The organism is Geodermatophilus sp. SYSU D00867, from assembly GCF_054050315.1.
The window spans coordinates 1-54,803 of record NZ_JBJGZC010000001.1 but is presented as its reverse complement, the minus strand read 5'-3'; the positions used below and the strand labels follow the sequence as shown (position 1 = coordinate 54,803).

62 protein-coding genes (1 of these 62 running past the window's edge) are annotated in these 54,803 nt (G+C 76.4%); 21 read left to right on the top strand and 41 right to left on the bottom strand.

Translation table 11 applies throughout. From position 1 onward, the window contains the following. The 5 genes from ACI8AK_RS00310 to ACI8AK_RS00290 form a co-directional block, all read right to left on the bottom strand. A protein-coding gene (locus ACI8AK_RS00310; protein WP_456954831.1) for a uroporphyrinogen-III synthase crosses the window boundary here: on the bottom strand, positions 1–434 show its start. Its footprint begins 1,096 nt before the window's first position; only the first 434 of its 1,530 coding nucleotides appear in the window; it begins with the start codon at positions 432–434; the stop codon falls past the left edge of the window. A gap of 103 nt (positions 435–537) precedes the next feature. After that, positions 538–1,488 carry a hydroxymethylbilane synthase gene (gene hemC / locus ACI8AK_RS00305; protein ID WP_456954830.1) on the bottom strand — a complete coding sequence of 317 codons (951 nt, stop codon included), beginning with the start codon at positions 1,486–1,488 and terminating at the stop codon, positions 538–540. Next, positions 1,485–2,840, bottom strand: coding sequence for a glutamyl-tRNA reductase (locus ACI8AK_RS00300; protein WP_456954829.1), 1,356 nt, complete (start codon positions 2,838–2,840; stop codon positions 1,485–1,487). Before ACI8AK_RS00300 ends, hemC begins: the two co-directional genes overlap by 4 nt. Beyond that, positions 2,837–3,523 (bottom strand): redox-sensing transcriptional repressor Rex, encoded by a 687-nt coding sequence (locus ACI8AK_RS00295; protein ID WP_456901435.1) that lies wholly within the window; start codon positions 3,521–3,523, stop codon positions 2,837–2,839. The genes ACI8AK_RS00300 and ACI8AK_RS00295 overlap by 4 nt, the downstream gene beginning before the upstream one ends. 277 nt (positions 3,524–3,800) lie before the next feature. Continuing rightward, positions 3,801–4,052, bottom strand: coding sequence for a glutaredoxin family protein (locus ACI8AK_RS00290; protein WP_387988390.1), 252 nt, complete (start codon positions 4,050–4,052; stop codon positions 3,801–3,803). Positions 4,053–4,254: 202 nt separating this feature from the next. On the opposite strand from ACI8AK_RS00290, the gene ACI8AK_RS00285 reads away from it, so the two are divergent. From ACI8AK_RS00285 to ACI8AK_RS00275, 3 genes are all read left to right on the top strand, one after another. Beyond that, complete coding sequence (locus tag ACI8AK_RS00285) at positions 4,255–5,085, top strand: sigma-70 family RNA polymerase sigma factor (RefSeq protein ID WP_456954828.1); 831 nt, start codon at positions 4,255–4,257, stop codon at positions 5,083–5,085. 118 nt (positions 5,086–5,203) lie between these two features. After that, positions 5,204–6,409: a DUF5667 domain-containing protein gene (locus ACI8AK_RS00280; RefSeq protein ID WP_456954827.1), complete on the top strand. Its 1,206-nt coding sequence runs from the start codon at positions 5,204–5,206 to the stop codon at positions 6,407–6,409. Between the two features lie 94 nt (positions 6,410–6,503). Beyond that, positions 6,504–7,409, top strand: a complete 906-nt coding sequence (locus tag ACI8AK_RS00275) for an HAD family hydrolase (RefSeq protein WP_387988387.1) — start codon at positions 6,504–6,506, stop codon at positions 7,407–7,409. Between the two features lie 159 nt (positions 7,410–7,568). Here the strand turns inward: ACI8AK_RS00275 and ACI8AK_RS00270 are convergent, their stop codons facing one another. From ACI8AK_RS00270 to proC, 5 genes are all read right to left on the bottom strand, one after another. Further along, positions 7,569–8,480, bottom strand: coding sequence for a lysophospholipid acyltransferase family protein (locus tag ACI8AK_RS00270; protein WP_387988386.1), 912 nt, complete (start codon positions 8,478–8,480; stop codon positions 7,569–7,571). Further along, on the bottom strand, positions 8,473–9,591 hold the full coding sequence (locus ACI8AK_RS00265) for an NAD-dependent epimerase/dehydratase family protein (RefSeq protein WP_456954826.1): 1,119 nt from the start codon (positions 9,589–9,591) through the stop codon (positions 8,473–8,475). The genes ACI8AK_RS00270 and ACI8AK_RS00265 overlap by 8 nt, the downstream gene beginning before the upstream one ends. 10 nt (positions 9,592–9,601) lie before the next feature. Then, the gene (locus ACI8AK_RS00260; RefSeq protein ID WP_012854759.1) at positions 9,602–9,700 is read right to left on the bottom strand and encodes a 30S ribosomal protein bS22; all 99 of its coding nucleotides are present in this window, start codon (positions 9,698–9,700) and stop codon (positions 9,602–9,604) included. Positions 9,701–10,001: 301 nt separating this feature from the next. Next, positions 10,002–10,343 carry a helix-turn-helix domain-containing protein gene (locus ACI8AK_RS00255; protein ID WP_456901439.1) on the bottom strand — a complete coding sequence of 114 codons (342 nt, stop codon included), beginning with the start codon at positions 10,341–10,343 and terminating at the stop codon, positions 10,002–10,004. 252 nt (positions 10,344–10,595) lie between these two features. Then, entirely contained in the window at positions 10,596–11,414 is an 819-nt protein-coding gene (gene proC / locus ACI8AK_RS00250; protein ID WP_387988384.1) for a pyrroline-5-carboxylate reductase, read from the bottom strand. Between the two features lie 105 nt (positions 11,415–11,519). On the opposite strand from proC, the gene ACI8AK_RS00245 reads away from it, so the two are divergent. Next, positions 11,520–12,089, top strand: a complete 570-nt coding sequence (locus ACI8AK_RS00245) for a type 1 glutamine amidotransferase domain-containing protein (RefSeq protein WP_456901440.1) — start codon at positions 11,520–11,522, stop codon at positions 12,087–12,089. 27 nt (positions 12,090–12,116) lie between these two features. Here ACI8AK_RS00245 and ACI8AK_RS00240 read toward each other — a convergent pair whose 3' ends face one another. Together ACI8AK_RS00240 and ACI8AK_RS00235 are read right to left on the bottom strand one after the other, a co-directional pair. Continuing rightward, on the bottom strand, positions 12,117–12,962 hold the full coding sequence (locus ACI8AK_RS00240; RefSeq protein ID WP_387988382.1) for a hypothetical protein: 846 nt from the start codon (positions 12,960–12,962) through the stop codon (positions 12,117–12,119). Next, a complete protein-coding gene (locus ACI8AK_RS00235) occupies positions 12,962–13,906 on the bottom strand; it encodes a Ppx/GppA phosphatase family protein (RefSeq protein WP_456901442.1) in 945 nt (314 codons plus the stop codon). Before ACI8AK_RS00235 ends, ACI8AK_RS00240 begins: the two co-directional genes overlap by 1 nt. 40 nt (positions 13,907–13,946) lie before the next feature. Here ACI8AK_RS00235 and ACI8AK_RS00230 point away from each other — a divergent pair, with 40 nt between their 5' ends. The 3 genes from ACI8AK_RS00230 (at position 13,947) to ACI8AK_RS00220 (ending at position 17,894) form a co-directional block, all read left to right on the top strand. Continuing rightward, positions 13,947–14,765: a hypothetical protein gene (locus ACI8AK_RS00230; protein ID WP_456954825.1), complete on the top strand. Its 819-nt coding sequence runs from the start codon at positions 13,947–13,949 to the stop codon at positions 14,763–14,765. Positions 14,766–14,859: 94 nt separating this feature from the next. After that, positions 14,860–17,037, top strand: a complete 2,178-nt coding sequence (locus ACI8AK_RS00225) for a bifunctional MFS transporter/dTMP kinase (protein ID WP_456954824.1) — start codon at positions 14,860–14,862, stop codon at positions 17,035–17,037. 5 nt (positions 17,038–17,042) lie between these two features. Continuing rightward, a complete protein-coding gene (locus ACI8AK_RS00220; protein WP_456901444.1) occupies positions 17,043–17,894 on the top strand; it encodes a class I SAM-dependent methyltransferase in 852 nt (283 codons plus the stop codon). A 129-nt stretch (positions 17,895–18,023) separates the two neighbouring features. Here the strand turns inward: ACI8AK_RS00220 and ACI8AK_RS00215 are convergent, their stop codons facing one another. Next, on the bottom strand, positions 18,024–19,037 hold the full coding sequence (locus ACI8AK_RS00215; RefSeq protein WP_387988377.1) for a helix-turn-helix domain-containing protein: 1,014 nt from the start codon (positions 19,035–19,037) through the stop codon (positions 18,024–18,026). A gap of 81 nt (positions 19,038–19,118) precedes the next feature. Here ACI8AK_RS00215 and ACI8AK_RS00210 point away from each other — a divergent pair, with 81 nt between their 5' ends. Together ACI8AK_RS00210 and ACI8AK_RS00205 are read left to right on the top strand one after the other, a co-directional pair. Further along, positions 19,119–19,337 (top strand): hypothetical protein, encoded by a 219-nt coding sequence (locus ACI8AK_RS00210; RefSeq protein ID WP_387988376.1) that lies wholly within the window; start codon positions 19,119–19,121, stop codon positions 19,335–19,337. Between the two features lie 10 nt (positions 19,338–19,347). Next, positions 19,348–19,569 carry a DUF3072 domain-containing protein gene (locus ACI8AK_RS00205; RefSeq protein WP_387988375.1) on the top strand — a complete coding sequence of 74 codons (222 nt, stop codon included), beginning with the start codon at positions 19,348–19,350 and terminating at the stop codon, positions 19,567–19,569. A 147-nt stretch (positions 19,570–19,716) separates the two neighbouring features. Here the strand turns inward: ACI8AK_RS00205 and ACI8AK_RS00200 are convergent, their stop codons facing one another. Both ACI8AK_RS00200 and ACI8AK_RS00195 read right to left on the bottom strand, forming a co-directional pair. Next, positions 19,717–20,397 carry a winged helix-turn-helix domain-containing protein gene (locus ACI8AK_RS00200; protein WP_387988374.1) on the bottom strand — a complete coding sequence of 227 codons (681 nt, stop codon included), beginning with the start codon at positions 20,395–20,397 and terminating at the stop codon, positions 19,717–19,719. Then, positions 20,394–21,620, bottom strand: a complete 1,227-nt coding sequence (locus ACI8AK_RS00195) for a sensor histidine kinase (protein ID WP_387988373.1) — start codon at positions 21,618–21,620, stop codon at positions 20,394–20,396. The genes ACI8AK_RS00200 and ACI8AK_RS00195 overlap by 4 nt, the downstream gene beginning before the upstream one ends. A gap of 219 nt (positions 21,621–21,839) precedes the next feature. Here ACI8AK_RS00195 and phoU point away from each other — a divergent pair, with 219 nt between their 5' ends. Then, entirely contained in the window at positions 21,840–22,493 is a 654-nt protein-coding gene (phoU, locus tag ACI8AK_RS00190) for a phosphate signaling complex protein PhoU (RefSeq protein WP_387988372.1), read from the top strand. A gap of 179 nt (positions 22,494–22,672) precedes the next feature. Here phoU and ACI8AK_RS00185 read toward each other — a convergent pair whose 3' ends face one another. The 5 genes from ACI8AK_RS00185 to mshA are packed head-to-tail and all read right to left on the bottom strand — an operon-like array spanning position 22,673 to position 27,285. Next, positions 22,673–23,443, bottom strand: coding sequence for a phosphoglyceromutase (locus ACI8AK_RS00185; protein ID WP_387988371.1), 771 nt, complete (start codon positions 23,441–23,443; stop codon positions 22,673–22,675). A 5-nt stretch (positions 23,444–23,448) separates the two neighbouring features. Further along, positions 23,449–23,751, bottom strand: coding sequence for a hypothetical protein (locus tag ACI8AK_RS00180; RefSeq protein ID WP_387988370.1), 303 nt, complete (start codon positions 23,749–23,751; stop codon positions 23,449–23,451). 18 nt (positions 23,752–23,769) lie between these two features. Then, on the bottom strand, positions 23,770–25,362 hold the full coding sequence (locus ACI8AK_RS00175; protein WP_456954823.1) for an MFS transporter: 1,593 nt from the start codon (positions 25,360–25,362) through the stop codon (positions 23,770–23,772). Continuing rightward, complete coding sequence (locus tag ACI8AK_RS00170; RefSeq protein WP_456954822.1) at positions 25,359–25,943, bottom strand: YbjN domain-containing protein; 585 nt, start codon at positions 25,941–25,943, stop codon at positions 25,359–25,361. Before ACI8AK_RS00170 ends, ACI8AK_RS00175 begins: the two co-directional genes overlap by 4 nt. Before the next feature lie 13 nt (positions 25,944–25,956). Continuing rightward, a complete protein-coding gene (mshA, locus tag ACI8AK_RS00165; RefSeq protein ID WP_387988367.1) occupies positions 25,957–27,285 on the bottom strand; it encodes a D-inositol-3-phosphate glycosyltransferase in 1,329 nt (442 codons plus the stop codon). Positions 27,286–27,369: 84 nt separating this feature from the next. Between mshA and ACI8AK_RS00160 the strand changes: the two genes are divergently transcribed. Beyond that, positions 27,370–28,158, top strand: coding sequence for an SDR family oxidoreductase (locus ACI8AK_RS00160; RefSeq protein WP_387988366.1), 789 nt, complete (start codon positions 27,370–27,372; stop codon positions 28,156–28,158). Positions 28,159–28,210: 52 nt separating this feature from the next. On the opposite strand, the gene ACI8AK_RS00155 is transcribed toward ACI8AK_RS00160, so the two are convergent. Beyond that, positions 28,211–29,212 carry a UDP-N-acetylmuramate dehydrogenase gene (locus ACI8AK_RS00155; protein ID WP_456901446.1) on the bottom strand — a complete coding sequence of 334 codons (1,002 nt, stop codon included), beginning with the start codon at positions 29,210–29,212 and terminating at the stop codon, positions 28,211–28,213. A 59-nt stretch (positions 29,213–29,271) separates the two neighbouring features. Here ACI8AK_RS00155 and ACI8AK_RS00150 point away from each other — a divergent pair, with 59 nt between their 5' ends. The 3 genes from ACI8AK_RS00150 to ACI8AK_RS00140 are packed head-to-tail and all read left to right on the top strand — an operon-like array spanning position 29,272 to position 31,244. Then, the gene (locus ACI8AK_RS00150) at positions 29,272–30,129 is read left to right on the top strand and encodes a class I SAM-dependent methyltransferase (RefSeq protein ID WP_387988364.1); all 858 of its coding nucleotides are present in this window, start codon (positions 29,272–29,274) and stop codon (positions 30,127–30,129) included. Then, positions 30,126–30,983 (top strand): spermidine synthase, encoded by an 858-nt coding sequence (locus ACI8AK_RS00145; RefSeq protein WP_456954821.1) that lies wholly within the window; start codon positions 30,126–30,128, stop codon positions 30,981–30,983. Before ACI8AK_RS00150 ends, ACI8AK_RS00145 begins: the two co-directional genes overlap by 4 nt. Before the next feature lie 51 nt (positions 30,984–31,034). Next, entirely contained in the window at positions 31,035–31,244 is a 210-nt protein-coding gene (locus tag ACI8AK_RS00140; RefSeq protein ID WP_387988362.1) for a PspC domain-containing protein, read from the top strand. A gap of 22 nt (positions 31,245–31,266) precedes the next feature. Here the strand turns inward: ACI8AK_RS00140 and ACI8AK_RS00135 are convergent, their stop codons facing one another. The 9 genes from ACI8AK_RS00135 to murD form a co-directional block, all read right to left on the bottom strand. Continuing rightward, positions 31,267–31,551: a DUF2516 family protein gene (locus tag ACI8AK_RS00135; RefSeq protein ID WP_387988361.1), complete on the bottom strand. Its 285-nt coding sequence runs from the start codon at positions 31,549–31,551 to the stop codon at positions 31,267–31,269. A gap of 177 nt (positions 31,552–31,728) precedes the next feature. Continuing rightward, positions 31,729–32,469: a hypothetical protein gene (locus ACI8AK_RS00130; protein ID WP_456901447.1), complete on the bottom strand. Its 741-nt coding sequence runs from the start codon at positions 32,467–32,469 to the stop codon at positions 31,729–31,731. Continuing rightward, entirely contained in the window at positions 32,466–32,990 is a 525-nt protein-coding gene (locus ACI8AK_RS00125) for a helix-turn-helix domain-containing protein (RefSeq protein WP_456954820.1), read from the bottom strand. The genes ACI8AK_RS00130 and ACI8AK_RS00125 overlap by 4 nt, the downstream gene beginning before the upstream one ends. A gap of 88 nt (positions 32,991–33,078) precedes the next feature. After that, positions 33,079–34,017: an asparaginase gene (locus ACI8AK_RS00120; protein ID WP_456954819.1), complete on the bottom strand. Its 939-nt coding sequence runs from the start codon at positions 34,015–34,017 to the stop codon at positions 33,079–33,081. Between the two features lie 98 nt (positions 34,018–34,115). Continuing rightward, entirely contained in the window at positions 34,116–34,685 is a 570-nt protein-coding gene (locus ACI8AK_RS00115; protein WP_387988357.1) for an RsiG family protein, read from the bottom strand. Continuing rightward, positions 34,682–35,791 carry a CAF17-like 4Fe-4S cluster assembly/insertion protein YgfZ gene (gene ygfZ, locus ACI8AK_RS00110; protein ID WP_456954818.1) on the bottom strand — a complete coding sequence of 370 codons (1,110 nt, stop codon included), beginning with the start codon at positions 35,789–35,791 and terminating at the stop codon, positions 34,682–34,684. The genes ACI8AK_RS00115 and ygfZ overlap by 4 nt, the downstream gene beginning before the upstream one ends. Further along, complete coding sequence (locus ACI8AK_RS00105) at positions 35,788–36,243, bottom strand: Fur family transcriptional regulator (protein WP_456954817.1); 456 nt, start codon at positions 36,241–36,243, stop codon at positions 35,788–35,790. The genes ygfZ and ACI8AK_RS00105 overlap by 4 nt, the downstream gene beginning before the upstream one ends. Before the next feature lie 25 nt (positions 36,244–36,268). Then, positions 36,269–37,600 (bottom strand): hypothetical protein, encoded by a 1,332-nt coding sequence (locus ACI8AK_RS00100; RefSeq protein WP_456954816.1) that lies wholly within the window; start codon positions 37,598–37,600, stop codon positions 36,269–36,271. Continuing rightward, complete coding sequence (gene murD / locus ACI8AK_RS00095; protein WP_456954815.1) at positions 37,593–38,960, bottom strand: UDP-N-acetylmuramoyl-L-alanine--D-glutamate ligase; 1,368 nt, start codon at positions 38,958–38,960, stop codon at positions 37,593–37,595. Before murD ends, ACI8AK_RS00100 begins: the two co-directional genes overlap by 8 nt. Before the next feature lie 129 nt (positions 38,961–39,089). Between murD and nhaA the strand changes: the two genes are divergently transcribed. After that, positions 39,090–40,439 (top strand): Na+/H+ antiporter NhaA, encoded by a 1,350-nt coding sequence (gene nhaA / locus ACI8AK_RS00090; RefSeq protein WP_456954814.1) that lies wholly within the window; start codon positions 39,090–39,092, stop codon positions 40,437–40,439. A gap of 344 nt (positions 40,440–40,783) precedes the next feature. Continuing rightward, positions 40,784–41,482, top strand: a complete 699-nt coding sequence (locus tag ACI8AK_RS00085; RefSeq protein WP_387988351.1) for a hypothetical protein — start codon at positions 40,784–40,786, stop codon at positions 41,480–41,482. A gap of 3 nt (positions 41,483–41,485) precedes the next feature. Here the strand turns inward: ACI8AK_RS00085 and ACI8AK_RS00080 are convergent, their stop codons facing one another. Further along, a complete protein-coding gene (locus ACI8AK_RS00080) occupies positions 41,486–42,418 on the bottom strand; it encodes an NAD-dependent epimerase/dehydratase family protein (protein ID WP_456954813.1) in 933 nt (310 codons plus the stop codon). A 129-nt stretch (positions 42,419–42,547) separates the two neighbouring features. Between ACI8AK_RS00080 and ACI8AK_RS00075 the strand changes: the two genes are divergently transcribed. Further along, positions 42,548–43,243: a TetR/AcrR family transcriptional regulator gene (locus tag ACI8AK_RS00075; protein WP_387988349.1), complete on the top strand. Its 696-nt coding sequence runs from the start codon at positions 42,548–42,550 to the stop codon at positions 43,241–43,243. Here the strand turns inward: ACI8AK_RS00075 and ACI8AK_RS00070 are convergent. The 3 genes from ACI8AK_RS00070 to ACI8AK_RS00060 form a co-directional block, all read right to left on the bottom strand. After that, on the bottom strand, positions 43,240–44,940 hold the full coding sequence (locus ACI8AK_RS00070) for a DUF885 domain-containing protein (protein ID WP_456954812.1): 1,701 nt from the start codon (positions 44,938–44,940) through the stop codon (positions 43,240–43,242). The genes ACI8AK_RS00075 and ACI8AK_RS00070 overlap by 4 nt on opposite strands. Then, a complete protein-coding gene (locus ACI8AK_RS00065) occupies positions 44,937–45,473 on the bottom strand; it encodes an FABP family protein (protein ID WP_387988347.1) in 537 nt (178 codons plus the stop codon). The genes ACI8AK_RS00070 and ACI8AK_RS00065 overlap by 4 nt, the downstream gene beginning before the upstream one ends. 66 nt (positions 45,474–45,539) lie before the next feature. After that, complete coding sequence (locus ACI8AK_RS00060; protein WP_456901454.1) at positions 45,540–45,686, bottom strand: hypothetical protein; 147 nt, start codon at positions 45,684–45,686, stop codon at positions 45,540–45,542. Between the two features lie 209 nt (positions 45,687–45,895). Here ACI8AK_RS00060 and ACI8AK_RS00055 point away from each other — a divergent pair, with 209 nt between their 5' ends. After that, complete coding sequence (locus ACI8AK_RS00055) at positions 45,896–47,128, top strand: PP2C family protein-serine/threonine phosphatase (protein WP_456954811.1); 1,233 nt, start codon at positions 45,896–45,898, stop codon at positions 47,126–47,128. A gap of 134 nt (positions 47,129–47,262) precedes the next feature. Here ACI8AK_RS00055 and ACI8AK_RS00050 read toward each other — a convergent pair whose 3' ends face one another. From ACI8AK_RS00050 to ACI8AK_RS00020, 7 genes are all read right to left on the bottom strand, one after another. Beyond that, complete coding sequence (locus tag ACI8AK_RS00050; protein WP_456954810.1) at positions 47,263–47,514, bottom strand: DUF1416 domain-containing protein; 252 nt, start codon at positions 47,512–47,514, stop codon at positions 47,263–47,265. A 2-nt stretch (positions 47,515–47,516) separates the two neighbouring features. Next, positions 47,517–48,350, bottom strand: coding sequence for a sulfurtransferase (locus tag ACI8AK_RS00045; RefSeq protein WP_387988343.1), 834 nt, complete (start codon positions 48,348–48,350; stop codon positions 47,517–47,519). A 36-nt stretch (positions 48,351–48,386) separates the two neighbouring features. Continuing rightward, a complete protein-coding gene (locus ACI8AK_RS00040; protein ID WP_456954949.1) occupies positions 48,387–48,662 on the bottom strand; it encodes a DUF4395 family protein in 276 nt (91 codons plus the stop codon). Positions 48,663–48,782: 120 nt separating this feature from the next. After that, a complete protein-coding gene (locus tag ACI8AK_RS00035) occupies positions 48,783–49,112 on the bottom strand; it encodes a thioredoxin family protein (RefSeq protein WP_456901456.1) in 330 nt (109 codons plus the stop codon). 152 nt (positions 49,113–49,264) lie between these two features. Beyond that, positions 49,265–49,954, bottom strand: a complete 690-nt coding sequence (locus ACI8AK_RS00030) for an LmeA family phospholipid-binding protein (RefSeq protein ID WP_456954809.1) — start codon at positions 49,952–49,954, stop codon at positions 49,265–49,267. A gap of 9 nt (positions 49,955–49,963) precedes the next feature. Further along, a complete protein-coding gene (locus ACI8AK_RS00025; protein WP_456954808.1) occupies positions 49,964–50,797 on the bottom strand; it encodes a hypothetical protein in 834 nt (277 codons plus the stop codon). Further along, on the bottom strand, positions 50,794–51,591 hold the full coding sequence (locus tag ACI8AK_RS00020) for an alpha/beta hydrolase family protein (RefSeq protein ID WP_456901458.1): 798 nt from the start codon (positions 51,589–51,591) through the stop codon (positions 50,794–50,796). Before ACI8AK_RS00020 ends, ACI8AK_RS00025 begins: the two co-directional genes overlap by 4 nt. 99 nt (positions 51,592–51,690) lie before the next feature. On the opposite strand from ACI8AK_RS00020, the gene ACI8AK_RS00015 reads away from it, so the two are divergent. The 3 genes from ACI8AK_RS00015 (at position 51,691) to pstS (ending at position 54,764) form a co-directional block, all read left to right on the top strand. Further along, positions 51,691–52,461: a winged helix-turn-helix transcriptional regulator gene (locus tag ACI8AK_RS00015; RefSeq protein ID WP_387988338.1), complete on the top strand. Its 771-nt coding sequence runs from the start codon at positions 51,691–51,693 to the stop codon at positions 52,459–52,461. Continuing rightward, the gene (mshD, locus tag ACI8AK_RS00010; protein ID WP_387988412.1) at positions 52,458–53,396 is read left to right on the top strand and encodes a mycothiol synthase; all 939 of its coding nucleotides are present in this window, start codon (positions 52,458–52,460) and stop codon (positions 53,394–53,396) included. The genes ACI8AK_RS00015 and mshD overlap by 4 nt, the downstream gene beginning before the upstream one ends. A gap of 243 nt (positions 53,397–53,639) precedes the next feature. After that, positions 53,640–54,764, top strand: coding sequence for a phosphate ABC transporter substrate-binding protein PstS (gene pstS, locus ACI8AK_RS00005; RefSeq protein WP_456954807.1), 1,125 nt, complete (start codon positions 53,640–53,642; stop codon positions 54,762–54,764). Positions 54,765–54,803 lie beyond the last annotated feature (39 nt).

Here is a 54,803-nt window from a genome sequence, read left to right as displayed (position 1 = left end):
CTGTGGCGCAGGTCGGCGGTCAGCGAGGTGCCGCCGAGCGCGACGCCGGCGAAGGCCGGGACCGCGGTGGCGGGGGCGACGCCGGGGACGACGTCGAAGGGCACGGAGGTGCGGCCGACGGCGAGCACCTCCTTGACCACGGCGTCGGAGGTGAACGGGTCGCCGGCGACCACCCGGACGACGACGTCGCCGGTCTTCGCGGCCGCGACGGCGGCCTTGGCGACGTCGGCCGGCTCGCCGCTCACGACGGTCGGCTCGACGCCGGGGCGGCCGGCGCGCACGGCGTCGAGGAGGGCGGCGGGCACGTCGAGGTCGACGTGCAGCACCGCGGCCTCGGCGATCGCGGCCGTGGCCCGGGCGGTGAGCATGCCGGGGTCACCGGGGCCGGCGCCGACGAAGACGACGCGGCCGGGGGTCTTGCGGAAGCGCGTCATCACGAGCTCCTGGTCCTTGTTGGTGTCGAGGCCCTGGGGTGGGCGTGGGTGGGGGTCTGGGGTGCCGGAGCGGTCTGCCCGGCGGGGGGACGGCGCCCGGGGCTCACCGGGCGGCCGCCACGAGCTCCGCGGCGCCGCGGTCGAGCAGGTCGGCGGCGAGGTCGCGGCCCAGCCGCTGAGCCTCGCCGACCGGCCCGGTGACCGAGCCGCGGACGCCGTCGCTGCCGTCAATCGCGGTGACCGAGGCACGCAGGTACAGCTCGACGCCGTCCTCGCCCTCGGCCAGCTCCGCGTAGGCGGCCACCGGGGCGCTGCAGCCGGCCTCGAGCGCGGCCAGCGTGGTGCGCTCGGCGAGCACGCAGGCACGGGTGCCGGCGTCGTCGAGGGGAGCGAGCAGCTGCAGCGTCCGCTCGTCGTCCGCCCGGCACTCGACGGCCAGGGCGCCCTGCGCCGGGGCGGGCAGCACCTGCAGCGGGTCGAGGGTCTCGGTGACCGCGGCCAGCCGGCCCAGGCGGGCGAGCCCGGCGCGGGCGAGCACGACGGCGTCGAGGTCGCCCGGGACCACGCGGGCCATCCGGGTGTCGACGTTGCCGCGGATCGGCACGATCTCCAGGCCCAGGCCGAGCGCGCGCAGCTGGGCGACCCGCCGCGGGGCGCCGGTGCCGACGCGGGCGCCGGCCGGCAGCTCGCCGAGGGTCAGGCGGTCGCGGGCGACCAGCGCGTCGCGGGGGTCCTCCCGCGGCGGGACGGCGGCCAGCACCAGCCCGGGCTCGGGCGCGGTGGGCAGGTCCTTGTAGCTGTGCACCGCGACGTCGACGGTGCCCTCGAGCAGCGCCCTGCGGATCGCGGTGACGAAGACGCCGGTGCCGCCGAGCTGGGCGATGGCCGCGGCCGACCGGTCGCCCTCGGTGCTGATGTGCACCAGCTCCACCGGCACGCCGCTGGCCGCGGTGATCGCGTCGGCGACGGTCTGCGACTGGGTGCGGGCGAGCTGGCTGGCGCGGGTGCCCAGGCGCAGCGTGCGGGTGGCGGTGCCGGTCGACGGCGCGGTCACGCCACACCGCCGGGGCGCAGGTCGTCGGGGTCGACGGTGACCGCCTCGGCCAGCCGGGTGCCGTCCTCGGGCACCTCCGTGTCGATGCCGAGGCCGAACAGCGCCCGCAGCGCGTCGGCGTAGTCGACACCGCCGGGGGTGGCGGCCAGCTCCTTGACCCGCACGGTCGGCTCGTGCAGCAGCTTGTCGACCACCCGCCGCACGGTGCGGGCGATCTCGCCGCGGGCGCGGGCGTCGAGGTCGGGCAGCCGGGTGGACAGACGCAGCAGCTCGGCGTCGACGACCTCGGCGGCCTGGCTGCGCAGCGCGGACACGGTCGGGGCGACGGCGGCGGCCTGCCGCTCGGCGCGCAGCAGCGCGGTCTCGGCCTCGATGAGCGCGTGCGCGGCGGAGACGTCGTCGGCGGCGACCGGGCCGGTGCCCCCGGCGGCCGAGCGCTCGCCCTGCAGCAGCGCCAGGTCGACCAGGTGCACGCCGGGCAGCGCGGCCACGCCCGGGTCGACGTCGCGGGGCAGGGCCAGGTCGACGACGGCCAGCGGACGGCCGTCCCGGTCGGCCATGGCGCCGGCGACGACGTCGGTGCCCACCACCAGGCCGGTGGCGCCGGTGCAGGTGACCACGACGTCGGCGTCGGCGATCGCCGCGCGCAGGTCGGTGAGCTCGGCGGTGCCGCCGTCGACCGCGGCGGCCAGGCGGGCGGCCGACTCCGGCGAGCGGCTGGCGACGGTGACCAGCGCGCCGCGGCGGGACAGCGTGGTGGCGGCCAGCGCGCCCATCGACCCGGCGCCGACCACCAGCGTCGGGCGGCCGGCCAGCGGGCCGACCCGCTGCTCGGCGTGGTCGAGGGAGACGGTGACCAGGTTGGCGCCCGCGCGGTCGATGCCGGTCTCGGAGTGCACCCGCTTGCCCACCCGCAGGGCGTGCTGGGCGACCGGGTGCAGCGAGCGGCCGACCGTCCCCTCCTCCTGGGCGAGGGCGTAGGCGGCGCGCAGCTGGCCGAGGACCTGGGTCTCGCCGACCACCATGGAGTCCAGGCCCGCGGCCACGGTGAACAGGTGGGCGACGGCCTGGTCCTCGTAGTGGACGGTGACGTAGGGCGAGAGCTCCTCGACGGAGGCGCCGGCCTGGCGGGCCAGCACCCGGCTGACCTCGGCGACGCCGCCGTGGAAGCGGTCGACCTCGGCGAAGACCTCGACCCGGTTGCAGGTGGCCAGCACGAGCGCCTCGCTGACGTGGTCGCTCCCGACCAGCTCGTGCAGCGCCTTGACCCTGTCGTCCGCGCTCATCGCGACCTGCTCGAGCAGCGCGACCGGCGCGGTCCGGTGGCTGATGCCGACGGCGAGCAGGCTCATGCCATCCCCCCGGCGGGGGCGAGCCCGGTGCCGAGCGCCGTTCCCGGGAGGGCGCCCCGCTGCTTGTCGAGGAACGCGAGGACCTGCAGCTCGACGGAGAGGTCGACCTGGCGGACGCCGACCCCGGCGGGTGCGGTGAGCGCCACCGGCGCGAAGTTCAAGATGCTCCTCACCCCGGCCCTGGTCAGCCGGTCGCAGACCCGCTGCGCCACCTCGGCCGGTGTCGTGATGACCCCGATCGTCGCCCGCGTGGCGGCGACGACCTCGTCGAGCTCCTCCATCGGCCGGACCCGCAGGTCGCCGATCCGCTGCCCCACCCGGGCCGGCGAGGCGTCGAACAGGCCGACGAACTCGAAGCCGCGGTTGCCGAAGCCCCCGTAGCCGGCCAGCGCCGACCCCAGGTTCCCGATCCCGACGAGGACGCACGCGTGCGCGGTCTCCATCCCGAGCACGGCCGCGATGCGGTCGCGCAGGGTGGCCACGTCGTAACCGACCCCGCGCACGCCGCACGGGCCGAGGTGGGAGAGGTCCTTGCGCAGCCCGGCGGGGTTGACGCCGGCCGCCGAGGCCAGCTCGCCGGAGGAGACGGTGCCGCGGCCGCTGTCGGCGAGTCCGGTGAGCACCCGCAGGTACACGGCCAGCCGGGCGACGGTGGCCTCCGGGATCCGGGGCCGCGACTGCATCACGGGCCTACTCCACAGCGGTCGCGCCCGGGCGCCGGCGGGAGCCTGCGTGGGCGGACGACATCGGGGATCCGGGCGGTACGCCCACCCGGCGACAGCCACGGTAACCGCTTGTGAACGCAGGAACAAAGTCCCGGGGACGCCCTCGGGCCCCGGGCCAGCGCGGATGCCCGCGGCTGTGTCCGAGACCATACCCGCCCGGGGGTCTTCCGACCCTCGTGACGGCCCCGTCCCGGGTCCCGCCCCGAGCCTGCGAGGGGTGGGGAGGACGGGGTCCTCATGCGATGCCGAGGTCGCGGCGCAGCCGGGGGACGTCGACGGTGAAGTAGGAGTGCTCCCGGCCGTCGAGCAGCACCACCGGCACCCGGTCGCCGTACTCGGCCTGCAGCTCCGGGTCGGCGTCGACGTCGACCTCGCGGGTGGTGACCCCGGCCTCCCCGGCGATCCGCGCGAGCGTCTCGGCCGCGGTCACGCACAGGTGGCAGCCGGCCCGGGTCAGCAGCTCCAGCCGCACGGGGGTCTCGGTCACAGGACACCTCCTGCGGGGCGGCGGCGGTCCCCCCGGCGGGGTACCGGGACGTACCGCACGGCCGGCCGACGTGGACGGTTCGCAGTGATGTTGTCACCATGTGAGAGGACCCGCAGGACAGCGGGACACCGCCGAGCCGGGAGGACCCCCGTCGGGCGAGCCGTCACGGCTCGGCGGGCCGACGAGGAGGTCGACGTCCCGCATGCCGCAGTCGCGCCCGGTGGACGAGCGGTCGTCCGCCGTCCCGGCGGGGCGGCGGCCCGGTCCCCGCCCCCGCCCGACGCCGTACCCGCGCGCCAGCGTGGAGGCCGCACCGGCGGAGCCGGACGCCGTCGTCGACGCCGAGGCCGTCGCTCCGGAGGCCGACGCTCCGGAGGCCGTCGCTCCCGACGGGGCCGCCCCCGGGACCGTGGTGGAGCCGCCCGAGGAGGACGAGGAGGCGCTCGCCGAGGAGCTGGCGGCGCTCGAGGAGGACCTGCCCGACGACCGGGTCGACGTCTGGGACCTCGTCCGGCAGGCGCAGGCCGGCGACGCCGAGGCGTTCGGCCGGCTCTACGACCACTACGTGACGCTGGTCCACCGGTACGTGCTGCACCGCGTGGGCGACCGCGCCCAGGCCGAGGACTTCACCAGCGAGACCTTCGTCCGCGCGCTGCGGCGCATCGACTCGCTGTCCTTCCAGGGCCGCGACGTCGGCGCCTGGCTGGTGACGATCGCCCGCAACATCATCCGCGACCACGTGAAGAGCAGCCGGTTCCGGCTGGAGGTCACCACCGCGGACATGCGCGACGCCGACCAGGCCACCGACGGTCCCGAGGACGCCGTCGTCTCGCGGCTGACCAACGAGCAGCTGCTGGCGTGCATCCGCCAGCTGGGCAGCGAGCAGCAGGAGTGCATCTCGCTGCGGTTCCTCCAGGGGCTGTCGGTGTCGGAGACCGCGGCGGTCATGGGCAAGAAGGACGGCGCGGTCAAGGCGCTGCAGCACCGGGCGGTGCGGCGGCTGGCCGGCCTGCTGCCGGAGGGGCTCCGGTGACCCGCGGGACCCCGGGCGGGGGACGCGGCGTTGTTACCCGCGGGTACGCCGTAACGGCCCCTGACCTGCGTCGTTGCTCCCGTCGACCGAGCCCCGACCGACAGACCGGAGGACCCAGGTGAGCGCCGAGCACGACGCCGCGGGAGCATCCCGCCGTGCGTCCGCGCGGCGGCGGGAGGCGGCCCTCGAGGACCGGCTCCGCGCGCTCGCCGTGGACCTCGACGACGAGCCGGCGCCCGACTTCCGCGCGGCCACCCGCGCCCGGCTGGTGGCGATGGCCGCCGTCCGCTCGCCGGAGCCGGCGCCGGAGCCGGGGCCACGCCGGGGTCTGTCCCGGCTGCGGGCCGCCCGACCGGCACCCGGCCGCCCGGCGTGGCGGTCCCGGCTGACCGCCGGGGTCGCCGGTGCGGCGCTGGCGGTCACCGCGCTCGGGTCCCTGGTCGCGCTGTCCACCGACGCCGAACCCGGCGACGCGCTCTACGCCCTGAAGCGGGGCACCGAGCAGACCCAGCTCGCGCTGGCCGGCGACGAGCGCGGCCTGACGCTGCTGGAGTTCGCCACCACCCGGCTGCAGGAGCTCGGCGACCTGGTCGAGGACGGCGCGGCCACGCCGCCGGCCGACCTGGTCGTCGACACCCTCGCCACCATGGACGCCCAGACCACCGAGGGCGCCGCCCTGGTGCTCACCCAGGCCGTCGCCGGCCGCGATGCCGCTCCCCTGGCGGTGCTCGCCGGCTGGGCCGAGGACCAGGGCTCCGGCCTCGCCGGCCTGCAGGACGCGCTGCCCGCGGACGCCGGCACCGCCGCCACCCGCTCGCTCGAGGTGGTGTCGGAGGTCGGCACCCGCGCCGCGGAGCTGCGCACCGCGCTCGACTGCCCCGCCGGCCCCGCCGTCTCCGGCGCCGACCGGTTCGGCCCGCTGCCCGTCGCCTGCGGGGCCACCCCGGCCCCGCCGACGGCCGGCTCGGGGACCACGGCGCCCGCACCGGCCGGCCCCGGCGCCCCGACCCCCGACCAGCCGGCCGCGCCGTCGACGCAGCCGGCCCCGCCGCCGGCCGGCTCGGGGACCACGGCGCCCTCGAGCGCGCCGCCCGCGCCGTCGACCGGCGGCGGCCCGGCGGCGCCGACCGGCTCCGGGGGCGGGAGCGTCCCGACCGGCGGCACCGCGCCGACGACGGCCCCGCCCGTGCCCGGCGGGGGCCTGCCCCTGCCGCCGCTCCCGCTGCCCGGGGGCGGCGGTCAGCCGTCCGCGCCGTCGACCACCACGCCGCCCCCGGTCCTGGACACCCCGCTGCCGATCTGCCTCTGGCCGATCATCTGCTGAGGCCCCGGTCCGGGTCGGGGGCCCCGGCGGGCGGCCGATAGGGTCGGTCGGGTACCGCTCCAGGGCGGAGGGACCACCCCAGGGGAGGGAGCCCGTGCCGGGTCTGCCGTTCCGCGGCCGCCGCAGGCAGGACGGCGGGGCGCCGTCCGAGGAGGAGATCCGCGCGCACGTCGCCGGCGCGGCGTCCGCGGCCGCCGCGGAGGTCGAGCCGGTCCCGGCCGTGGTGGCCGACCGCACCGCCGCCGCGTTCTTCGACGTCGACAATACGATGATGATGGGCGCCTCGCTGTTCTGGTTCGCCCGCGGCCTGGCCTCGCGGAAGTACCTGACCTCCCGCGACATCGCCCGCTTCGCGTGGCAGCAGGCCAAGTTCCGGGTCGCGGGCAACGAGAGCGCCGGCGACATGCACACCATCCGCGAGACCGCGCTGGCCTTCGTCGCCGGCCGCGAGGTCGCCGAGATCGTCGACGCCGGCGAGGAGATCTACGACGAGCTCATGGCCGACCGGATCTGGTCGGGCACCCGCAACCTCGCCCAGCAGCACCTCGACGCCGGCCAGCGGGTGTGGCTGGTCACCGCGACGCCGGTGGAGCTGGCCCGGATCATCGCCCACCGGCTGGGGCTCACCGGCGCGCTGGGCACGGTCGCCGAGGTGGTCGACGGCCGCTACACCGGCCGGCTGGTCGGCGAGCTCATGCACGGCGAGGCCAAGGCGGAGGCGGTGCGGGCGCTGGCCGAGCGGGAGGGCCTGGACCTCGCCCGCTGCACCGCCTACAGCGACTCGGCCAACGACCTGCCGATGCTCACCCTGACCGGGACGGCGGTGGCGGTGAACCCCGACACCGAGCTGCGCGCGGTCGCCCGCTCCCGCGACTGGACCGTCCGCGACTTCCGCACCGGCCGGAAGGCCGCCCGCATCGGCGTCCCCACGGTCGCGGCCGCGGCGGTCACCGGCGGCGTCGTCGGCGGCGCGGTCGCCCTCCGCCGCCGACGGGCCTGAGGAGGCGGCCCGGAGGGTCCCCGGCGAGGGCCCGGGAGCCGCCCTGCGAGGTGCTGCGAGGAAGTGGGGGCCGGAGGCTCCCGCGACCGAGCGGCAGGAAGGGCTCCACGCAGCAGGGGGACGGCACGTGGCCGCGGTGTCGGCCGGAGGCCGACGGTGTCAGCTGAAGACGGACCTGCGCTGCAGGAGCAGCTGGTAGATCGAGTGCTGGATGGTCTCCCGGACCTGGTCGGTCAGGTTGAACACCAGCATCGGGTCCTCGGCGGCGGCCGGGCCGTAGTGCGCCGTCTCGATCGGCTCGCCGAAGGCGATCAGCCACTTCGACGGCAGCGGCACCAGCCCGAGCGGGCCGAGCGCGGGGAAGGTCGGCGTCACCGGGAAGTACGGCAGCCCGAGCAGCCGCGCGAGGGTCTTCGCGTTGCCGACCATCGGGTAGATCTCCTCGGCGCCCACGATGGCGCAGGGGACGATCGGCTTGCCGGTGCGCAGAGCCGCCGTGACGAAACCGCCCCGGCCGAACCGCTGCAGCGTGTACCGGTCGCGGAACGGCTTGCCGATGCCCTTGAACCCCTCGGGGAAGACGCCCACCAGCTCGTCGGCGCACAGCAGCCGCTCGGCGTCCTCGCTGCAGGCCAGCGTGGCGCCGAACTTGCGGGCCAGCGACCCGACGAAGGGCAGGTCGAAGACCAGGTCGGCGCCGAGCAGCCGGAACCGCCGCTGCGCCGGGTGGTCGTCGTGCAGCGCCACGGTCGCCATGAGCGCGTCGACGGGCAGCGTGCCGGAGTGGTTGGCGACCACCAGCGCCCCGCCGTCGGTGGGCACGTTCTCGATGCCGTGGGTCTCGACGCGGAACCACCGGTTGAACAGCGGCCGCAGCACCGGCAGGAGCACGTGGTCGGTGAGGTCGGTGTCGAAGCCGAACTCGTCCGTCTCGTACTCGCCGGTCAGGCGGCGGCGGAGGAACTCCAGGCCGCCGGCGACCTGCTCGTCCCAGCTCGGGTCCGACGGCGGCGGGACGTGCGGCCGGCCGTCGTCGTCGGGGCGCAGCCGGATGACGCGGGCCTCAGGCATCGCGCAGCGCCCGCAGTCCCGGCGGGGCCGGCGTCGGCCGCAGCCGGCCCTGCACCGTCGTCCCCACGGAGGAGGCGACCGACCCGGCCCGCGCGACCAGCCCGCGGGCCCGGTCGGTCGCCTCGCCGACCAGGGCCGGCGGGACCACCGGCGGGACGGTGCGCGCGTAGTCGGCCAGCGCCTCGGCGGTCGTGTAGCGGGGGGTGTAGCCGAACTCGGTGCGCAGCACGGTCGTGTCCACGACCCGGCCGAAGTTGAGGAAGCGCATCTGCTCCGGGGAGTAGTCGACGTAGCCGAAGCGGCGGGTGAGCCGGCCGAGGGAGCCCAGCGCCGGCGAGGGCACCGGCAGCTGCAGCCGGCCCAGCCGGCGGATGACCTGGGACAGCAGCAACGTGCCCCCTCCCCCGACGTTCACCGTCCCCGCGAAGTCCCCGGTCGTGGCGCGGGTGAGGACGCCGAGGGCGTCGTCCTCGTGCAGCAGCTGCACGCGCGCGTCGTAGCCGAGGGCGGTGGGGACGACGGGCATGCGCAGGAACCCGGTGAGCACCGAGTCGATGCGCGGGCCGATGAAGTTGGTGAACCGCAGGACGGCGACCCCGACGTCGGGACGGCGGCGCGCGAAGGACCGCACGTAGCCCTCGATGTCGAGGCTGTCCTTGGCGAACCCGCCCGACGGCACCCGGCGCGCCTGCATCGCCTCGGTGAAGACGGCGGGGTCGCGCGGGGAGGCGCCGTAGACGGCGCTGGTCGACTTGAGCACCAGCCGGCGCACCGAGGGCGCGCGCTGGCAGGCGGCGAGGAGCTGCATCGTCCCGATGACGTTGAGCTCCTTCATCGGCCCCCGCCCGCCGGACCCGGCGGGCGTGGAGCTGATGTTCATGTGCACGACGGTGTCGACCGCCGCGGTGCTGATGACCTTGCCGATCAGCGGGTTGCGGATGTCGGCACGCACGAACTCGGTGCGGCCGAGGCGGCGGAGCAGCTCCGCGGACGGGGGGACGGTGTCGACCCCGATGACCCGGTCGATGGACGGGTCGCGAGCGAGCTCGGCCGCCAGCGCACCCCCGAGCCACCGGCTGACACCGGTGACGAGGACGACGGCAGGCGGCACGAGCGTCAGCTCACTTCTTGTTGCGACGCTGCACGCGGGTCTTCTTCAGGAGCTTGCGGTGCTTCTTCTTCGCCATCCGCTTGCGGCGCTTCTTGATGACCGAACCCATGTCCTGCTCCCGACGTCGTTGCCGCGTGTCGCGCCGGGGACCGCTGGTTCGGAACCGGACGCCACGCGAGTGTGGATCAGCTCGTGTGCGACGGCTCCGGCCGGGGCCGGGGTGTCGCTCGGCGCCCGAGCCTACCCGGCGCCCCCGCGGCGACGCTGCCGCGGGAACCGGGCCGGATGGATCTCCCCCTGGCGAGGGGGTGGAACGGCCCCTCTACAGGGGCCTGGCGAGGTGCGGGAACGGCCTTCCTGCCGGGGCCCGCGCCGGACGGAGCGAGGCGTGGGGGCAGGGAGGTCCTTCGTCAGGCGATGTCGGTGTAGGCGTCGCGCAGGTAGTCCTGGACGGCGCGCTCGGGGACGCGGAAGGAGCGGCCGACGCGGACGGCGGACAGCTCGCCGGCGTGCACGAGGCGGTACACGGTCATCTTGGAGACGCGCATCATGCTGGCGACCTCGGCGACGGTCAGGAAGGTGACCGCGGCGCGCGGCTGCGGGACGGCCGGGCGGCCGACGGGCATCGCGGCGGGGTGGGCCGGGCCGACGGGGCGCGCGACGGCGGCGGCCGGCATCGGGCGGGCCATGGGCCGCGGGCCGGGGACGGCCGGGCGGACGTAAGCGGCGTTGGTGCGCTGGGGCATGGTCATGATCAGCTCTCCGGACCTAGCACGCGTCGGGCGTCGGCTTCCCCACCGACTACGGGACACGCACGTGCTGACACAGAGAGTAGGGGGACCCGCGTGACGGAAGCGATGGAAGAAACGGACACGGGGAACGGTCCGTCCCTGGCAGAACTACACCTATGCAACTCGCTTCACAGCCGTATCGGCGCGTCTCCACGTCGCCGTGTCGACACCGTGACGCAGCGTCCCACCACTCCGGTCACGGGCGGGTTACCGTCACCGGCTCCCGTCGGTCCGGCCGAGCTCCACCGAGCGCCGGGCGGCCGCCTCGATGGCCGCGATGAGCGCCGAGCGCACCGAGTGCCGCTCCAGCTCCCGGATGCCGGCGATGGTGGTGCCGCCGGGGCTGCTCACCGCGTCCCGCAGCTGGGCCGGGTGCTCCCCCGACTCGCGCAGCATCACCGCTGACCCCAGCGCCGTCTGCACCACCAGCTCGGTGGTGAGCGCCCGCGGCAGGCCGAGCAGCACGCCGGCGTCGACCATCGCCTCGACGAGGTAGAAGAAGTAGGCGGGCCCGCTGCCGGACAGCGCCGTCACCGCGTCCTGCTGGTACTCGGGCACCCGCGCCACCCGGCCGACGGTGGACAGCAGCGCCTCGGCCTCGTCCAGCTCCGCCTCGCCCGCCGACGCCCCGGCCGACAGCACGCTCATCCCCTCGTCGACCAGCGCCGGGGTGTTGGGCATGACCCGCACCACCGGCACGCCGGCCGGCAGTGCCGCCTCGATGGTGGCGGTGGCGATGCCGGCGGCGATGCTCACCACCAGGTGCCCGGGGTCCACCGACGGCGCCAGCCGCTCCAGCAGCGCCGGCAGGTCCTGCGGCTTGACCGCCAGGAGCAGCACCCGCGCGCGGGCGGCCGCCTCCTCGATCCCGACGACGTCGATCCCGTAGCGGGTGGCGAGCTCGCGGCCACGCTCCGGGTGCCGCTCGCAGACGACCACACCGTCCGGGCCCTGCCTCTTCACCAGCCCGGCCAGCAGCGCCTCGCCCATCTTGCCGCCGCCGTAGACCGCCAGGCCCTGCCGCTGTGCCATCCCGTTCTCCCAGCTCTCGGTGTGCGCCGGACGCCGCATCGACCCCGCGTCGGACGGTAGTGCGCGCGGGTGTGCCGCCTCCCGGTGCCGGGTAGCCGCGCCCGCATGGCAGGAGAACTGGACGGGATGAAAGTGGCCGTGCTCGCGACCGACGGCGTCGAGCAGGTCGAGCTGGAACGGCCGTGGCAGGCGCTGGAGGACGCCGGGGCCGAGCCGGAGCTGGTGTCACTGGAGAGCGGCAGCATCACGATGTACCAGCACATCGACAAGGGCGACACGAGGAAGGTGGACACGACCGTCGCCTCGGCCGACCCCGAGGACTACGCGGCGCTGGTCCTGCCCGGCGGCGTCATCAACGGCGACTTCGTCCGGGCCGACGCCGACGCCGTCGCCTTCGTGAAGGCGTTCTTCGACGCGGACAAGCCGGTCGCGGCGATCTGCCACGCGCCGTGGGTGCTGGCGGAGGCCGACGTCGTCCGGGGCCGGCGGATGACGTCGTGGCCGTCGCTGCAGACCGACCTGCGCAACGCGGGCGCGAAGTGGGTCGACGAGGAGGTCGTCGTCGACGGCAACCTGGTCACCAGCCGCGAGCCCGACGACCTCGACGCGTTCACCGCGGCGATCGTCGAGCAGTTCGGCCAGGCCGGCGCCGACGGGGACGACGAGGACGAGTGACGCGCCGCCGGGCTGCCCGGCGGCCCCTCAGGTGCCGGCGAGCAGCCCGGCGGCCGGGGCGATGGTGAGCAGCGTCCCGGCGAACACGAGGACGGCGACCAGCCGCAGCCCGGTGGGCTCGCGGCCGGTGCGCTGCCGCCAGGCGCCCACGCCGGCGACCAGGCCGGTCACCGCGAGCGGGGCGAGGACCACCGCGACCTGCGGCACCTGCTCCCAGACGACGGTGGCCAGGAAGTAGATGCCGACGCCGGCGGCCAGCGCCAGGACCAGCTCACCGGCGAAGCGCAGCCAGGCCAGTGCGCCCTCCTTGGCGCCGAGCGGCTCGTCGAGGACCTCGGTCTCCCCGGCGCGGGCGACCGGGATCGGGCCGGTGGCGGGCGCGGGCTCCGCCGAGGCGCCGGGGACGCCGGGCTTGCGGGAGGGCCGGATGCCCGGGATGGCCGCGGTCGACGGCTCGGCGGGTCCGCGCCCGTCCCCGGCCGGCGCCCCCGCGACGCGGCCGGTGTCCCGGGTCCTGCCGGCCCTCTCGGCGGCCTTCTCGGCCCTGCCCGCCCTCTCGGCCCGGGCGGCCGCCTTCTCCGCCGCCCGGTCCCGCGCGGGGCGGCCGGTGTCGGCGACCGGCCCCGTGTCGGGGGACGGCCGGCCGGCCCCGGGGACCCGGCCGGTGTCGCCGGCGCGGCGGCCGGGGTTGGGGCCGTCCTCGGCGTCGGGGTCCCGGCGGCGCTGCTTGATCGGGATGTCCCCGGTGTCGCCCCGGCGCCGGCGCACGCTGCGCGGTGCCTCGATGCCGGCCTCGCGCAGGATGTCGGCCAGCGGCCGGCCGCCGGTCTCCGGGCCGCGCCCGGGATCGGGGTCCCTGCGGGGCTGTGCCATCACGCGCCTCCCAAGGAGTCCAGTCGCCGCAGGATGACGCCCTCGCGCAGCGCCCACGGACAGATCTTGACGGAGGGTAGTTCCAGCGCCTGCATGGCCGCCTGCGCCACCACGGCACCGGCCGGCACCTGGTGGGCGCGGTCGGGCGACACGCCGCGCAGCTCGGCGAGGCTGCGCGCCTCGATGCGGGACACGAAGCCGATCAGCTGGCCGAGGCCGTCCAGGGTGAGCTCGCGCGGCACCCGCAGGCCGGCCGAGTAGGGCGCCGCGCCGGTCAGCCGGGCCAGCGTGCGGAAGGTCTTGCTCGTCGCCGCCACGAGGTCCGGCGCGCCGGCGCCGCGCAGCTTCCTCGCCGCCGGCTTGAGCACGTCGGCCGCGTGCTCGCGCAGCGCGCCGAGGGCGGCCAGGTCGGGCCGGCCGCCCTCGGCGGCGTCCTGCAGGAAGCGGCGGGTCATCCGCCCGGCGCCCAGCGGCACGGACAGCGCGACGTCGGGGTCCTCGTCGACGCCGCTGGCCAGCTCCAGCGAGCCGCCGCCGATGTCGAGGACCAGCAGCCGGCCCGCGCTCCACCCGTACCAGCGGCGGACGGCGAGGAAGGTCAGCCGCGCCTCCTCCTCGCCGCTGGTCACCTGCAGCTCGACGCCGGTCTGCGCGCGGACGCGGTCGAGCACCTCCATGCCGTTGACCGCCTCGCGGATGGCCGAGGTGACCAGCGCGAGGACCTCGTCACAGCCCTGCTCCTCGGCCCGCCGGCAGGCCTTGCGCACGGCGGCGACCAGCGCCTTCTCCCCGGTCTTGGAGAGGACGTCGTCCTTGCCGACGTGCTCGGCCAGGCGCAGGACCGCGCGGTCGTCGTAGGTCGGGGTAGGGTGGCCGCCGCGGTGGGCGTCCACCACGAGCAGGTGGACGGTGTTCGAGCCGACGTCCAGCACCCCGAGCCGCATGCGGTCAGTCTGCCGGGCGGGCCGTCCCTAGGCTGGACCGGTGCAGGACGTACCGCCGGAGGTCGACCCGGACTTCGCCCGCGAGTGGATCGAGTTCCCGGACCCGGCCGACCCGCGGCACGTCGTCCGCGCCGACCTGACCTGGCTGTCCTCGGCCTGGACCTGCGTGTTCGGCCGCGGCTGCGCCGGTGTCGTCGAGGGCCGGGCCGACGACGGCTGCTGCAGCCACGGCGCGTTCTTCAGCGACGAGGACGACCTCGCCCGGGTGACCGCCGCCGTCGCCGACCTCGCCGACGAGGACTGGCAGCTCGCGCCGCTCGGCCGCGGCGCCTGGACCGAGGAGGACTCCGCCGACGACGCGGCCCCCGAGGAGGGCGGCGTCCGCTCCCTGCGCACCCGCCTGGTCGACGGCGCCTGCGTCTTCCTCAACCGCCCCGGCTTCCCGGGCGGCACCGGCTGCGCGCTGCACCGGATGGCGCTGCGGGAGGAACTGCACCCGCTGCTCACCAAGCCCGACGTCTGCTGGCAGCTGCCGGTGCGCCGCGAGCAGGAGGAGGTCGAGCGGCCCGACGGGACGACGGTCCTGGTCAGCACGATCGGCGAGTTCGACCGACGCGGCTGGGGCCCGGGCGGCGCCGACCTGCACTGGTGGTGCACCGGCTCGCCGGCCGCGCACGTCTCCCCCGAGCCGCTGGTGGCCACCTACGCCGCCGAGCTCACCAGCCTGCTCGGCCCGGCCGCCTACGCCGAGCTGCGCCGGCTCACCGAGGCCCGGCTGGACCTCGGCCTGGTCGCCCCGCACCCGGCCAGCCCGGCGCCGGTGCCCCTCCCGCTGCCCCGGCTGCGGCCCGGCGCCTGAGGGCACTCCCCCGCCCGGGTGCGGCGGGGGCCGGATCGGCACCGCCCGCCACTACCCTGCTGGGGACGACCGCGACGACCGGACGGCGAGGACTGTGAGCGACGGACAGGCGGCGAGCCCCCGCGCGCGCCCGGCGGGGTCGTCGGCCAGCGGGCGGGCGCAGGAGAACGCGCTGCTGGTCCTCCTGCGCATCCCGGTGTTCCGCCGCATGTGGGCGGCGATCACCGTCTCCAGCCTCGGCGACTGGCTGGGCCTGCTGGCCACCACGGCGATGGCCCAGCAGCTCACCCGCGACGAGTCGCTCGGCGTCCAGGGCGCGGCGATCTCCGGCGTCATCCTCACCCGGCTGCTGCCCGACCTGCTCCTCGGCCCGATCGCCGGCGCCCTGGCCGACCGGCTCGACCGCCGCACCACCGTCGTCGTCGGTGACCTGCTGGCCTGCTCGATGTACCTGTCGATCGCCTTCAGCTACGAGCTGACCTGGCTCTACGTGGCCCAGTTCCTCGTCGAGGCGGTGGGGCTGTTCACCAACCCGGCCAAGCAGGCGATCTGGGTGGCGATCGTGCCGCGCGAGCGGCTGGCCGTGGCCAACCAGGTGTCGCTGTTCAGCGTCTACGGCGCGGTGCCGGTGGCGTCGCTGCTGTTCGCCCTGCTGTCCACCGTCGCGCGCGTGTTCCCCGGCAGCGGCGAGGCGGGCGACGCGCGGACGGCGATCGTCGTCGCCCTGCTGTTCAACTCGGCGAGCTTCGCCCTGTCGGCCACCACGGTGCTCCTGTCCCGGCGGCTCATCCCGCGGACGCCCGTCGACCGGCAGTCGTCGTCGAACGTGTTCTCCCTCGTCGTCGAGGGCGTCTCCTTCCTGCGGGGGCAGCCGCTGATGCGCGCGCTGTACGTCGGCGTCATCGGCGCGTTCGGGGCGGGCGGGCTGATCATCGGCGTGGCGCAGCTCTACATCGCCACCCTGGACGCCGGCGCCGCCGGTTACGGCGTGGTGTTCGGCATCGTCTTCACCGGCCTGGCCCTCGGCATGCTGGTCGGGCCGCGGATCCTGCCCACGGTCCCCCGGCGCAGCCTGTTCGCCCGCTCCATCGGCCTGGCCGGGATCGCGCTGCTGGCGATGTCCCTGCTGCAGGACTTCGTCCTCGCCACCATGGCGGCGTTCCTCGTCGGCCTGTTCGCCGGGATCTCCTGGATCATCGGCTACACGCTCATCGGCTACGAGGTCGAGGACCGGCTGCGCGGCCGGGTGTTCGCCTTCGTCGTGTCGTCGGTGCGCATCGTCCTGCTGCTGTCGGTCGCCGTCGGCCCGGGCCTGGCCGGCCTGCTCGGCAACCACGACCTGCGCGTGGGCGAGCTGATGCTCAGCCTCACCGGGCCGGGCCTCACGCTGCTGATCGGCGGCGTCCTCGCGCTGCTGGTGAGCGCCTACGCCGTCCGCCAGGTCGTCCCGCGCGGCCGGCCGGGCACCCGACCCCGCGACGTGTTCCGGCTGCTGTGGGGCAGCTCGGACATCCTGTCGGCCTCGGCCAGCGGCACCGGCCTGTTCGTCGTCGTCGAGGGCGCCGACCGCGACCTCACCCGCCGGTACACCGCCGAGCTCGCCCAGGTGCTGCGCGACTGCGGCTGCCCGGTGGTGGCCACGCACGAGCCGAGCGACACGGCGCTGGGCCGGCAGGTCCGCACGCTGCTCTACCCGCCGGCGCCGGAGGTGCCCGGCGCGACCGACGGCGAGGGCCACCCGGTGGCCGCCTACACCGCGGCGCTGCTGGCGGCCGCCGACCGCGCCGAGCACGTGGCCACGGTCATCCGGCCGGCGCTGCAGCGGCGCGAGGTCGTGGTGTGCAACCACTACGTGGACACCTCGATCGCCTTCCACGGCGCCGGGCAGGGCCTGGACGCCGACCGCATCTTCCGCACCTCGCTGTGGGCCACCCGCGGCCTGCTGCCCGACCTCACCGTGGTCGTCGACTCCGCCGTCACCGCCCGTCCCGTCGACGCCGACGCCGACGCGGTGCGCGCGGCGTTCCTCGCCCAGGCCGAGGCCGCGCCCGACCGCTACGTCGTCGTACCGGGCGAGCTGCTCGGCGCCGACGGGGGCCCGGACGACGACGGTCTGGTGTCGCGCGCGGTGCGGCGGAAGATCACCACGCTGGTCACCCAGCGCTATCCCGAGCTCGGCGAGCGTCCCGACGGCGCCGCCGGCGCGGCCGACCCGCCCGTCGGCGCCGCGCGGACCGGTACCGGGGGGATCACCGGAGGCTCCGTAGGCTGACCGGCGTGAGCGCCCCGGTGACCCCCGGCCCGGTGACATGGACCCCCGAGGACACCGAGGCGGTGGGGTGCTGCCTCTGCGGCGTCCCCGGCCGGCTCGTGCACGACCTCTCCCCGTTCGGCGTCGTCCGCTGCCCGTCCTGCGGCCTGGTGTTCGTCAGCCCCCGGCTGCGGCCGGAGGCGCTGCAGCGGCTCTACGACGACGTCGGCTACTTCGAGGGCGGCGTGTACGGCAGCGCCGTCGACGGGGCGGCGCAGGAGCCCCGCCGGTTCGACCCCGCGATGCTGCTGCAGCGCACCTGGACCGCCGGGCGGCTCGCGCTGCTCGACCGGGTCCGGGGCCGCGCCGCCGGCGGCCGGCTGCTCGAGGTCGGCGCCGGCTACGGCCTGTTCCTCGACGCCGCGCGCCGGGCCGGCTGGCGGACCAGCGGGGTGGAGCTGTCCCGCACCGGGGCGAAGCACGCCACCGAGGTGCTCGGCCTGGACGTGTTCTGCGGCCAGCTCGCCGAGGCGCCGCTGGAGCCGGGCTTCGACGTCGTCTGCGCGTGGGACACCGTCGAGCACGTGCCCGACCCGCTCGACTTCTGGCGCACCGCCCGCTCCCTCGTGGCCGACGACGGCGTCGTCCTGTTCTCCACGCCCTACGTCTCGTCGCTGCCGGCGCGGCTGCTCGGCACCCGCTGGTGGACGCTGAAGCCGGCCGAGCACATCTGGCACTTCACCCCGCGCACGCACGCGATGCTGCTGGCCCGCGCCGGGTTCGCGCTGACGCGGGTGGTCCGCAGCCCGCTCGCGCCGAGCAACGCCGGCCGGCTGGACTCCCTGGTCGGCGTCGCGCGCCCCGTCCCCCTGGCCTGACGCGCACGTGCGGGCGGGTCTCGACGGGCTGGTGCCCGCGGACCGCTTCGCCGGTGCCGTCCTGCAGTTCGGGCCCCACGACCTCGGCGGCCGGACCCGTCCTGGGCGGCGGGTCCTGGGCGGCGGGTCCTAGGCGGCGGGGTCCTCACCCGCCGGGACGAGCTCGACCCGGGCGCCGCCGGTGCGGAAGGTCTGCCGGTACGCCCGCGGTGAGACGCCGCGGCGGCGGCTGAACTGCTCGCGGAACCCGGCGGCGGTGCCGAAGCCGACCAGCCGGGCGATCTCCTCCACCGGGGCGTCGCTCTCCTCGAGCAGCGCCTCGGCCGCGGCCAGCCGCTGGGACAGCAGCCAGGCGTGCGGCGTCGTGCCGGTCGTGGCCTTGAACCGGCGGGCGAAGCTGCGCGGGCTCATCAGCGCGCGCCGGGCCAGCGCCTCGACGCTGATGTCCTCGGCCAGGTGCGCCCGGGCCCAGTCCAGGACGACGCCGAGCAGGTCGTCCTCGCAGCGGGCGACCGGCTCGTCGATGTACTGGGCCTGCCCGCCGTCGCGGTGCGGCGGCACGACCATCTCGCGCGCCAGGGCGTTGGCCGCCGCGGCGCCCCACTCCCGGCGGACGAGGTGCAGCAGGGCGTCCACGCCGCTCGCCGTCCCGGCGCCGGTGATGATCCGGCCCTCGTCGACGTAGAGGACCCGCGGGTCGACGTCGACCGACGGGTACCGGGCGGCCAGCTCACCGGCGTACCGCCAGTGGGTCGTGGCGCGCTTGCCGTCGAGCAGCCCGGCCGCCGCGACGACGAAGGCGCCGGTGCAGTGGCTGACGATCTGGGCGCCGCGGGCGTGCACGGCGCGCAGCGCGTCGAGGACCGCCGGCGGGACGGGCGCGGACAGCTTCTCCCACGCGGTCACCAGCACGATGTCGGAGACGGCCAGCCGCTCGAGGCCGTGCTCGACGTACAGCGACAGCCCGGTGTCGGTGCGGACGACGCCCGGCCGGTCGGTGACGATCGCGAAGTCGAAGCGCGGCATGCCGAAGCGGCGGTAGTCGTAGCCGAAGACCTCGGCGGCGACGCCCAGGCCGAAGGCGCCGAGGACGCCGTCCCCGGCGAGCAGGCTGACGACGAGCGGGCGGTCGGATCCGGTCACGCGGACATGATGGCAGGAAAGACGCGATCCATGTCACCCCTGCCACTCGTCGCGGGTGCGGACGCGGAGCACGCTCCTCCCATGTTGCTGATCACCTGCCCCGTGACCCGGACCGACGAGCTGGTCGCCGAACGGCGCATCCGGTCGGTCGTCAACCACCCGACCCACATCGCGCTGGCGGTCGAGTGCCCCTCCTGCGGGAGCGTGCACGTCTACCGCACCGGCCGGCGCTGGGAGGCCGCGCGGGCCGCCGCGGCCGGCCAGGCCGCTCGACCTGCGGCGGAGCTCACCCACGCCTAGGATCGAACACATGAGCGAATCCAACGCGAACACCGGCCAGGCCGGCGACCCCACCGCCGAGAAGGACCCGTCGGACTGGGTGACCGGCGACGAGCCCGCCACCGGGGCGCAGAAGAGCTACCTCGGCACGCTGGCCCGCCAGGCCGGCGAGGACGTGCCGGAGGACATCACGAAGGCCGACGCGTCCCGGAAGATCGACGAGCTCCAGGAGGAGACCGGCCGGGGTCAGTGACCCCGGCCGGCCCCTTCCTCGACGGACGCCGGAGGCGGTCGCCGGGAGCGGAGGGCCCGCAGGGTCCTCCCTCGCGGCGACGGGAAGCGGCTCAGCGGCGGCCGGCCACCCGTCCTGGCCGCGGTGGAGGCCGGTGGGCCGACCGTGTCACTGCTCGAACTTGTAGCCCAGACCCCGCACCGTCACGAGGTGCTTGGGGTTGGCCGGGTCGGGCTCGATCTTGGCGCGCAGCCGCTTGACGTGGACGTCGAGGGTCTTGGTGTCGCCCACGTAGTCCGAGCCCCACACGCGGTCGATGAGCTGGCCGCGGGTCAGCACCCGCCCGGCGTTGCGCAGCAGCAGCTCGAGCAGGTCGAACTCCTTGAGCGGCAGCGCCACCGTCTCGCCGTCGACGGCGACCACGTGCCGCTCGACGTCCATCCGCACCGGGCCGACCTCCAGCGCGCCGTCGGCGGGGGCGTCGACGTCGCCGCGGCGGCGCAGCACCGCCCGGATCCGGGCGACCAGCTCGCGCGCCGAGTACGGCTTGGTGACGTAGTCGTCGGCGCCGAGCTCCAGGCCCACGACCTTGTCGACCTCGGAGTCCTTGGCCGTGAGCATGATGATCGGGACGTTGCTGCGGGAACGCAGTGCCCGGCACACCTCGGTGCCCGGCAGGCCGGGGAGCATGAGGTCGAGCAGGACGACGTCGGCGCCCGCGCGGTCGAACTCGGCCAGGGCGTCGGGGCCGGTCGCGGCGACGACCGCCTCGAACCCCTCCCGCCCGAGCATGTAGGACAGCGCGTCGGAGAAGGACTCCTCGTCCTCCACCACGAGCACTCGGGTCATGACCGTCCTTCCTGGAGGACCGGCGCCGCACCAGCGGCCGCGCCGGGAGCTTCGCGGCGGTCCTCGACCGCCAGGGGGATGCGCAGCGTGAAGGTGGAGCCGAGGCCCTCCTCGCTCCACACGCTGACCGAACCGCCGTGGTTGCTGGCCACGTGCTTGACGATCGCCAGCCCCAGACCGGTGCCGCCGGTGCTGCTCGCCCGCGACTGGTCCACGCGGTAGAAGCGCTCGAAGACCCGCTCCCGGTCGGCCCGCGGGATGCCGATGCCGCTGTCGGTGACGGCGATCTCGGCGAACCCGCCGCGCGCCCGCGCCCCGACGGCGATCTTCGTGTTCTCGGGGCTGTAGGCGACCGCGTTGGCCAGCAGGTTGGTCACCGCCGTCGTCAGCTGGGCCTCCACGCCCCGCACGACCAGCCCGTGGGCGCCGCCGACGGCGATCGTGATGCCCTTGGCCGCCGCGGCCAGGCCGGTGCGGTCGACGGCCTCGGCGAGCACCGTGTCGACGTCGACGGGCACGAGCTCGGGCAGCGGTTCGGCGCCCTGCAGGCGGGACAGGTCGATGAGCTCGCGCACGAGCCGGGCCAGCCGGTCGGCCTCGTGCGCCATCCGCGCGGCGAAGCGCTGGACGGTGTCCGGGTCGTCGGCGGCGCCCTGCATGGCCTCGGCGAGCAGGCCCAGCGCACCGACCGGCGTCTTCAGCTCGTGCCCGACGTTCGCGACGAAGTCGCGCCGGACCGCCTCGACCCGGCGGGCCTCGGTCACGTCCTGGAGGACAAGCGCCACGGGGCCGGGGACGGCCGAGGGCGCGACCTCGCCGGGCGGGGTGTCCAGCCGGACACCGTGCGCGCCGACCAGCCGCGTGCCGCCGCCGACGACCTCGCCGGGGAGGCTGACGTCCGAGCGCCGGTGCCCGCGGCGACGGACCTCCTTCACGAGGTCCTGCAGCGCGGGGACGACGAGCCGGCGCTCGCGGACGATCCCGAGTCCGCGCGCGGTCGGGTTGGCCACGACGACGGCGTCGTCCTTGTCCAGCAGGAGGACCGCGGGGTCCATGAGGTCGAGCAGCCGGCGGGCGAGCAGCGCCTCGGAGGGCGCGGTCCGGGCGTCGTCGTCGCCGGGGCGCTCGGTCCCGTCGGCGGGCCGGCGGACGAGCAGCACGACGACGGCCGCCACGACGGCGCCGACGACGAAGCCGGCCCCGAGGGCGACCAGCGTGCTCACGGGGCCGATGCTAGGCCGCGTCCGGACCCGGTCATCCCCCGTGTGAGTGGTGCCGCGACCGGGTAGGGCGACTGTTCACGCTGGGGTGCCCCCACGTTCACCGATCGGGCCCGTCCGGTGTCTCCTCACCGCCTACCCTCGAACCGTCAGGACGGCGCACCGAGCAGACGGTGTCCGGACGGCGGTACCCGGTGGACGGCCGGCCGACGAGGAGGACCCGTGCGCGAGCACTACCGCGAAGAGCTCGAGGACATCAACCACTGCCTGGTGGAGATGGCCAACTCCGTCGGGTCGGCGATGAACAAGGCCACGACCGCGCTGCTCGACGCCGACGTCGCCCTGGCCGACCTGGTCATCGCCGGCGACGAGCACATCGACGCGGTGCGCGAGAGCATCGAGGAGCGCTGCTTCACCCTGCTCGCGCGTCAGCAGCCGGTCGCCACCGACCTGCGCACGGTCACCACGGCGATGCGGATCGTCGGCGACCTCGAGCGCATGGGCGACCTCGCCGTCCACGTGGCCAAGCTCGCCCGGATGCGCTTCCCGGAGTCCGCCGTCCCCGCCGAGGTGCGGCCGATCTTCCTCGAGGCCGGCCACGTCGCGCAGAGCCTGGTCACGCAGGTCGGCGCCGTCATCGCCAAGCTCGACGTCGAGGGCGCCGCGCAGCTGGAGAAGGACGACGACCTCATGGACCAGCTGCACCGCCAGCTGTTCACCGAGCTGCTCAGCCCCGGCTGGACGCACGGCATGGAGTCGGCCATCGACATCACCCTGCTCGGCCGCTACTACGAGCGCTTCGCCGACCACGCCGTGAGCGTCGCCCGCCGGGTGGTCTTCCTCGTCACCGGCGAGCGGGACATGCAGGCGGTCTGACCCCACCCCACACGCACGAGGGCCTCCCCACCGCCGGCGGTGGGGAGGCCCTCTGCACATCGTCGCCCCACCGGGCTCCCACCGCGACCACGTGCGGTGTCAGTCGCGCGGAGCACCGACCGTGCTCCCTCACGGAGGCCTCCGGCCCCCACTCGTCAGCACGAGCTCGCTGTCGCTCGCTACTTCTTGCCCTGGTTCCTGACCGCCTCGATCGCGGCCGCGGCGGCCTCGGGGTCGAGGTACTCCCCGCCCGGCTTCACCGGCCGCAGGTCGGCGTCGAGGTCGTAGCGCAGCGGGACGCCGGTGGGGATGTTCAGCCCGACCACCTCGTCCTCGCCCATGCCGTCGAGGTGCTTGACCAGCGCCCGCAGGCTGTTGCCGTGCGCGGCCACCAGCACGGTGGCGCCGCTGCGCAGGTCCGGGACGATCGCGTCGTACCAGTACGGGAGCATCCGGACGACGACGTCGGCCAGGCACTCGGTGGCCGGCCGCACCTCCGGCGGCAGGAAGGCGTAGCGCGGGTCGGCGTCCTGCGAGAACTCGCTGCCGGCCTCGATCGGCGGCGGCGGGGTGCTGTAGGAGCGCCGCCAGGTCATGAACTGCTCCTCGCCGTACTCGGCGAGGGTGGCCGCCTTGTCCTTGCCCTGCAGCGCGCCGTAGTGCCGCTCGTTGAGCCGCCACGAGCGGCGCACCGGGATCCACTGCCGGTCGGCGGCCGCCAGCGCCAGCTCCGCGGTGGTGATCGCCCGCCGCAGCAGCGAGGTGTGCAGCACGTCGGGCAGCAGGCCGTGCTCGGCCAGCAGCTGCCCGCCACGGGCCGCCTCGGCCCGGCCCTTCTCCGACAGCTCGACGTCCACCCAGCCGGTGAACAGGTTGGCCTTGTTCCACTCGCTCTCGCCGTGGCGGAGCAGGACGAGGGTTCCGGGCGCGTTCTCGACAGGCGTCGTCACACCGGTCATCCTGCCAGCAGCGGCCAGAGCACCCAGGCCTCGTACAGCACCGGCGGGACCAGCCCGAGCAGCAGCCACGGGCTGACCACCCGGCGGGCGGCACCCCAGCGCACGGCGGCGACGAGCGCCACGCTGCAGGTCAGCGCGACCGCCAGCCACAGCGCGGTGGCGGCGACGTCGACGACGAACAGCTGCGCCAGCACCAGCTGCACCGCGCACAGCAGCAGCGGGTAGACCAGGCCGGACGCGGCGACCACGCCGATCAGCGCGCGGCCCAGCCGTTCCTGCGCGGCGGGCGGCTCCTGCACGCACCCACGCTAGGCCCGTCAGGTCGCCCGTGCGCCCGTCTCGCGTCGCCCGGGCAGCCACACCAGGACGACGACGGCAGCGACCGCCGCGGCCGCCGCGGTCCCGACGGCGGTCAGGTGCATCGCCGCGACGAACGCGTCGCGGGCGGTGTCGGCGAGCGCGTCGGCGGCCGCGGCGAGCTCGGCGTCGCCGGCGGCCCGCGCCTCGTCCGCCGTCGCCCCGGCCAGCTCGAGGGTCGCCGCGACGGAGGTGCTCGCCTCGTCGCGCAGCCCGGCCGGCAGCACGTCGACGGCGCCGCGGACGTTGGCCGCGTACGCGGTCGCCAGCACCGAGCCGAGGATCGCGACGCCGAGCGCCCCGCCCACCTGGCGGACGGTGTTGTTCACCGCCGCGCCCGCGCCGGCCTTCTCCCGCGGCACGACCGACATGATCGACTCGGTGGCCGGGGCCATGACCGCCCCCATGCCCAGCCCCTGCACCGTCAGCGTGGTGAGCAGCAGCCACAGCGGCGCGGCCTGGTCGAGCAACTGGAAGCCCAGGAACGACAGCGTGATGAGCCCGAACCCGGTCGCGCAGACGGCCTTGGCGCCGAACCGCTCGGCCAGCCGGGAGCTGCGCGGCGCCATCGCCGCCATGCCCAGCGCCACCGGGATGAGCGCGGCGCCGGACTGCAGCGGGTCGTAGCCGCGGGCGCCCTGCAGGTAGTAGACGAGGTAGAAGGTCGCGCCCATCAGGGCGAAGAAGTTCAGGCCCAGCGCGGCGGCGGCCGCGGAGAACGCCGGGTTGCGGAACAGCGAGACGTCGAGCGCCGGGTGCGTCGAGCGCCGCTGCAGCCAGACGAACAGCACCACGAGCAGCGCGCCGCCGACCAGCGGGACGAGCACCCCGGGCGTCCCCCAGCCCACGCCCGAGCCGCCGTGGATGATCCCGTAGACCAGCCCGGCCAGCGCGGCGATCGACAGCAGCACGCCCGGGACGTCGAGCCGGCCGGGGTCGGGGTCCCGCGACTCGGGCACGAACGCGAGCGTGCCGAGGACGCCGACCAGGGCGACCGGCACGCCGATGAGGAAGATCGCGCCCCACCAGAAGTGCGTCAGCACGAGACCGCTGGCCAGCGGGCCGCCGGCGACGGCGAGCCCGGCGGTGGCCGCCCAGATCCCGATGGCGCGGCCGCGCTCGGCCGGCGGGAAGACGTTGGTGATGACGGCGAGCGTCGTCGGCTGCACCGCGGCCCCGCCGACGCCCATGACCGCCCGCCAGGCGATGAGCTCCAGCGGGCTGTCGGAGGAGGCGGCCAGCACCGAGCCGCCGGCGAACACCGCGAGACCGATCAGCAGCACCCGGCGGCGGCCGATGCGGTCGCCGATGACGCCCCAGGAGAACAGCAGCCCGGCGAAGACCACGATGTAGGCGTCGACGGCCCACTGGAGCTCCCCCTGGGTGGCGCCGAGCTCCCGCTGCAGCGTCGGGATGGCGACGTTGAGCGTCGTGTTGCCGGTGATCACCACGAGCAGGCAGACGGTCATCGTGGCCAGCACCCACCACCGCCGGGCGTAGCCGGGGCGCTCCTCGACGGCCGGCGCCGCCGCGGGCCGCCCGGTGGTGGTCATCCCCCGTCGTCCGCGGAGGACGCTCCCCCGCCGTCGGCCGGTCGCCGGGTCGTGCCCCGCTGGGCGAAGGCGGCGAAGGCCTCCAGGTTGCGCAGCGACTCACCGCGCTTGACCCGCCACTCCCACTCCCGGCGGATCGAGCTGCCGAAGCCGATCTCGAGCATCGTGTTGAAGTGGTCGTCGGCGTAGCTGAGGACCGCGCCGAGCAGCCGGTCGAGCTCCTCCGGGGTCACCGCGGCGTGCGGGACGCGGCCGGTGAGGTAGACGTCGCCGACCCGGTCGACCGAGTAGGCGACGCCGTACATGCGCGCGTTGTGCTGCAGCAGGTAGGTCCACAGCTGCTCGCGGTTCTCGTCGGGCTGGCGGCAGACGAACGCCTCGATCCGCAGCGCGTGCTCGCCGACGATGAGCCCGCAGACCGTCTTGAGCTTCTTGGTGCCCGGGAGGTCGACCAGCCAGCGGCCGGGCGCCGGGTGCTCGTGCACCAGGTCGGCCTCGCGCAGCGTGCGGCCGATGACGGCGTCCAGGGCGGCGACGACGTCGGCGCGGGTGGAGGGCGCCTCCCCGGTCCCGTCGCTCACCGCGCCCCCTCGTTCACCAGGCCACCTGCGTCCCGGCCACCGGCCGCAGCGAGCCCAGCGCGCGGCTGCGCCGGGCGGCCGCGGCCATCTCGGCGGCGGCCGAGGAGTAGGCGGCCACCAGCGCGTCGGCGGTGCGGTCCCAGGAGAAGGCCGCGGCGTGCCGGCGGGCACCGGCGCCCATCAGCTGCCGGCGCTCGAGGACCGCGCGGACCGCCGCCGCGTAGGCGCCCGGGTCCCGCCCGTCGACCAGGACGCCGGACACACCGTCGCGGACCGCCGTCCGCAGGCCGCCGACCGACGCGGCGACCACCGGCGTCCCGCAGGCCTGCGCCTCGAGCGCGACCAGGCCGAAGGACTCGTTGTGGCTGGGGACGACGGCGACGTCGGCGGCGCGGTAGTGCAGGGCCAGCCGGTCGGGCGGCTGCGGCGGGAGGAAGCGCACCAGGTCGGCGATGCCCAGGTGCGCGGCGAGCTCCTCCAGCTGCCGCGGCGCCTCCAGGCCCGACCCGCTCGGCGCCCCGACGACGTGCACCCGCAGCCGGGAGCGCAGCGCGGGGTCGTCCTCGAGCATCCGGGCGGCGGTGGCCAGCAGCAGGTCGGGCGCCTTGAGCGGCTGGATGCGGCCGACGAAGGTCAGCACGACGGCGTCGGCGGGCAGGCGCAGCGCGCGGCGGGCGGCGGTGCGGTCGCCGGGGGCGAACCGGTCGAGGTCCACGCCCGGGGGGACGACGAGGGTGCGGCGCGGGTCGGCCCCGTAGTGCTCGACGAGCTGGTCGGCCTCCTCGTCGGTGTTGGCCACCAGCCGGTCGGCCTCGGCGACCACCTGCTCCTCGCCGATCACGCGGGCGCGCGGCTCGGGCCGGTCGCCGTCGGCCAGCGCGGCGTTCTTCACCTTGGCGAGGGTGTGCGCGGTGTGGATCAGCGGCACGTTCCACCGGTCGCGCGCCAGCCAGCCGACCTGACCCGAGAGCCAGTAGTGCGAGTGGACGACGTCGTAGTGGCCCGGCTCGTGCTGGGCCTCCTCGCGCAGCACGCCGGCGGTGAAGGCGCACAGCTGGCCGGGCAGCTCCTCCTTGCCCAGGCCCTCGAACGGCCCGGCGCTGACGTGCCGCACGGTCACGCCCGGGCTCATCTCGACCACCGGCGGCAGCTCGCTGGAGGTGGCGCGGGTGAACACGTCGACGGCGATGCCGCGGGCGGCCAGCCGGCGGGAGACCTCGACGATGTAGACGTTCATGCCCCCGGCGTCGCCGGCGCCGGGCTGGTCGAGCGGGCTGGTGTGCACCGAGATGGTCGCCACCCGCCGCGGCGCGCGCGGAGGGAGGAGGCGGCGAGCAGGCACCCACGACCTCCCGCCTCGCCGCCCCGGGTGCCGGTGCGGCACCCCTGTCGACTCCCCATCCTGCAACAGGGTCAGGATGACCACATGACCGGTGTTGCCGAGATCTCCTCCTCCGGCCCGCGGCCGCTGCCGGGGACCGGCCGCACCGCCGTCGTCACGGGCGCCTCGAGCGGCATCGGCGCGGCCACCGCGGCCCGGCTGGCGGCCGAGGGCTTCGACGTCGTCGTGGGGGCCCGGCGGCTGGACCGGCTGACCGCGCTCGCCGAGCGGATCGGCGCCCGGGCGCTGCCGCTGGACCTCACCGACCCGGCGTCGGTCGAGGCGTTCGCCGCCGCCCTGGACCGCGTGGACGTGCTGGTCAACAACGCCGGCGGGGCGTTCGACGCCGCGCCGGTGGCCGAGGCCGACCTCGACTCCTGGGCGCGGACCTACGAGGTGAACGTGCTCGGCACCGTCCGGCTGACCAAGGCGCTGCTGCCCAAGCTCGTCGCGTCCGGCGCCGGCGACCTGCTGTTCATGGGCTCCACCGCGGGGCTGGTCTCCTACGAGGGCGGGGCGTCGTACACGGCGGCCAAGCACGCGGTGCACACCCTGGCCGAGACGTTGCGGCTGGAGCTGTACGACCAGCCGGTCCGGGTCGTGGAGATCGCGCCCGGGATGGTCAAGACCGAGGAGTTCACCCTCAACCGGGTCGGCGACCGGGAGAGGGCGGAGTCGGTCTACCGCGGCGTGCGCCGGCCCCTGGTGGCCGAGGACGTCGCCGACTGCGTCGCCTGGGCGCTCACCCGCCCGCACCACGTCAACGTCGACCTGCTCGTCGTCCGCCCGCGCGCCCAGGCCGCCCAGCACAAGGTGCACCGCGAGTCCGACTGAGCCCGCGGGCAGGCTGCGACGGCGTCGGGGTCCGGGGTGCGCGGGTCGGGGCCTACAGCCGGGTGGGCTCCGGGACCAGGGTGACGCCGAAGCGCTCGCGGACCGCCGCGACGACGCGGTCGGCGAAGGCCATGAGCTCGGCCGCCGTCGCGCCGGGCTCGGTGGTCAGGGCGAGGCTGTGCCGCGACGACGTCCCGACCCGGCCCTCGCGCGTGCCGCGGCCGAAGCCGGCCGACTGCACCAGCCACGCCGCGCTGAGCTTGACCAGCCCGTCCCCGGCCGGCCAGCTCGGGCAGCCGGGCACCGCCTGCTCCGCCGGGACGACCGGGTTGGTGAAGAACGACCCGGCGCTGCGGGTGTCGGGGTCGGCGGGGTCGACGACCATCCCCTTGCCGCGGCGCAGCTCGAGCACCGCCGCACGGACGTCGGCCAGCGGCGCGCGCCCGCCGAGGTCCACGCCCAGCCGCTTGGCCAGCTCGGCGTAGCCCACCGGCCGGGACAGCGGCCCGGCGTCCAGCGCGAAGGTCACGGTGAGGACGACGAACCGGCCGGGCTCGCGCTTGAGCCGGCTGTCGCGGTAGCCGAAGGCGCACTCGGCGTTGGTCAGCGTGCGCTCGCGCTTCTCGGCGCGGTCGTACACCCGCACCTCGGTGATCGTCTGCGCGACCTCCTGGCCGTAGGCGCCGACGTTCTGCACCGGGGTGGCGCCGGTCGAGCCGGGGATGCCCGACAGCGCCTCCATGCCGGCGAGCTCCTGCGCGACGGTGAGCGCGACGAGGTCGTCCCAGTCCTCGCCGGCCTGCACCTCGAGGACGTCGCCGCGCCGCTCGACCCCGCGGCTGCGCACCGCGACGACGTCACCGGCCCACCCCTCGTCGGGCGCGACCAGGTTCGACCCGCCGCCGAGGACGAGCAGCGGCCGCCCGGCCTCGTCGGCCTCCCGCACGGCGGCGACCAGCTCGGCGGCGTCGGTGACCTCGACCAGCCGCTCGACGGGGCCGCCGACGCCGAGGGTGGTGAGGTCGGCGAGACGGGCGTCGGAGCGGAGGAGCACCAGCCCACGGTAGCCGCGGCGCGCGAGCCCGCCGGGCAGGGCGACTACCCTCGGGGCCGGTGAGCGACGGGGGGAGCGAGCACAAGCGCCGGGCGAACCTGGCGCCGAGGAAGGCCCACCCCCGGCTGGCCGCCGGCCGCGCGCGGGCGCTGGGCCTGCCCACGCGGGGCACCACGAACGCCAACCGGCTGCGCCGGGTCGACCGCTGGCTGGTCGCCACCCAGGTGCCGCGGCTGCGCGACGCGGCCCGCCCGCTGGTGGTCGACCTCGGCTACGGCTCCTCGGCGGTCACCACGCTGGAGCTGGCCGAGCGGCTGGGCCCGGAGGTCCCGGGGCTCGAGGTGGTCGGCCTCGAGATCGACCCGGACCGCGTCGCCGCCGTCGCCGGGGACCGCGACCCGCCCCGGGTCGACTTCCGCGTCGGCGGGTTCGAGCTGGCCGGGCTGCAGCCGGTCCTCGTGCGGGCGTTCAACGTGCTGCGCCAGTACGACGAGGCGTCGGCCGCGCGGGCGTGGGAGACGATGTGCGCCGCCCTGGGCCCCGGGGGGCTGCTGGTCGAGGGCACCTGCGACGAGTGGGGACGGCGGGCGACCTGGGTGGCCCTGGACGCCGACGGGCCGCTGACCCTCACGCTGGCCGCGCGGGTCGCCGACCTCGAGCGCCCCTCCGACCTCGCCGAGCGGCTGCCCAAGGCGCTCATCCACCACAACGTCCCCGGCCGCCCGGTGCACACCCTGCTGCGCGCCCTGGACGCCGCGTGGGCCTCGGCGGCGGGCCTGTCGACGTTCGGACCGCGGCAGCGCTGGACCGCCGCGGTGCAGGCGCTGGCCGACGACGGCTGGCCGCTGGTCGGGAGCAGCCGCCGCTGGCGGCACGGCGAGCTCACCGTCCGCTGGTCGGCGGTGGCGCCGGCGTGAGGCGTCCCCGGCCGGAGGTGCTCCCGCCCGGCCCCACCGAGGTCGACGGCGGCACCGCCGAGCTGCTCGGCGACGCCGACCGCGACGGCTCCTGGGTGCTGGTGGTCGACGGCACGCCGCAGTCGCACGTCGACCTCGACGACCCCGCGCACCTGGAGTTCGAGTACGTGCGCCGGGTGGGTCACGTGCTCGACCTCGCCGCGCCGGAGGGCGAGCCGCTCGACGTCGTCCACCTCGGCGGCGGCGCGCTGACGCTGGCCCGCTACGTGGCGGTGACCCGCCCCGGCTCGCGGCAGCGGGTGGTGGAGCTCGACCAGCGGCTCACAGACCTGGTCCGCGCCCACCTGCCGCTGCCCCGCGGCGCCCGCGTGCGGGTGCGCGCCGCCGACGCCCGCGCCGGCCTGGCCGCGCTGCCGACGGCGAGCGCCGACGTCGTCGTCAGTGACGTCTTCGCCGGCGCCCGCACCCCCGCCCACCTGACGACGGTCGAGTACGCCGCCGAGGTGCACCGGGTGCTGCGGCCGGGCGGGGTGCTGGCGGCCAACGTCGCCGACGGCCCGCCGCTGCGCTTCGCCCGCGGCCAGGTGGCCACGCTGTGCGCCGTCTTCCGGCACGTCGCCGTCCTGGCCGAGCCGGGCACGCTGCGCGGACGGCGGTTCGGCAACCTGGTGGCGGTGGCCTCCGACGCGGAGCTGCCGGTGGCCGGGCTGACCCGGCGCTGCGCGGGGGACCCGATGCCGGCGCGGGTGGTGGCCGGCCCCGACCTCGGCCGGTTCACCGGCAGGGCGCAGCCGGTGCACGACGACGGCGCCGTGCCCTCACCGGAGCCTCCCCCAGGGGTTTTCAGCCGCTGACCAGGGTCTTCCCCGATGTCCGGGGCGGCCGGCCGCGCCTAGTGTCGGGTCATGACGTACCCCGCACCGGCCCCGCGCCGTCTCGCCCGCGACACCCGCAACAAGATGATCGCCGGCGTGTGCGCCGGGATCGCCCGCCGCTACGGCATCTCCACCGGCGCCCTGCGGCTGGCGTTCGTGGTCTCGTGCATCCTGCCGGGGCCGCAGTTCATCGCGTACCTCGTCCTGTGGGTGCTGATGCCCGCGGACGACCGCTGGTGACCCGCCGACCCGGCGGGCCGGCTCACCAGCTGCTGTTGCCCCGCTGCACGCCGCGGACCGCGGGCCGCACGTCGACCAGGTAGACGACGGTGGCGATCACCGCGGGCAGGCCGAGGAAGGTCATCGGCCCCTGCAGGTAGATGACCACCGCGGCCAGCGCGGTGATCGCCGCCCAGGCCGGCTTGCTCAGCTTGCCGGCGGCGACGTAGCCGGCAGCCGGGCGGATGACGGCGTCGACGAACGCCCAGGCCGCGACGGCCAGCAACACCAGCCGCAGGCCCTCGAGAACGGCCCAGTCGAACCCCATGCCCGGAGGGTACCCGCCGGGACGCCGTCACTGCCTCCCCCGCGGGGGACGTCCCACTCCCGGGGACGCGACAGGGCCCCGGAGCGCGGTGGCAGCTCCGGGGCCCTGGTCTCGCGTGGCCCTCCTGCAGGGGCCCGCCGCGAGCGTGCGAGCGGCGGGGGGCAGGAGGGTCCTTGCTCAGTCGGTGGTCTTGGCGGTGCGGGTGCGGCTCACGCGGGCCGAGGTGCCGGTGGCCTTGCCGCGGGCGGCGGTGGTGCGCTTGGCCGGCTTGCGGGCCGCCTTGGCGGTCGCCTCGTCGGTGGCCTCGGCGCCCTCCTCGATGGCGGCCTTGGCCTGGTCGGCGGCCTGGTCGACGGCCTGCTCGGCCTTGGCGGCGGCCTTGGTGGTCTTCGAGGCGGCCTTCTGGACCAGCGAGGTGACCTCGTCGGAGGCCTCGTTCACGGCCTCGGCGGCCTCCTCGATGACCTCCTCGACGGCGTCCTCGACGGTGTCGACGGCCTGCTCGGCGCGGACCACGAAGCGGCGGAAGCCGGGCTGGCGGCGCAGCTCCTGCAGCACGTCGGCACCGCGCTCGGCCAGCTGCTCGACGGTGGCGGTGGCCTGGGTGCGGGCCTGCTCGACCAGGGTCGAGACGGTGCTCACGACCACGTCCGGACGGACGGCGGTGGCCAGCTGACGGCCGTTGGCGCGGGCCTGGGTGACGGCCTCGCGGGCGCGGTCGGCGGCCTGCTCGGCGCGGGTGCGGGCCTCCTTGGTGGCCAGGTCGACCTGGACCTGGGCCTCACCGGGGAGGGTGCGCAGCGAGGCGAGCACGGTGCGGGCCTGCTCGACGGCGAGGTCACCGGCGCCGACGGCGACGAGGAACTGACGGCGGCCGCGCTCGGCGACCTGCTCCAGCAGGGTGGTGGCGGTGGTCATGCGGACTCCTTGGAGGGGGTCGGGTCGGATCCGGGCGGAACGCTCGGGGCGGTGCTCGGTGCGGTGGTGCGGGTGGCCGCGTACTCGCGGACGTAGGTCTCGTACAGCTCGACGAGCACGGCCTTGTGCCGCTCGGAGAGCTGGTCGTCGGACCGGATGGCCGCGACCGTGTCGGGGTTGCCGGCCCGCCGGTCGAGGATGCCCGCCTGCTCGTAGAGCGACTCGGCGGAGATCTTCAGACCCCGGGCGATGGCGGCGAGGATCTCCGCCGACGGCTTGCGCAGCCCCCGTTCCACCTGCGACAGGTAGGGGTTGCTCACCCCCGCGGTGCGGGCGAGCTCGCGCAGGGACACCCGGGCGGCGCTGCGCTGCTCCCGGATGTACTCCCCGACCTGCGAGCGCACCGCCGAGACCTGCTGGGCCTCGGCCGCGACGGTCTCCGCGACGCTGCCGGCGAGCTGGTCCACCTTCTCGCGGACCGACCTCACCTGACCGCTCACGAACTCGCCGGGGGTCTGCACGTCTCCGACGCTAACCACGGGTGCTAGCAACTGCAAGCGGAGGAGCAAGCACCGGGGCGTGAGTCGCCTCACACCCGGCGTGTCGCCGTCAGCCGGCGAGCACCGCCGAGGACCGGACCTCGCCGACGACGCCGTCGCCGCCGGTCACGGGGGTGACCGACCAGCGGGCCAGCGCCTCGGCGTCCACCCCGAGCCGGCGCAGCGCGGCGGCGAGGACGGGCGCGCGCCCGCGGTCGCCGCCGTCGTCGAGCTTGAACGCGACCGCACCGCGGCCGGGCAGCGCGGCGACGTGCACGCCGTCGGCCCCGCCCTTGACCAGCAGCCCGGGGACGGCGGTCATGAGGTCGGTGTCGTCCCGGCCGGTGCCGGCGACGTACCAGGGGTGCGCCCGCATCGCGTCGGCCACCGCCCGCCCGGGGCTGCCCGGCGGGGCCTCCACGAGGGAGCCGACGCCGCGCGCCAGCCCGGTCAGGGACAGCCCGTGCTGCGGCGCGCCGCACCCGTCGACGACGACGGCGGCCACCTGCTCGCCGGCCGCGTCGGACAGGCGGGCCTCGATCGCCTGCTGCAGCGGGTGGCCGGGATCGAGGTAGCCCTCGGTCGGCCAGCCGGCGGCGACGCAGGAGGCGAGCATCGCGGCGTGCTTGCCCGAGCAGTTGAACGCCAGCCGCTCCGGCTCGCGGCCGGCGACCAGCCAGGCGGCGCGGGTCGGCTCGTGCCCGGGGAGGGCCGCCGGGCAGCCCAGCGCGTCCGGACCGAGGCCGGCGGCGGCGAGCACGGCGGCGGCGAGGTCGCGGTGGCCGTCCTCACCGGCGTGCGAGCCGGCCGAGACGGCCAGCTCCTCACCCGAGCGCGGCTGCCAGCCGGCCGCGAGGTAGGCCGTGGCCTGCACCGGCTTGTTCGACGAGCGGGGCAGGACCGGGCGGGCGACGTCACCGGCCGACCAGCGCACCCCGCCGTCGGGACCGACGACGACGACCGCGCCGCGGTGGACGGACTCCAGGAACCCCGAGCGCCAGACCTCCACGAGGACCGGCGCGTCCGGCCACGGTGACGTACCGGAACGGTCCCCGTGCAGGGTCCCGCCGGGAGCCTGCGAGGGATGGGGGGCGAGGGGGTCCTCCATCAATGGCGCCCCTCGGCCGCGAGCAGCGCGGCCACGTCGGCCTCGCCGTTGCGGTACCGGCGGGCCAGCTCCCCGGCGAGGGCGTCCATCACCTGCTGCACGCCCCGCCGCCGCTCGGACAGCGAGCCCTCGGCGGCGGCCAGCGCGCGGGCGGCCCGCTCGAGGTCGGCGTCGGCGAGGTCGGGGACGGCGGAGAGGTCGACGTCGGGGGTCAGCGCGTTGACCCAGGACTCGTACTCCTCCGGCGCCGCCGGCTGCACCGTCTGGTGCCGGCCGAGGCCGTGCGCGGGGCCGCGGCCCTTCTCGGCGAGGATCTCGGGCAGCAGGTCGACCAGCGAGCGCCCGTCGTGCTCGGCGCGGCGCTGCAGCTCGCGTCGGACGATGTCGAGCCGCCCCTGCAGCAGCCGCCGCGTGTAGGAGAGGTTGACCTCCTCCTGCTCGGCGCGGCGGCGCAGCCCGCGCACCTCGGCCATGGGACGGGACTCCACGTCGGCGAGGAATCCGGGGTCGAGCAGCGCGTCGACGGCCGCACCGCCGGCGGCGGTCGGGCCAGAGCTTGCGGAGGTCACCGCCCGATGGTGGCAGACCGCACCGCGCGCACCCGGTCGCGGGCCGCGGCCCGGGTGTCGTCGAGGGCGGCGGGCGCGTCGTCGGGGTCCACGGCGGCGCGCGACCCGCCGACGGCGAGCTCGGCCCCGGGGGCCACCGACTGCTTGACCAGGGCCAGCGCGACGACGCCGAGCTCGTGGTGCCGCACGACCGTGCCGGTGCGGCCGACCTCGCGGGCGCCGGAGGTCACCGGCGTCCCCGGGACGGGCAGGTCCTCGCTGACGCCGTCGAGGTGGAGCAGGACCAGCCGCCGCGGCGGGCGGCCGAGGTTGTGCACCCGCGCGACCGTCTCCTGCCCCCGGTAGCAGCCCTTCTCGAGGTGGACGGCGGTGGTCAGCCACTCCAGCTCGTTGGGGATGGTGCGGTGGTCGGAGTCGACGCCCAGGCGCGGCCGGCGGGCCTCCACCCGCAGCGCCTCGTAGGCGTCCAGCCCGGCGAGCCCGGCGCCGGCGGCGGTCAGCGCGTCGGCGCGGGCGGCGATCCCGGCACGCGGCACGAGCAGGTCGAACGCGGTCGCGCCGCCGTCTCCGAGGGGCGGCATCCGGCGCACCCAGCCGCCGCCCGGCGACGCGGCGACGGCGTACGGGCCCTCCGGCGCGGGCAGCCCGGCGGCGGCGAGCACCTCGGGCGAGCGGGGGCCGACCAGCGACAGCAGCGCCCGGTCGGCGGTCACCAGCGCGGGCTCGACGCGGAGCATGAACCGCATCCGGTCGAGGAAGGTCTGCAGCGCCGCGCCGGTGCCGGGCTCGACGTCGGCCCAGGCGGTGCCGCCGAGCTCGGCGAGGACCAGGTGGTGCTCGACGTGGCCGTGCGGCGAGAGGACCAGCGCCTCGGTGCCGGTGCCGTCGGCCAGCCGCTCGAGGTGCTGGCTGGTGAGGCTGTGCAGCCAGGTGAGCCGGTCGGCGCCGGGGACGGTGAGCACGTCGCGGTCGCTGCGGTCGACGAGCCCGGCGCCCTCGGCGAGCAGCCGCTGCTCGCGCAGCGGGTCGCCGTAGTGGGTGGCCACGGTCGCGCCCTCGGCGACGACGGCGCCGGCCCGTGCGGCCAGCGGTGAGGTGGTGGTCATGCGTTCTCCGTCCCGGCTCCCCTGCATCGGCGGCACGTGCCCGACAGCGCCACGTGCCCCACGTCCAGGGTGAAACCCAGATCGGCGGCCAGACGTTCCGCGGCCTGCTCCAGCAGCGCCGGGTCGGCGGAGGAGATCTCCCCGCAGGTGGCGCAGACCACGTGCAGGTGCGGGTGCTCGGACGTGTGGTAGACCGGCGCGCCCTTGGCGACGTGGGTGTGCCACACGAGGCCGAGCCGCTCGAGCAACTCCAGCGTGCGGTAGACGGTCGAGGTGTCCGGCGCCGCGCCGCCGGGCCCGGCCTCCTCGCGCAGCCGTGCGCCGATGGCCTCGGGGGTGGCGTGGTCGAGCGCGGCGACGGCGGCCAGCACCTGCTGACGCTGCGGGGTCAGCCGCAGCCCCTGCGCCCGCAGCCGCTCGGCCAGCGGCGCGGGACCGTGCTCGGTCGTCACGGCAAGGAGCGTAGTTCCGGGCGGGCTACGCGACGGCGCTGCGGGCGTCGGCCAGCACGCGCCGCAGGGACTCCAGGTACCGCTCGGGGATGGCGTGCTCGCCGCGCGGCGGGAGGAACCGCGCGACGGTCGCCCCGGTCACCTCCGCAGCGGCCGCGGCCTCGGCGCCGAGCGCCCGCACGACCGGCGCGTCGCCCCACGACCGGCTGGCCGCCAGGTGCGCCATCGCCGCCGCGCTCTCGGCCCGCTCGCCCACGCAGTCGAACGGCTTCTCGGTGGCCCACAGCCTCCGGAACCCGTCGGCGAGCGCGACGTCGGCCAGCGGGTTCCCGCCGAACACGGCCTGCGCCTCGTCGGGGGTCAGGAAGACGGCGAAGCAGAGGAACGTGAACAGGCACTTGTCGCAGTGCAGGCACCAGCGCTGCTCGGCCCGCCCGCCCAGGTGCTCCTGCGTGTAGGAGCGGTTGCAGCTGAGGATGTCGGCCTTCAGCGGCAGCGCGGCGACGGCGGCCACGGTGGCCAGCTCCGACAGCTGCCGGGTGAGGCTGAAGTAGCCGGCACCGACCTCGGCGGCGGCCGCGGCGAACAGGCGCTCGAACTCGTAGGACTTCGAGTACTGGTGGTTGACGCTCGCGCCGTCGATCGTGAGCGTCTCCTCGTCGGCGGAGCGCTCGTTGGCGAACACGACCGGGTCGTGGCCTCCGAGGACGGCGACCAGCGTGGCGATCGAGGAGTTGATCGCGGTCACCGGCACGTGCCCGTTGAGGCCGCCCTGCGCGGTCCGCTCCGCCAGCAGCGGGTCCAGCCTGCGGCGGACCTCGACCAGCGGGACGCCGGCCGCGCGGGCGACGTCGCGCTGCGCGCGGGTCGGGTTGATCGCCAGCGCCGTCCCGTCGGGGATGACGACGATCGCCAGCGCGGAGTCCTTGCCGCCGCCCACCGGGAGCAGCGCGCCGCGCCCGCCGCCGGCCGGGACGGGGCCGGGCTCGCGGACCTCGGCGTCGAACCGGACCCGGTGCGGCACCGGCAGGTGGTTGACCGCGGCGAACTCGCCGAGCCCGTGGGTGTAGGCGGCCTGCGCGACGGCGAGCTGCGCGGCGGTGACCGGCCGCTCCACGGTGACCCGGCCGGGCGCGGCCAGCTTGTAGTAGCTGGTGCCCATGACCAGGTGCACCAGGTCCAGCGCGGCCTCGACGGCGGCACCGGGCTGCGCGGGCGCGGGGCCGGTCAGCAGCGCCGGGTCGAGGGTGAGCCGCTCGGTGAACTCGTCGTCGCCGAGCCGGTAGGTGAAGGCCGCCTCGCCGGTCGTGAGGTCGAGGGACCGGCCGGCGACGACGAAGGCGCCGGCCTCAGACACCGTGGACACGGTCGGCGCCGGCGTCGACGAGGATCTGCTCATAGGTGGCTGCCAACTCCTCGAAGTCGCGGAAGCGGTTGTAGCTGGGGGCGCCGGGCGACAGGAGCACGACGCCGCCCGGGGCGGTGCCGGCGATCGCCGCCGCGACCGCCTCGGCCAGCGACGCCGTCTCGGTCAGCCGCACGGCGGCGCCGTCGGCCGCCCGGCGGACGTCGTCGGCCAGCCGGGCCCCGGTGTCGGGGACGGTCACCAGGGCGACCTCCTCCCGCCGGGCCACCAACGTCGCGGCCAGGCCCGTGTAGTCCAGGCCCCGGTCCTGGCCGCCGGCGATGAGCGTGACCGGCCGGCCGGCGAGCGCGTCGAGCGCGGCCAGCACCGAGACGGGGGTGGTGCTCAGCGTGTCGTCGACGAAGGTGACGCCGCCGAGGGTGGCCACCGGCGCGAGCCGGTGGGGCAGCGCGCGGAAGGCGGCGACGGCGCCGGTCACGGCGTCGGCAGTGGCGGCGAGGTCCAGGCCGAGCAGGGCGCAGGCGGCCAGCGCGACCTCGACGTTGCTGCGGTTGTGCGCGCCGGGCAGGTGCACCGGCTGCACGGCCGCGGCCAGGCCCGGGGGCAGCACGTCGGCGGGGTCGACCAGCTGCGCGGCGTCGAGGTACCCGGCGGCCAGCGGGCGCGCCTGGGCGCTGACGACGACCGAGCGCTCCGGGCAGGAGGAGAACACGCGCAGCTTGTCGCGGTAGTAGGTCTCGACCGAGCCGTGCCAGTCCAGGTGCTCGGGGGCGAGCGAGGTGAGCGCGCCGCGGCCGGCGAAGTCCGGGACGGCGGCGGCCTGGTAGCTCGAGACCTCGACGACGAGCGTGCGGTCCCCGACCCCGTCCAGGACGTCGAGCAGCGGGGTGCCGATGTTGCCGGCGTGCACGGCCGGGCGGCCGGCGGCGGTGAGGACCGCGGCGGCCAGCGCGCTGGTCGTGCTCTTGCCCTTGGTGCCGGTGACGCAGAGGACCGGGATCCCGCGCGCGGCGGCCTCGGCGAGCGCGACGCCGGTGCCGGTGGTCACGAGCGTGCGGTCGGCCAGCGTCCGGGCGTCCTCGCGATAGGGGCTGATCCCGGGCGACCGGAACACGACGTCGCAGCCGGCGAGGTCGGCGACGTCGGCGGTGGCGGTCACGGCGTCGGGCAGCGACGCCGGGTCGACGGGGCGGCTGTCGGCGACCAGGACCGACGCGGCGCCGGCGGCGCGGGCCGCGGCGACCGCGGCGCGCCCCTCGCGGCCGTGTCCCCAGACCCCGACGCGCCGGCCGGCCAGCTCCGCGAGCCGGAGGGACCGCTCCCGCGGGGGCGGTGCCGGGCGGGGGTCCACGGCGCCCACTCTACGGACCGGCCCCGTGCACGGACGGCGACGACGGGGCCGCCGGTAGGGTGGCCGCCAGGTGTGCCGGGAAGTCTGGTCGGCGGTGTCGTGACCGACCCCTCCCCCAGGAGCCGCCCGATGACCACCCCGCACGGATCCACCCGCGTGTTCAGCCGCGGCTCGTGGACCGAGGCCAGCCGGATCGCCGCCGTCCTGCGCAGGGAGACCGTCGGCGGCGTCCTGCTGCTGATCGGCACCGTCATCGCCCTGGTGTGGGCCAACTCGCCGTGGGCGGACTCCTACGAGGCGCTGCGCGACACCCGGGTCGGGCCGGCGTCCCTGCACCTGGACCTGACGTTGGGCACCTGGGCCGCCGACGGGCTGCTGGCGGTCTTCTTCTTCGTCGCCGGGCTGGAGCTCAAGCGCGAGTTCGTCGCCGGCGACCTGCGCGACCCGCGGCGGGCGGTGCTGCCGGTGGCCGCGGCGGTCGGCGGGATGGTGGTGCCCGCGGTGCTCTACGTGCTGGTCAACCTGGGCGGCGGTGACGCCCTGCGCGGCTGGGCGATCCCGACGGCGACCGACATCGCCTTCGCCCTCGCCGTCCTGGCGGTGATCAGCACCCACCTGCCGAGCGCGCTGCGGACGTTCCTGCTCACCCTGGCCGTCGTCGACGACCTGCTGGCCATCGCGGTCATCGCGGTCTTCTACACGTCGTCGCTGGCCGTCGGGTGGCTGGCGCTGGCGCTGGTCCCGCTCGCGGTGTTCGGCCTCCTGGTGCAGAAGCGGGTCCGCTCGTGGTGGCTGCTGCTGCCGCTGGCGCTGCTCACCTGGGTCCTCGTCCACGAGTCGGGCGTGCACGCCACGGTGGCCGGCGTGCTGCTGGCGTTCACGGTCCCGGTGGTGCGCAGCGAGGCGGCCGGCGGGCCGGGCGCGGGGCCGGGGCTGGCCGAGCACCTGGAGCACCGCTTCCGGCCGATCTCGGCGGGCGTCGCCGTGCCGGTCTTCGCGTTCTTCGCCGCCGGGGTGACCGTGGGCGGGCTGTCCGGGCTGGTCGAGTCGCTCGGCGACCGGGTCGCGCTCGGCATCGTCGTCGGCCTGGTCGTGGGCAAGGTCCTCGGGATCGTGGGCGCCACCTGGCTGGTCACCCGGTTCACCCGCGCGGAGTTCGCCGACGAGCTGGGCTGGCCGGACCTGGTCGGCATGGCGCTGCTCGGGGGCATCGGGTTCACCGTGTCGCTGCTCATCGGCGAGCTGGCCTTCGGCACCGGCAGCGAGCGCGACGACCACGTCAAGGTCGGCGTGCTCGTCGGCACCCTGACATCGGCGTTGCTGGCGAGCGTGGTGCTGCGGCTGCGCAACCGCCGCTACCGGCGCATCGAGGCGCTGGAGGCGGTCGACGCCGACCACGACGGCATCCCCGACGTCTACCAGCGCGACCCCGACACGCCCGGCGCCCCGGGCCTGCGCAGGGGTTCAGCCGACGGCTGAACAACGTCGTTGCCGACCCCGGAACTGCGACGTACCGTCGAGGTACACGAGAGGGGAGGTGGTCCGAACAATTGAATTCTTATCGGACTCGTGAGGTGGCTGTCCGCTAGCCGCCGTCCAGATGGGCCGCCCGTTCGGAGTGGAATCCGAACGACGGCATGATCGCCCGTCCGTCGTACGGCGGCGAGCGAGAACCGGACAGTCACCCGACCCCCGGGCTGCCGACACTTGTCCAGTCGGCCCGTGAGCTGCCGCCTCCCGAGGTGGCGCCGCGGAGCGGCCCGGGGGTTGTCCGTCCCTGGGCACGGACCCGCCCAGCGCGCTGAGGGGGAGGAACGGCGGCCGTGCAGACCGCTGGACGTTCCGCACCGGCCGGCCGTTGGATCACCGACGCCGTCCGTGCCGCTCCCCCCGACACCGTGGCCGCGCTCCTGCCGGCCCGCTTCCCCGCCTACGCCCGCGTCTTCCACCCCGCCGTCCGCTACGACGGCGACGTCGACGTGCACGTCCGCTGGGACGAGGTGGCCGCGGCCAACGGCACGCGGGCGCACCGCCTCATGCAGTGGCCCGGCATCACCGGCTCCTGGGAGTACCTCGGCGAGGCCGACCAGCCCGGGCTGTGGAACGACGCCCCCGCCGAGGGCCACCTGGTGGCGCATGTCGCGCGGGAGCTGGCCGCGGTCCTCGGGGACCAGACCACGACGCCGGGTGAGTGCTGGTTCGGCTGGGACGACGGCGGCGCCGCCGACCTGCCCCGGCTGCGCCTGCCCCGCGCCGACCTCCTGCTGACCCGCGGGCCGGTGGAGCGGGCCGCCAGCAACTTCGCCCCCGAGCCGTACGAGCAGAGCGCCGCGCTGTGGTGGCCGGCCGACCGCGCCTGGTGCGTCGTCACCGACCCCGCGCTCACCAGCACCTACGTCGGCGCCGGGGTGGCCGCCGTCGACGCGCTGCTGGCCACCCGGCTCGAGGTGGCCCCGGCGGCCCCCGCCGACCCGGTCGCGCCCGACAGCGACCCGGTCAACGCGGTGGCCCCGCGGGCCTGAGGCTCAGGCCCGCGCCGGCTCCGGCGCGCCGGCGGTCGCGGCGACGACCTCGTCCCACGGTGTGGCGGTCAGGCCGAAGACCTCGGTGGTCGCCGTCGCGTCGACCACGTACTCCTGGTCGAACTGGTGCCGCACGTCGAGGACCTCCCGCAGCACCGGCGAGAACCAGCCGGCGGCGCGGAGCACCGGCCACGGGATGCCGCTGACCGGCACCGGCTCCCGGCCCATCGCCCGCGCGAGGTCGCCGAGCGCCTGCCGCTGGGAGCGCGGCGGGGTGCTCGGCACGTGCCAGGCCCGGCCCAGCGCCCGCGCGTCGGTGCCGAGGGTCGCGAGCGTGGCGGCGACGTCGGGCAGGTACGCCCAGCTACGGGGCGCGTCGGGGTCGCCGACCACCCAGGCGCGGCGGCCGCGGTGCAGCGCCGGGAGCTGGCGCACCAGGTGCGACTGCGCGGCCGGCACCTGCGGCCCGACGAAGTCCGCGGCGCGGGCCTCGGTCATCCGGATCCGGCCGGCCTCGTGCGCGGCCAGCGCCTCCCGCCACATGGCCACCCGCACGCGGCCCTTGGTGTCGGTGGCGGCGAGCGGGCTCTCCGGCGTCATCGGCGCGGTGGGCCGGCCGTAGACGTAGAGGTTGGCCATCGTCACGAGCACCGCCTCCGTCCGCTCGGCCGCGGTGAGCAGGGCGGCGGCCACCGGCGGCCAGTCGGTCGTCCAGCGGTGGTAGGCGGGGTTGACCGCGTTGTAGAGAGCGGCGGCGCCCTCGGTGGCGGCCGTGAGGGCCGCGACGTCGGCGGCGTCCACCCGGCGGTGCTCGACCGCGCCGGTGGAGACGCCGCCGCTGCGCGACAGCACCCGCACCCGGTGGCCGCGGGCGGCCAGCAGCTCCGCCGTCGTCGTGCCCACCGGGCCCTTGCCGACGATCACGTGCAGTGCCATGGCGATCTCCTCGTCGTCTCATTGAGAGCGGTGCTCTCGTTCGAGGACGACGCTCTCGTACCCGGAGTGGGGCTGTCAAGAGCAGTGCTCTCCCTTGTGTACAGCGCTCTCGCCGGGGAGCATGGCCGGGTGCCCACCGCCCGCCAGCGCGTCCGCGCCGAGCTGACCGCCGAGATCACCGAGGCGGCTCGCCGCCAGCTCGCCGAGGTCGGGGCGGCGGGGCTGTCGCTGCGCGCGGTGGCGCGGGAGCTGGGCATGGCGTCGTCGGCGGTGTACCGCTACTTCCCGAGCCGCGACGACCTGCTGACCCGGCTGATCATCGACGGCTACGACGCCCTCGGGGAGGCGGCCGAGGCCGCCGACGACCCGGCCGCGGCGCCGGAGCGGCGCTGGGCGGCGGTGTGCGCGGCGGTGCGCGACCGGGCCCGGGCCCACCCGCACGAGTGGGCGCTGCTCTACGGCTCCCCCGTCCCCGGCTACAGCGCGCCGCGCGACACCGTCCCGGCCGCGTCGCGGGTCGGCGTCGTCCTCGGCCGCGTGCTCGCCGACGCCGCCCGGGCGGGCCGGCTGCACGGGTACGGCGGCCGCGTGCCCGGCCTGCTCGGCGACGTGGCGGTCGAGATCCTGGGCCAGGACGCCCCGGGCATCGACGACGCCGTCCGGGTGCGCGCCCTGCTGGCCTGGAGCGCGCTGTACGGCACGGTCAGCTTCGAGCTGTTCGGCCACCTCACCGGGTCGGTCGAGGACGCCGACGCCTACTTCGCCCGCGCGGTGGCCGAGCTCGGTGCGCTGATCGGGCTGACCGCGGACGGACCCCCGGACTAGAGGACCGCGAGCTCGGCCTCGAGGTCGTCGAGCCCGAGCGAGCCCTGCGACAGCGCCGCCATGTGCCAGGCCTTCAGGTCGAAGTCGGCACCGCGCGCCCGCTGCGCCGCCGCCCGGCCGGCCAGCCAGGCGCGCTCGCCGAGCTTGTAGCTGATCGCCTGCCCGGGCAGGCCCAGGTAGCGGATCAGCTCGCTGTCGAGGAACGCCGGGTCGCTGCCCAGGTGCTCGCCGGCGAACGCCCGCGCGAGCTCCGGCGTCCACGGCTGCCCGCGGTGCTCGGCCAGCACGCCCTCGGCGTCCTCGGGCACCGGCAGGCGCAGGTGCATGCCGATGTCGATGACCACGCGGATGGCGCGCAGCTGCTGGGCGTCGAGGTAGCCCATCCGGGCGCCGGTGTCGGGGAGGTACCCGAGCTCGTCCATGAGCCGCTCGGCGTACAGCGCCCAGCCCTCGACGTTCGCGCTGACCGAGCCCAGCGACGTCTGGTAGGTGGACAGGTCGCCGGAGACGTAGGCCCACTGCGCCAGCTGCAGGTGGTGGCCCGGGACGCCCTCGTGGTACCAGATCGACACCAGGTCCCAGAGCGGGAACCGCTCGCGGCCCAGCGTCGGCAGCCAGGTGCGGCCCGGCCGGGAGAAGTCCTGCGCCGGGCGGGTGTAGTACGGCGCCGCCGCGCTGCCGGGCGGCGCGATCATCGCCTCCACCCGGCGGACCGGCTCGGCGAGGTCGAAGTGGGTGCCGTCGAGGGCGGTGACCGCCTCGTCCATCATCGCCTGCAGCCGCTGCCGGACGGCCTCGACGCCGTCGACGGCGGGGCCGTGCTCGTCGAGCCAGGCCATGGCCTCCTTGGGCGAGGAGCCCGGCCGCAGCGCCCGGGCCTCGGCCTGCTGCTCGGCCAGCAGCCGCCGGTGCTCGGCCCAGCCCCACGCGTAGGCCTCCTCCAGGCCCTCCCCCGCGCCGAGGTCCGAGCCGTTCCACCGGCGGGCGGCGACGGCGTACCGGTCCCGGCCGACGGCGTCCGGCGTCCCCTCCGCCCGCGGGAGGTACTCGTCGCGCAGGAAGTCGCGCACCTCGGCCACCGCGGCGTCGGCCGCGCGGGCGGCGGCGTCGAGGTCGCCGCGCACCGCGTCGGGGCCGGAGGCCGCCAGCCCGCCGAAGAACGGCCCGGTGAGCCACTCGCCGAGCTGGCCGACGACGGTGGACACCTGCCGCGGCGCCACGAACAGCCCGCGGCGGGCGCCCTCGCGCAGCGTGTCGAGGTAGCCGCGGTAGGCCTCGGGCACCCGGGCCATCCGGCGGGCGACCACGCCCCAGTCGTCGTCGGTCGCCGTCGGCATGAGCAGGAAGACCTGGCGGATGGAGTGCACCGGGCTGAACAGGTTCGACAGCGCCCGGAAGCCCTCGCCGGCCTCGTGCGCGGCCAGCTCGGCGCCCAGCCGCTCGCGCAGCAGCCGGGCGCAGCGGCGCTCGACCGGGTCCTCGTCCAGCGCCGGGTCGGCGGCGAGGACGGCGTCCAGCTCGGCCAGCGTCGAGCGGGTCAGCTCGGCCTCCGCCTCGAGGCCGGCGGGGCTGGGATCGGGCAGCCGGTCGTCGCCGGGCCGGGTGCCCAGCGACGTCGCGACGATCGGGTCGAGGTCGCAGACGGCGTCGACGTAGCGGTCGGCCACCTGCCGGGGCGTGTCTCCCGGGGCGGTCACCGCAGCCGCTCCAGCCGCGCCGACATGGTGGGCCGCAGCGGGGTGTCCGCGCCGGCGCGGTCGACGGCGTACATGAGCGCCCCCTCGACGATGCCGTACAGCCGCACGGCGCGGGTGGTGTCCGGCGCGTCCTGGGTCCGCGCGACGACGTCGGTGGTGAGCTCCCAGCTCGTCGTCGTGCGGGCGCGGCCGACGTACAGCTCGAGCACGCCCTCGGCGCTGGTCACCAGCAGCTCGACGTCGTCCTCGCCGCGCGGCCGCCAGAAGCCGGACTCGCGGGACGCGGGGCCCTCGACCCGGCCGTCGTCGCCGATCAGCCAGGTGCGCGACTCGTAGGCGAGGAAGTCGCGGCCGTCGTGGGCGAACCGGATCCACTGGCCGAAGCGCCGGTCGCCGGCGTCCCCGCCGGCGAGCACGCCCTCGCCGTGCCACTCGCCCAGCAGCGGCAGCACCGACAGCAGTGCGTGCGCCACCTCGGGGCCCTCGCGGACGTCGACGGTGTCGGCGACGGGCAGTTCGGTCGGGCCGGTCACCGGCCGGCGTCCCGGGGAGGCATGCCCGCCACCGTAGCCCGGCCGCGACCTGCGCTCCCGCGGCGGTCAGCGCCCGCGGGCGGGCCGGCCCGGCGGCGACGGCGGCACGCGGCGGGACCGCTCGGCCGGCCGCCGGGCCAGCCGCCTCGCGGCGACGCCGCACGCGACCGCCAGCAGCACGGCGAGCGCGACGAGGACCCAGGCGGCGACCACGACGCCACGGTAGGCACCCACCCGGCGCTGCGCCGCGGGACCCGCCGCGGGGCGGATGGGTGCCGTGCCGATCACGGGAGGCCACCCGCCGCGGCGGTGCCCGGGCTGCGCACCTGGGCGCGTCGGGCACCCTGGAGGGGTCACGGCCCGGCGGAGCGGAGGAGGACGGCGCCATCGACCCACGGACCACGGCGGACGGCCTGCACCGGGTGGAGGCCGAGCTCGCCCGGACGGCGGCCCGCCACGAACGGGTGCTCGCGACCGTCGCCGACGGGATCTACGGCCTCGACCTGGCCGGGCGGGTGGAGTTCGTCAACCCGGCCGCCGAGCGGATCACCGGCCGGCCCGCCGCCGAGCAGCTCGGTCACGACCAGCACGAGCTCATGCACCACCGGCGGCCCGACGGCTCCCCGTACCCCCGCGAGGAGTGCCCGGTCTGGCGGGCGCTGCGGTCCGGCCGGACCGTCGCCGCCGACTCGGAGGTGTTCTGGCGCACGGACGGCACGCCGGTGCCCGTGGAGCTCATCGCCGTCCCGATGGTGGAGGACGGTGAGGTGACCGGCGTCGTCGTCTCCTTCCGCGACCTCACCGACCGGCTCGCCGCACGCCGGCAGGCCGAGGAGCTGCGGCGGGTCACCGAGCAGGCCGCCGTCGAGCGGGCGCTGTCCGACCGGCTGCAGCAGGCGCTGCTCACCCCGCCGCCGGAGCCGGACCACCTGCAGATCGCGGTCCGCTACCGCCCGGCCGCCGACGGCGCCCGGGTCGGCGGTGACTGGTACGACGCCTTCCTCCAGCCCGACGGCGCGACGGTGCTCGTGATCGGCGACGTCGTCGGCCACGACAGCGACGCCGCGGCGGCGATGGGCCAGCTGCGCGGGCTGGTGCGGGCGCTGGCCTGGGACCAGCAGGAACCGCCGTCGGCGACGCTGACGCGGACCGAGCGCGCGGCGCGCGGCCTCGCGGTGGGCACCCTGGCCACCGTGGCGCTCGCCCGCGTCGAGCGGCACCCGGACGTGCCGGTGGCCGGGACCCGGGTGCTGCGCTGGAGCAACGCCGGCCACCTGCCGCCGGTCCTGCTCGCCCCGGGCGGGACCACCACGCTGCTGGAGACCCGCCCCGACCGCATGCTCGGTGTCGACCCCGACACGCGGCGCACCGACCACACGGCCGAGCTGGCGGACGGGCACACCCTGCTCCTCGTCACCGACGGCCTGGTCGAGCGCCGCGACGCCGACCTCGACGCCGGGCTGGCGGCGCTGCGGGAGGCCCTGCGCGACCTCGGCCAGGTCCCGCTGGAGGAGCTGTGCGACACCGTGCTGGCCCGGATGGTGCCCGCGGCCGGCGCCGACGACGTCGCGCTGGTCGCCGTCCGCGCGTTCCCCGAGGACCGGCCACGCCCCCCGGAGGCCGGCCCCAACCGGCTCCCGCCCGGCATCTCCTGACCCCGGACGACCGACCCCGGACACGACCGACCCCGGACACGACGGCGCCCCTCCCGGCCGCGGGCGGGGGGGGGGCCGGGCGGGGGGGTCTTATTATTGAGGACGACCGTCGTATACGTGATCCCGAACTCGGCCTAGACGACGCGCTCAACGCCGCCGACGGGGGCCAGCGAGCGCAGCTTCCAGGTGCCCGGGGCGGCGAAGAAGCGGAACTCGCCCTCCGGGCTGGTGACCACCTCGGCGGTGAACTCGTCGGTGGCGTCGAGCAGCCGGACGTAGGCACCGGCCACCGGCGCGCCGTCGTGCCACACCTGGCCCTGGATCACCGTCTGGGTGGCCAGGTCGATCCCGGCGAGGGCACCGCCCTGCCTCGGGGCGCCGCACACGCTCAGGCCCCCTTCTCGATCGGGACACCGACCAGCGAGCCGTACTCGGTCCAGGAGCCGTCGTAGTTCTTGACGTTCTGGTGGCCGAGCAGCTCGCGCAGCACGAACCAGGTGTGGCTCGAGCGCTCACCGATCCGGCAGTAGGCGATGGTGTCCTTGGACTCGTCGAGGCCGGCGTCGGCGTAGAGCTTGCGCAGCTCGTCGTCGCTCTTGAAGGTGCCGTCCTCGTTGGCCGCCTTGCTCCACGGCACGTTCACCGCGGTCGGGATGTGGCCGGGACGCTGCGCGCCCTCCTGCGGGAGGTGGGCGGGGGCGACCAGCTTGCCGGCGAACTCGTCGGGCGAGCGGACGTCGACCAGGTTCTGCTGGCCGATCGCGGCGACGACCTCGTCGCGGAAGGCGCGGATGGAGGTGTCGGGCTCCTGGGCCCGGTACTGGGTGGCCGGGCGCTCGACGGCGTCGGAGGACAGCGGGCGGCTGTCGAGCTCCCACTTCTTGCGGCCGCCGTCGAGGAGCTTGACCTGGTCGTGGCCGTAGAGCTTGAAGTACCAGTAGGCGTAGGCGGCGAACCAGTTGTTGTTGCCGCCGTAGAGGACGACGGTGTCGTCGTTGCCGATGCCCTTGGCGGACAGCAGCTCCTCGAACTGCTCCTTGCCCACGAAGTCGCGGCGCAGCGGGTCCTGGAGGTCGGTCTTCCAGTCCAGCTTGACCGCGCCCTCGATGTGGCCCTTGTCGTAGGCGCTGGTGTCCTCGTCGACCTCGACGAAGACGATGCCGGGGGCGCCGATGTTCTCCTGCGCCCAGTCGGCGGTGACGAGCACGTCGTTGCGGCTCATGGGGGGTCTTCCTCCCTGTGGTGGGTGTGCGGACGGTCAGGCGGTGGGGGCGGGACGGGCCCGCCGGACGGTCGGGTACGGCTCGCGGCCGGGGCAGGACGCGGTGGCCGCGTCGAGCAGGGCCGCGACGAGGACGAACCCGGTGGCGACGACGCCGAGCACCGGCGCACCGAGCAGGTACCCCGCCGCGCCGACGGCGGAGACGAGGGCCAGGACGGCGCCGGTGACCCACGCGGTGGGACGGGGCCCGCGCACGTCGACCGTGCGGGCAGGACTCAGGGGCATGAAGAGGGGTCTCCGGACGGCGGTCAGGGCACGTCTGGGCGGGGTGGAACCGCCCTCAGGAGGCGCGACACAGGCAGCTGCCGACGCGGCACAGGTCCACTGTGCGGCGCGAGGTCAGCAGGGTGCCCACGCGGCGAGGGTAGCCGATCACGACCGGGCGCCCGTGTGCGCGTCCACCAGGGCGGTGAGCTCCCCCGGGCGCGGGGCGCCGCTGCTGCGGCCCAGCAGCCTGCCCGACCGGTCCAGGTAGAACAGCGTCGGCGTGCGCCGGACGTCGAGCTCGCGGACGGCGTCGAGGTGGCTCTCGGCGTCGACGTGCACGTACGCCAGGCCCGGCCGGGTCGCCTCCAGGTGCTGCAGCCGGGCGCGGGTGGTGCGGCACGGCCCGCAGAACGCGGTGGAGAACTGGACGACGGTCAGGTCCGCCTCGCCCGGCCGCACGCCGAGCTCCTCGAGGACCGCGGTCGGTCCGCCCACGGGCTCCTCCTCCGTCCTGGGCCGGCCGTCGCGGGTGCGCAGCCACCGGGCCGCCGCGGCGGTCGGCACGAGCGCCCCGGCGAGCACCGCCGGGGCGGTCCCGCTCGTCCCCCGCACCAACCCGACCGCCTCGGTGCGCATTCCCGGGCGGCTCAGGGCGCGCGCAGCACCGTGTCGGTGGCCGCGGCGGTGACCTCGACGCCGGCGTCGGCCGGGCGCAGGCCGGTCAGCTCCAGTCCGAACGGCAGCTCGACCGGGTAGCGCAGGTCGAGCAGGTCGCTCGCCCGGTCGACGACGACGTCGGGCACGTCGACACCGGCCGCGTCGGCCTCCTCGACGTCGACCACGAGGTCCTGGCCGTCCAGCGACACCGTGCCCGCGGCGGTGAGCGGGACGGTGTGGCCGAGCACCTCCACGGTCCGGGTGACCCGCAGCCCGTCGCCCTCGCGGGCCACGGTGGTGTCGCCGCCGAGCTGCTGCGCGAGCAGCGCGTAGGACAGCGTCGCCGTGCCGTCGACCCGGTCCACCGGCACCTCGCGCACCGACCCCGACAGCGCATCGGACAGCGGCACGTGCGCCCCGCGCAGCCGGACGTCGGCGGTGGTCCCCTCCGGCTGCCGGAGCTCGGCGGCGGTCAGCGAGATGCGGACGTCCTCGTAGGTCCCCGACACCGCCTGGGTGAGGAACGGCCAGCCCCGGACGTCGACGTCGGGCGTCCCGGCCAGCCCGCCGGCGTCCCGCAGCGCCTCGGCGACCCGGTCCTCGGCGACGCCCTCGGCGACCGGGTCGGCCATCAGCGCGAGGACGACCACCAGCGCGAGGACGACGAGCAGGGCGCGCACGGCTGCGGATCAGACGGCGGCCAGGGCCAGCAGCACCGGCGCGCAGACGGCCAGCGGCAGCACGGCCTCGACCGCGACCCCGGCGACGGCGGCACCGCGGCGCCGCTCCCCGGCGCCGGCCACCACGAACGAGGCGGCGGTCCCGGCGAGCCCCGCGACGAGGCCCAGCACCAGGCCGGTCGCGACGCCGCCGACGACGTCGGCCGTCCCGCCGGTGCCGCCCGCCACCAGCGTGACCACGACCCCGGTCGCCACGGCGAGCAGCAGCCCCGTCACGCCGCGGTCGGCGCCCGGGGCCACGGCGGGGCGGGGCAGCACGGCGTCGGCGAGGTGCGCGACGACCAGCGCGGCGCCGGCGGTGAGCAGCGGCGCGGCGGCGACCTCGCCGTCGTCGCCGGCGACGTCGGGCAGCAGCAGGAGCGCCAGCGCGCAGACGGCGGTGACCAGCAGCGCCACGCTGCCCAGCGAGCCGACGACGTCGGTGCGCGGCGGCCGGCGCAGCATCTGGTGCAGCACCGCCACGATCAGCGCGGGCCCGGCGACGGCCAGCAGCAACCCGGGGCCGGGCCGGTCCGCGTCACCGGCCAGCAGGTCCACGGCGAGGTCGGCGCCGACGGCGGCCGCCGCCCCGACCACCGCGACACCCGCCGCCCCGGCCGGCGCCGTGGCGGCTCCCCAGCCCGCGACGAGGAGGGCCTGCAGCACGAGGACGGCGGCCAGGCGGCCGCGCTCCCCGAGCAGGTCCGGCGCGAGCAGCACCAGGGCGACGGCGGCGCCGGCGACGACGGCCGCGGCGGCGTGCCGCGCGCGGGCGGCGGGCGGGGAGTCCAGCGCCGTGGTCACGTCCCCTCCTGCCCGGGACCGCCCGGCGCCCCCGTCGGCGCCGGCACCTCCCGCTCGCCCCCGATCGTCGCAGACGCCCAGCGCCCGACGCGCTCGACGAGCGGAGCGGTGAGGGCGCTCTCGGCGTGTCCGAAGCCGGGGACCACCCACGCGGTCGCCGTCGGGCCGGCCGCCCGTGCCAGCGCGCGGGCGTGCTCGAGCGGGAAGTAGGCGTCCCGGTCGCCGTGCACGAGCAGCAGCGGCGTCGGGGCGATCCGGGCGACCGCCTCCAGCGGCGACGACGGCACGGTCTCCCACGGCGGCGCCAGGCGGACGCCGAGCAGGCGCGCGCCGGCCCGCCGGCCGAGCGTCGTCTCCAGCAGCCAGTGCACGCGGCGCATGGGCGGGGTGTCGCGGACGTACCAGCGGCTGACCGCGCTGACGGCGACCACCGCGTCAGGGCGGTGCCGGCCGTGCGCCGCCTGCCGCAGCACCGCGCCCCCGCCCATGGACAGCCCGAGGGTCACCACCGCGCCCGCGCCGTCGGCCCGCGCGGCGGCCACCGCCGCGTCGACGTCGCGCAGCTCGTCGTCGCCGCCGGCCCCCGTGCCGCCGCCGGAGCGGCCGTGCCCGCGGAAGTCCAGGGCGCGCACCTCGCCGAACCGGGACAGCCAGCCGGCCATCCGCCGGAACGGCGGGTAGGCGGTGGAGTTGGTGAACCCGTGCGCCACGACGAAGACCGCGCCCGTCGCCGGCCCCGAGCCCGGGACGACGACGCCCTCGAGCCGCACGCCGTCCTCGGTGCGGACCGTCACCGGACGCGCTCGGGTGACCTCGGAGGGAACGGGACGCACGTCGGCTATCCTGCGGTCTCGGTTCGACAGCGCCGTCGATGCCCTCCCCGAGGAGACGACATGCGACTCGTGCTCATGACCGCGGCGCGTCAGGCGACCACCGAGGTGCTGCCCGCCCTGGGGCTGCTCGGCCACCAGGTCCGCGTCGTTGCCCCCGAGCTGTCGAGCCTGCTCGACGGCGACTCCGGCGACGTCGTGCTCGTCGACGCCCGCCACGACCTCATCCAGGCCCGCACGCTGTGCAGCCTGCTGTCCTCGACCGGCGTGGCCTCCGCCCTCGTCGCGGTCCTGTCCGAGGGCGGGCTGGTCGCGCTGTCGGCCGACTGGGGCGTCGACGACGTCCTGCTCGACACCGCCGGCCCGGCCGAGGTGGACGCCCGGCTGAAGTGGGCCACCGCCCGCCGGCTCGCCGCGACCACGCCCGCCGACGGTGCCGACGGCGGCGTCACCCAGGCCGGCGAGCTGGTCATCGACGAGCACAGCTACTCGGCGAAGCTGCGCGGCCGCCCGCTCGACCTCACCTACAAGGAGTTCGAGCTCCTCAAGTACCTCGCCCAGCACCCGGGCCGGGTGTTCTCCCGCGCCCAGCTGCTGCAGGAGATCTGGGGCTACGACTACTTCGGCGGCACCCGCACCGTCGACGTCCACGTGCGCCGGCTGCGCGCCAAGCTCGGCACCGAGCACGAGGCGCTGATCGGCACCGTCCGCAACGTCGGCTACAAGCTCGACCAGCAGGTCGCCGACGCGACCGCCGCGGCCGCCCGCGCCGAGGCCGAGCGGTCCGCCGGCACGGTCGCCGACACCTCGCCCACCACCGCACCGCTGCTCTGAGCGCCGTCGCCGTCTCCGACTCCGCCGGGCTCGACCCCGCGCGGACCGCCGCCGTCCTCGCGCTGCTGCGCGCGGCCGCGGCGGCCGACGGCGTCCGCCCGCTGTCGGAGGAGGCCGAGCTGCGGCTGCAGCACGGCGGCCCGCCCGGCGGCCGGGACGTCGTCGCCACCGAGCCGGACGGCCCGCTCACCGGCTACGCCCGGCTCGAGCTCGGTGACGGCACCGGGGACGCCGAGGCCGAGCTGGTCGTCGCGCCCACGGCCCGGGAGCGCGGGGTGGGCGGCGCGCTGCTGACCCGGCTCGAGGAGCTCGCCGACGGCCGTCCGCTGCGGGTCTGGGCGCACGGCGACCTGCCGGCCGCCACCGCGCTGGCCGGCGCCCGCGGCTACACCCGGGCCCGCGTGCTGCTGCAGATGCGCCGCCCGCTCACCGACGCCGACCTCGACGCCGCCGCCCCGCTCCCGCCGGACGTGTCCGTGGCCGCCTTCCGCCCCGGCCGGGACGAGGCCGCCTGGCTGCGGCTCAACGCGCGGGCCTTCGCCGCCCACCCCGAGCAGGGCGCCTGGACGCCGGAGGACCTGCGGCTGCGCGAGGCCGAGCCCTGGTTCGACCCGGCCGGCTTCCTGCTGGCCTGGCGCGGCGACCCCGACGCCGGCGGCGCGCTGCTCGGCGCGCACTGGACCAAGGTGCACCCGCCCGGCGACGCCGGCCCGGACGCCGTCGGCGAGGTGTACGTGCTGGGCATCGACCCCGACGCCCAGGGGCTCGGGCTCGGCCGGGCGCTGACCGTGCGCGGCCTGGCACACCTGCGCGGGCGCGGGCTGGACGAGGTGCTCCTCTACACCGAGGAGGACAACACCGCGGCGGTGACGCTCTACGAGCGCACCGGCTTCACGCGGTACGCCGTCGACGTCTCCTGGCGGCGCGTCCCCTGATCCCGGGCACGCGGCGCAAACGTCCCTTTGTGCCGCACCGGACGTGTCCACCGCCACCCGACTCGCACGCGTTCACCTGCCGGACGTGATGCCGTTCTCACCCGGTCGGGAAAGGCTCGACCGGCGTTCACCGGGCGTTCATCGAGCGACCCGGGACCGGCCACCTGGGCTGCCTACCGTCCCGTTCCGTTGGTCCTCCCCTGCCCGGCATCGAGGTCCGGGCACCTCCGGAAAGGCACTGGCTTGAAGCTCAGCACCCGGTCGCGCGCCGTCGTCCTCAGCACGGCGCTGGCCAGCACCCTCACGCTCGCCGCGTGTGGCGCCGCCAACGAGTCCGACAGCGCCTCGGGCGGCGGCGACGGCGGCAGCGGCGCGAGCGCCGCCGAGCTCAGCGGCGACCTCGTCGGCGCCGGCGCCAGCAGCCAGCAGGCGGCCATGGAGGCCTGGCAGGCCGGCTTCGAGGGCGAGTACCCCGACGTCCAGTTCAGCTACGACCCGGCCGGCTCCGGCGCGGGCCGCGAGCAGTTCATCGAGGGCCGGGCCGACTTCGCCGGCTCCGACGCCGCTCTGGACGAGGAGGAGCTCACCGCCGCGCAGGAGCGCTGCGGTGGCGGCGAGGTCTTCGAGCTGCCGAACTACATCTCGCCGATCGCGGTGATCTTCAACCTCGAGGGCGTCGACCAGCTGAACCTCACGCCCGACGTGATCGCCCGCATCTTCACCGGCCAGATCACCACCTGGAACGACCCGGCGATCGCCGAGGCCAACCCGGACGCCCAGCTGCCGGACACGGCGATCACCCCCGTGCACCGCGCCGACGACTCCGGCACCACGGACAACTTCACCGACTACCTGTTCCAGACCGCCGGTGACGTGTGGACCTCGGAGCCCGACGGCGTGTGGCCGCTGCCCGGTGGCGAGGCCGCCAACGGCACGTCCGGCGTCGTGGGCGTCGTCGAGAGCACGGCCGGTGCCGTGACCTACGCCGACGCCAGCCGCGCCGGTGAGCTCGGTGTCGCCGACGTCGGCGTCGGCTCGGAGTTCGTCGCCCCGTCGGCCGAGGCCGCCGCCGCCGTCGTGGAGAACTCCCCCGCGGTCGAGGGCCGTGGCCAGTACGACTTCGCCATCGAGGTCAACCGGCAGACCGAGGGCTCGGGCGAGTACCCGATCGTCCTGGTCAGCTACCACATCGGCTGCGTCGAGTACGACGAGCAGGCGACCGCCGACAACGTCAAGGCCTTCATGTCCTACGTGGTCAGCGAGGACGGCCAGCAGGCCGCCGCCGACAACGCCGGCAACGCGCCGATCTCCGACACCCTGCGCGACCAGGCCCAGCCCGCGGTGGACGCCATCACGGCCGCCGGCTGACCCAGCACCCCACCCGGTGGCCCGGGGCGTCGGCCGACG

Excerpts from the sequence above, each read along its gene's own strand:
- ACI8AK_RS00270 (WP_387988386.1), bottom strand. The coding sequence starts at position 8,480 with ATGCCTGAGGCCCGCGTCATCCGGCTGCGCCCCGACGACGACGGCCGG.
- ACI8AK_RS00295 (WP_456901435.1), bottom strand. The coding sequence starts at position 3,523 with ATGCAGTCGCGGCCCCGGATCCCGGAGGCCACCGTCGCCCGGCTGGCC.
- ACI8AK_RS00130 (WP_456901447.1), bottom strand. The coding sequence starts at position 32,469 with ATGACCACCGCCACCACCCTGCTGGAGCAGGTCGCCGAGCGCGGCCGC.
- proC (WP_387988384.1), bottom strand. The coding sequence starts at position 11,414 with ATGGCACAGCGGCAGGGCCTGGCGGTCTACGGCGGCGGCAAGATGGGC.
- ACI8AK_RS00285 (WP_456954828.1), top strand. The coding sequence starts at position 4,255 with ATGCCGCAGTCGCGCCCGGTGGACGAGCGGTCGTCCGCCGTCCCGGCG.
- ACI8AK_RS00235 (WP_456901442.1), bottom strand. The coding sequence starts at position 13,906 with ATGCGGCTCGGGGTGCTGGACGTCGGCTCGAACACCGTCCACCTGCTC.
- ACI8AK_RS00045 (WP_387988343.1), bottom strand. The coding sequence starts at position 48,350 with ATGAGCCGCAACGACGTGCTCGTCACCGCCGACTGGGCGCAGGAGAAC.
- ACI8AK_RS00135 (WP_387988361.1), bottom strand. The coding sequence starts at position 31,551 with ATGGGGTTCGACTGGGCCGTTCTCGAGGGCCTGCGGCTGGTGTTGCTG.
- ygfZ (WP_456954818.1), bottom strand. The coding sequence starts at position 35,791 with ATGACCACCACCTCACCGCTGGCCGCACGGGCCGGCGCCGTCGTCGCC.
- ACI8AK_RS00260 (WP_012854759.1), bottom strand. The coding sequence starts at position 9,700 with ATGGGTTCGGTCATCAAGAAGCGCCGCAAGCGGATGGCGAAGAAGAAG.
- ACI8AK_RS00240 (WP_387988382.1), bottom strand. The coding sequence starts at position 12,962 with ATGGCACAGCCCCGCAGGGACCCCGATCCCGGGCGCGGCCCGGAGACC.
- ACI8AK_RS00140 (WP_387988362.1), top strand. The coding sequence starts at position 31,035 with ATGACGTACCCCGCACCGGCCCCGCGCCGTCTCGCCCGCGACACCCGC.
- ACI8AK_RS00080 (WP_456954813.1), bottom strand. The coding sequence starts at position 42,418 with ATGGCACTGCACGTGATCGTCGGCAAGGGCCCGGTGGGCACGACGACG.
- ACI8AK_RS00245 (WP_456901440.1), top strand. The coding sequence starts at position 11,520 with ATGGCAGGAGAACTGGACGGGATGAAAGTGGCCGTGCTCGCGACCGAC.
- ACI8AK_RS00205 (WP_387988375.1), top strand. The coding sequence starts at position 19,348 with ATGAGCGAATCCAACGCGAACACCGGCCAGGCCGGCGACCCCACCGCC.
- ACI8AK_RS00175 (WP_456954823.1), bottom strand. The coding sequence starts at position 25,362 with ATGACCACCACCGGGCGGCCCGCGGCGGCGCCGGCCGTCGAGGAGCGC.
- ACI8AK_RS00210 (WP_387988376.1), top strand. The coding sequence starts at position 19,119 with ATGTTGCTGATCACCTGCCCCGTGACCCGGACCGACGAGCTGGTCGCC.
- ACI8AK_RS00015 (WP_387988338.1), top strand. The coding sequence starts at position 51,691 with ATGCGACTCGTGCTCATGACCGCGGCGCGTCAGGCGACCACCGAGGTG.
- nhaA (WP_456954814.1), top strand. The coding sequence starts at position 39,090 with ATGACCACCCCGCACGGATCCACCCGCGTGTTCAGCCGCGGCTCGTGG.
- ACI8AK_RS00300 (WP_456954829.1), bottom strand. The coding sequence starts at position 2,840 with ATGAGCCTGCTCGCCGTCGGCATCAGCCACCGGACCGCGCCGGTCGCG.
- ACI8AK_RS00160 (WP_387988366.1), top strand. The coding sequence starts at position 27,370 with ATGACCGGTGTTGCCGAGATCTCCTCCTCCGGCCCGCGGCCGCTGCCG.
- ACI8AK_RS00255 (WP_456901439.1), bottom strand. The coding sequence starts at position 10,343 with ATGACCATGCCCCAGCGCACCAACGCCGCTTACGTCCGCCCGGCCGTC.
- ACI8AK_RS00200 (WP_387988374.1), bottom strand. The coding sequence starts at position 20,397 with ATGACCCGAGTGCTCGTGGTGGAGGACGAGGAGTCCTTCTCCGACGCG.